At 58.0% G+C, this 55363-nt stretch carries 57 protein-coding genes (1 of these 57 cut by a window edge); 35 read left to right on the top strand and 22 right to left on the bottom strand.

Going from position 1 to position 55363, the window contains the following annotated elements; translation table 11 throughout:
• Window positions 1–475: 475 nt before the first annotated feature.
• Window positions 476–1363, top strand: coding sequence for a threonine/homoserine exporter RhtA (gene rhtA, locus AC1DIG_RS25585; protein WP_477769535.1), 888 nt, complete (start codon window positions 476–478; stop codon window positions 1361–1363).
• A gap of 167 nt (window positions 1364–1530) precedes the next feature.
• Complete coding sequence (locus AC1DIG_RS25590; RefSeq protein ID WP_019692857.1) at window positions 1531–1812, top strand: hypothetical protein; 282 nt, start codon at window positions 1531–1533, stop codon at window positions 1810–1812.
• 12 nt (window positions 1813–1824) lie between these two features.
• Here the strand turns inward: AC1DIG_RS25590 and AC1DIG_RS25595 are convergent, their stop codons facing one another.
• On the bottom strand, window positions 1825–2394 hold the full coding sequence (locus AC1DIG_RS25595) for a TetR/AcrR family transcriptional regulator (RefSeq protein ID WP_477769536.1): 570 nt from the start codon (window positions 2392–2394) through the stop codon (window positions 1825–1827).
• A 91-nt stretch (window positions 2395–2485) separates the two neighbouring features.
• Between AC1DIG_RS25595 and AC1DIG_RS25600 the strand changes: the two genes are divergently transcribed.
• Complete coding sequence (locus AC1DIG_RS25600; RefSeq protein ID WP_477769537.1) at window positions 2486–3226, top strand: SDR family oxidoreductase; 741 nt, start codon at window positions 2486–2488, stop codon at window positions 3224–3226.
• 36 nt (window positions 3227–3262) lie between these two features.
• Window positions 3263–3853, top strand: coding sequence for a 2-hydroxychromene-2-carboxylate isomerase (locus tag AC1DIG_RS25605; protein ID WP_477769538.1), 591 nt, complete (start codon window positions 3263–3265; stop codon window positions 3851–3853).
• Here AC1DIG_RS25605 and AC1DIG_RS25610 read toward each other — a convergent pair.
• Window positions 3850–4848, bottom strand: a complete 999-nt coding sequence (locus tag AC1DIG_RS25610; RefSeq protein WP_477769539.1) for a zinc-dependent alcohol dehydrogenase family protein — start codon at window positions 4846–4848, stop codon at window positions 3850–3852. The two genes, AC1DIG_RS25605 and AC1DIG_RS25610, sit on opposite strands and share 4 nt — an antisense overlap.
• Before the next feature lie 114 nt (window positions 4849–4962).
• Here AC1DIG_RS25610 and AC1DIG_RS25615 point away from each other — a divergent pair, with 114 nt between their 5' ends.
• Window positions 4963–5877 carry a LysR family transcriptional regulator gene (locus AC1DIG_RS25615; RefSeq protein ID WP_477769540.1) on the top strand — a complete coding sequence of 305 codons (915 nt, stop codon included), beginning with the start codon at window positions 4963–4965 and terminating at the stop codon, window positions 5875–5877.
• A 15-nt stretch (window positions 5878–5892) separates the two neighbouring features.
• Here AC1DIG_RS25615 and AC1DIG_RS25620 read toward each other — a convergent pair whose 3' ends face one another.
• The 4 genes from AC1DIG_RS25620 to AC1DIG_RS25635 form a co-directional block, all read right to left on the bottom strand.
• The gene (locus AC1DIG_RS25620; RefSeq protein WP_477769541.1) at window positions 5893–7701 is read right to left on the bottom strand and encodes an aminopeptidase P family protein; all 1809 of its coding nucleotides are present in this window, start codon (window positions 7699–7701) and stop codon (window positions 5893–5895) included.
• A 58-nt stretch (window positions 7702–7759) separates the two neighbouring features.
• The gene (locus AC1DIG_RS25625; RefSeq protein WP_477769542.1) at window positions 7760–8929 is read right to left on the bottom strand and encodes a cysteine desulfurase family protein; all 1170 of its coding nucleotides are present in this window, start codon (window positions 8927–8929) and stop codon (window positions 7760–7762) included.
• Between the two features lie 196 nt (window positions 8930–9125).
• The gene (locus AC1DIG_RS25630; protein WP_477769543.1) at window positions 9126–9740 is read right to left on the bottom strand and encodes a LysE family translocator; all 615 of its coding nucleotides are present in this window, start codon (window positions 9738–9740) and stop codon (window positions 9126–9128) included.
• A gap of 100 nt (window positions 9741–9840) precedes the next feature.
• Window positions 9841–10110 carry a hypothetical protein gene (locus tag AC1DIG_RS25635; RefSeq protein ID WP_477769544.1) on the bottom strand — a complete coding sequence of 90 codons (270 nt, stop codon included), beginning with the start codon at window positions 10108–10110 and terminating at the stop codon, window positions 9841–9843.
• 287 nt (window positions 10111–10397) lie between these two features.
• Here AC1DIG_RS25635 and AC1DIG_RS25640 point away from each other — a divergent pair, with 287 nt between their 5' ends.
• Entirely contained in the window at window positions 10398–10856 is a 459-nt protein-coding gene (locus tag AC1DIG_RS25640; protein ID WP_477769545.1) for a VOC family protein, read from the top strand.
• A 162-nt stretch (window positions 10857–11018) separates the two neighbouring features.
• Window positions 11019–11846 carry a class I SAM-dependent methyltransferase gene (locus AC1DIG_RS25645; RefSeq protein WP_477769546.1) on the top strand — a complete coding sequence of 276 codons (828 nt, stop codon included), beginning with the start codon at window positions 11019–11021 and terminating at the stop codon, window positions 11844–11846.
• Window positions 11847–11948: 102 nt separating this feature from the next.
• On the opposite strand, the gene AC1DIG_RS25650 is transcribed toward AC1DIG_RS25645, so the two are convergent.
• The 3 genes from AC1DIG_RS25650 to AC1DIG_RS25660 form a co-directional block, all read right to left on the bottom strand.
• Window positions 11949–12434 carry a GNAT family N-acetyltransferase gene (locus tag AC1DIG_RS25650; protein ID WP_477769547.1) on the bottom strand — a complete coding sequence of 162 codons (486 nt, stop codon included), beginning with the start codon at window positions 12432–12434 and terminating at the stop codon, window positions 11949–11951.
• A gap of 155 nt (window positions 12435–12589) precedes the next feature.
• On the bottom strand, window positions 12590–13915 hold the full coding sequence (locus tag AC1DIG_RS25655; protein ID WP_477769548.1) for an ATP-binding protein: 1326 nt from the start codon (window positions 13913–13915) through the stop codon (window positions 12590–12592).
• Window positions 13912–14592 (bottom strand): response regulator, encoded by a 681-nt coding sequence (locus AC1DIG_RS25660; RefSeq protein ID WP_123428850.1) that lies wholly within the window; start codon window positions 14590–14592, stop codon window positions 13912–13914. Before AC1DIG_RS25660 ends, AC1DIG_RS25655 begins: the two co-directional genes overlap by 4 nt.
• Window positions 14593–14930: 338 nt before the next feature.
• Between AC1DIG_RS25660 and AC1DIG_RS25665 the strand changes: the two genes are divergently transcribed.
• From AC1DIG_RS25665 to dsbG, 5 genes are all read left to right on the top strand, one after another.
• The gene (locus AC1DIG_RS25665; protein ID WP_477769549.1) at window positions 14931–15623 is read left to right on the top strand and encodes a hypothetical protein; all 693 of its coding nucleotides are present in this window, start codon (window positions 14931–14933) and stop codon (window positions 15621–15623) included.
• Between the two features lie 118 nt (window positions 15624–15741).
• A complete protein-coding gene (locus AC1DIG_RS25670) occupies window positions 15742–16476 on the top strand; it encodes a hypothetical protein (RefSeq protein WP_477769550.1) in 735 nt (244 codons plus the stop codon).
• A gap of 112 nt (window positions 16477–16588) precedes the next feature.
• Window positions 16589–18325: a protein-disulfide reductase DsbD gene (dsbD, locus tag AC1DIG_RS25675; RefSeq protein ID WP_477769551.1), complete on the top strand. Its 1737-nt coding sequence runs from the start codon at window positions 16589–16591 to the stop codon at window positions 18323–18325.
• Window positions 18325–19191, top strand: a complete 867-nt coding sequence (locus tag AC1DIG_RS25680) for a TlpA family protein disulfide reductase (RefSeq protein ID WP_477769552.1) — start codon at window positions 18325–18327, stop codon at window positions 19189–19191. Before dsbD ends, AC1DIG_RS25680 begins: the two co-directional genes overlap by 1 nt.
• On the top strand, window positions 19167–19934 hold the full coding sequence (dsbG, locus tag AC1DIG_RS25685) for a thiol:disulfide interchange protein DsbG (protein ID WP_477769553.1): 768 nt from the start codon (window positions 19167–19169) through the stop codon (window positions 19932–19934). Before AC1DIG_RS25680 ends, dsbG begins: the two co-directional genes overlap by 25 nt.
• Window positions 19935–20043: 109 nt before the next feature.
• On the opposite strand, the gene AC1DIG_RS25690 is transcribed toward dsbG, so the two are convergent.
• Window positions 20044–20868, bottom strand: a complete 825-nt coding sequence (locus AC1DIG_RS25690) for an alpha/beta fold hydrolase (protein ID WP_477769554.1) — start codon at window positions 20866–20868, stop codon at window positions 20044–20046.
• 287 nt (window positions 20869–21155) lie between these two features.
• Here AC1DIG_RS25690 and AC1DIG_RS25695 point away from each other — a divergent pair, with 287 nt between their 5' ends.
• A complete protein-coding gene (locus AC1DIG_RS25695; protein ID WP_477769555.1) occupies window positions 21156–21704 on the top strand; it encodes an RNA polymerase factor sigma-70 in 549 nt (182 codons plus the stop codon).
• Between the two features lie 109 nt (window positions 21705–21813).
• Here AC1DIG_RS25695 and AC1DIG_RS25700 read toward each other — a convergent pair whose 3' ends face one another.
• Window positions 21814–22608: a substrate-binding periplasmic protein gene (locus AC1DIG_RS25700; RefSeq protein WP_477769556.1), complete on the bottom strand. Its 795-nt coding sequence runs from the start codon at window positions 22606–22608 to the stop codon at window positions 21814–21816.
• Between the two features lie 115 nt (window positions 22609–22723).
• Entirely contained in the window at window positions 22724–23347 is a 624-nt protein-coding gene (locus AC1DIG_RS25705; protein WP_477769557.1) for a TetR/AcrR family transcriptional regulator, read from the bottom strand.
• Between the two features lie 179 nt (window positions 23348–23526).
• Here AC1DIG_RS25705 and AC1DIG_RS25710 point away from each other — a divergent pair, with 179 nt between their 5' ends.
• The 8 genes from AC1DIG_RS25710 (at window position 23527) to ppnP (ending at window position 32981) form a co-directional block, all read left to right on the top strand.
• Window positions 23527–25317, top strand: a complete 1791-nt coding sequence (locus tag AC1DIG_RS25710; protein ID WP_477769558.1) for an acyclic terpene utilization AtuA family protein — start codon at window positions 23527–23529, stop codon at window positions 25315–25317.
• 12 nt (window positions 25318–25329) lie between these two features.
• Window positions 25330–26199, top strand: a complete 870-nt coding sequence (locus AC1DIG_RS25715) for an SDR family oxidoreductase (RefSeq protein WP_477769559.1) — start codon at window positions 25330–25332, stop codon at window positions 26197–26199.
• A gap of 3 nt (window positions 26200–26202) precedes the next feature.
• Window positions 26203–27819 (top strand): geranyl-CoA carboxylase subunit beta, encoded by a 1617-nt coding sequence (gene atuC, locus AC1DIG_RS25720; protein ID WP_477769560.1) that lies wholly within the window; start codon window positions 26203–26205, stop codon window positions 27817–27819.
• Between the two features lie 134 nt (window positions 27820–27953).
• Window positions 27954–29111 carry a citronellyl-CoA dehydrogenase gene (gene atuD / locus AC1DIG_RS25725; RefSeq protein ID WP_477769561.1) on the top strand — a complete coding sequence of 386 codons (1158 nt, stop codon included), beginning with the start codon at window positions 27954–27956 and terminating at the stop codon, window positions 29109–29111.
• On the top strand, window positions 29108–29905 hold the full coding sequence (locus tag AC1DIG_RS25730; protein WP_477769562.1) for an enoyl-CoA hydratase/isomerase family protein: 798 nt from the start codon (window positions 29108–29110) through the stop codon (window positions 29903–29905). The genes atuD and AC1DIG_RS25730 overlap by 4 nt, the downstream gene beginning before the upstream one ends.
• 138 nt (window positions 29906–30043) lie before the next feature.
• Complete coding sequence (locus AC1DIG_RS25735) at window positions 30044–32005, top strand: acetyl/propionyl/methylcrotonyl-CoA carboxylase subunit alpha (protein ID WP_477769563.1); 1962 nt, start codon at window positions 30044–30046, stop codon at window positions 32003–32005.
• A 70-nt stretch (window positions 32006–32075) separates the two neighbouring features.
• Window positions 32076–32618: a 3'-5' exonuclease gene (locus AC1DIG_RS25740; RefSeq protein ID WP_477769564.1), complete on the top strand. Its 543-nt coding sequence runs from the start codon at window positions 32076–32078 to the stop codon at window positions 32616–32618.
• Window positions 32619–32696: 78 nt separating this feature from the next.
• On the top strand, window positions 32697–32981 hold the full coding sequence (gene ppnP / locus AC1DIG_RS25745; protein WP_102686447.1) for a pyrimidine/purine nucleoside phosphorylase: 285 nt from the start codon (window positions 32697–32699) through the stop codon (window positions 32979–32981).
• Between the two features lie 69 nt (window positions 32982–33050).
• Here the strand turns inward: ppnP and AC1DIG_RS25750 are convergent, their stop codons facing one another.
• A complete protein-coding gene (locus AC1DIG_RS25750; RefSeq protein ID WP_477769565.1) occupies window positions 33051–33857 on the bottom strand; it encodes an MOSC domain-containing protein in 807 nt (268 codons plus the stop codon).
• Window positions 33858–33958: 101 nt separating this feature from the next.
• Window positions 33959–34894: a chemotaxis protein CheV gene (locus AC1DIG_RS25755; RefSeq protein ID WP_054596387.1), complete on the bottom strand. Its 936-nt coding sequence runs from the start codon at window positions 34892–34894 to the stop codon at window positions 33959–33961.
• 564 nt (window positions 34895–35458) lie between these two features.
• Between AC1DIG_RS25755 and AC1DIG_RS25760 the strand changes: the two genes are divergently transcribed.
• The 4 genes from AC1DIG_RS25760 (at window position 35459) to AC1DIG_RS25775 (ending at window position 38520) form a co-directional block, all read left to right on the top strand.
• Complete coding sequence (locus AC1DIG_RS25760; protein ID WP_477769566.1) at window positions 35459–35929, top strand: hypothetical protein; 471 nt, start codon at window positions 35459–35461, stop codon at window positions 35927–35929.
• 518 nt (window positions 35930–36447) lie between these two features.
• Window positions 36448–37341, top strand: a complete 894-nt coding sequence (locus AC1DIG_RS25765) for a sensor histidine kinase (RefSeq protein ID WP_477769604.1) — start codon at window positions 36448–36450, stop codon at window positions 37339–37341.
• Complete coding sequence (locus tag AC1DIG_RS25770; protein WP_477769567.1) at window positions 37338–37997, top strand: response regulator; 660 nt, start codon at window positions 37338–37340, stop codon at window positions 37995–37997. Before AC1DIG_RS25765 ends, AC1DIG_RS25770 begins: the two co-directional genes overlap by 4 nt.
• Window positions 37998–38325: 328 nt before the next feature.
• Window positions 38326–38520, top strand: coding sequence for a hypothetical protein (locus AC1DIG_RS25775; protein WP_477769568.1), 195 nt, complete (start codon window positions 38326–38328; stop codon window positions 38518–38520).
• 75 nt (window positions 38521–38595) lie between these two features.
• Here AC1DIG_RS25775 and AC1DIG_RS25780 read toward each other — a convergent pair whose 3' ends face one another.
• Window positions 38596–39783, bottom strand: coding sequence for a molybdopterin molybdotransferase MoeA (locus tag AC1DIG_RS25780; RefSeq protein WP_477769605.1), 1188 nt, complete (start codon window positions 39781–39783; stop codon window positions 38596–38598).
• 22 nt (window positions 39784–39805) lie between these two features.
• The gene (moaB, locus tag AC1DIG_RS25785; RefSeq protein ID WP_054596381.1) at window positions 39806–40345 is read right to left on the bottom strand and encodes a molybdenum cofactor biosynthesis protein B; all 540 of its coding nucleotides are present in this window, start codon (window positions 40343–40345) and stop codon (window positions 39806–39808) included.
• A gap of 81 nt (window positions 40346–40426) precedes the next feature.
• On the opposite strand from moaB, the gene mobA reads away from it, so the two are divergent.
• Together mobA and AC1DIG_RS25795 are read left to right on the top strand one after the other, a co-directional pair.
• On the top strand, window positions 40427–41029 hold the full coding sequence (gene mobA / locus AC1DIG_RS25790) for a molybdenum cofactor guanylyltransferase MobA (protein WP_477769569.1): 603 nt from the start codon (window positions 40427–40429) through the stop codon (window positions 41027–41029).
• Window positions 41030–41105: 76 nt separating this feature from the next.
• Complete coding sequence (locus AC1DIG_RS25795) at window positions 41106–41327, top strand: YgdI/YgdR family lipoprotein (RefSeq protein WP_477769570.1); 222 nt, start codon at window positions 41106–41108, stop codon at window positions 41325–41327.
• Between the two features lie 139 nt (window positions 41328–41466).
• Here the strand turns inward: AC1DIG_RS25795 and AC1DIG_RS25800 are convergent, their stop codons facing one another.
• The 3 genes from AC1DIG_RS25800 to AC1DIG_RS25810 all read right to left on the bottom strand — a co-directional run bounded on the left by AC1DIG_RS25800 (window position 41467) and on the right by AC1DIG_RS25810 (window position 43108).
• The gene (locus AC1DIG_RS25800) at window positions 41467–42357 is read right to left on the bottom strand and encodes a pseudouridine synthase (protein ID WP_477769571.1); all 891 of its coding nucleotides are present in this window, start codon (window positions 42355–42357) and stop codon (window positions 41467–41469) included.
• A gap of 71 nt (window positions 42358–42428) precedes the next feature.
• A complete protein-coding gene (locus AC1DIG_RS25805; RefSeq protein ID WP_477769572.1) occupies window positions 42429–42749 on the bottom strand; it encodes a transcriptional regulator in 321 nt (106 codons plus the stop codon).
• Window positions 42750–42871: 122 nt separating this feature from the next.
• The gene (locus AC1DIG_RS25810) at window positions 42872–43108 is read right to left on the bottom strand and encodes a glutaredoxin family protein (RefSeq protein WP_477769573.1); all 237 of its coding nucleotides are present in this window, start codon (window positions 43106–43108) and stop codon (window positions 42872–42874) included.
• Between the two features lie 205 nt (window positions 43109–43313).
• On the opposite strand from AC1DIG_RS25810, the gene AC1DIG_RS25815 reads away from it, so the two are divergent.
• A complete protein-coding gene (locus tag AC1DIG_RS25815) occupies window positions 43314–45269 on the top strand; it encodes a monovalent cation:proton antiporter-2 (CPA2) family protein (RefSeq protein WP_477769574.1) in 1956 nt (651 codons plus the stop codon).
• A gap of 73 nt (window positions 45270–45342) precedes the next feature.
• Here the strand turns inward: AC1DIG_RS25815 and AC1DIG_RS25820 are convergent, their stop codons facing one another.
• Window positions 45343–46551, bottom strand: a complete 1209-nt coding sequence (locus AC1DIG_RS25820) for an ammonium transporter (protein WP_477769575.1) — start codon at window positions 46549–46551, stop codon at window positions 45343–45345.
• Window positions 46552–46874: 323 nt separating this feature from the next.
• Between AC1DIG_RS25820 and AC1DIG_RS25825 the strand changes: the two genes are divergently transcribed.
• The 7 genes from AC1DIG_RS25825 (at window position 46875) to AC1DIG_RS25855 (ending at window position 54527) form a co-directional block, all read left to right on the top strand.
• Window positions 46875–47189 (top strand): ElaB/YgaM/YqjD family protein, encoded by a 315-nt coding sequence (locus tag AC1DIG_RS25825; protein WP_477769576.1) that lies wholly within the window; start codon window positions 46875–46877, stop codon window positions 47187–47189.
• Window position 47190: 1 nt separating this feature from the next.
• Window positions 47191–47580: a phage holin family protein gene (locus AC1DIG_RS25830; RefSeq protein ID WP_477769577.1), complete on the top strand. Its 390-nt coding sequence runs from the start codon at window positions 47191–47193 to the stop codon at window positions 47578–47580.
• On the top strand, window positions 47577–47921 hold the full coding sequence (locus AC1DIG_RS25835) for a hypothetical protein (RefSeq protein WP_477769578.1): 345 nt from the start codon (window positions 47577–47579) through the stop codon (window positions 47919–47921). The genes AC1DIG_RS25830 and AC1DIG_RS25835 overlap by 4 nt, the downstream gene beginning before the upstream one ends.
• Before the next feature lie 40 nt (window positions 47922–47961).
• Complete coding sequence (locus AC1DIG_RS25840) at window positions 47962–49293, top strand: deoxyguanosinetriphosphate triphosphohydrolase (protein WP_477769579.1); 1332 nt, start codon at window positions 47962–47964, stop codon at window positions 49291–49293.
• Between the two features lie 270 nt (window positions 49294–49563).
• Window positions 49564–49956 (top strand): response regulator, encoded by a 393-nt coding sequence (locus AC1DIG_RS25845; protein WP_477769580.1) that lies wholly within the window; start codon window positions 49564–49566, stop codon window positions 49954–49956.
• Between the two features lie 306 nt (window positions 49957–50262).
• Window positions 50263–50889, top strand: a complete 627-nt coding sequence (locus tag AC1DIG_RS25850; protein ID WP_145017053.1) for a response regulator transcription factor — start codon at window positions 50263–50265, stop codon at window positions 50887–50889.
• Window positions 50890–50897: 8 nt separating this feature from the next.
• Window positions 50898–54527 carry a transporter substrate-binding domain-containing protein gene (locus tag AC1DIG_RS25855; RefSeq protein WP_477769581.1) on the top strand — a complete coding sequence of 1210 codons (3630 nt, stop codon included), beginning with the start codon at window positions 50898–50900 and terminating at the stop codon, window positions 54525–54527.
• A 55-nt stretch (window positions 54528–54582) separates the two neighbouring features.
• On the opposite strand, the gene AC1DIG_RS25860 is transcribed toward AC1DIG_RS25855, so the two are convergent.
• A complete protein-coding gene (locus AC1DIG_RS25860; RefSeq protein ID WP_477769582.1) occupies window positions 54583–55065 on the bottom strand; it encodes a GAF domain-containing protein in 483 nt (160 codons plus the stop codon).
• Window positions 55062–55363, bottom strand: the final stretch of a protein-coding gene (locus tag AC1DIG_RS25865; protein ID WP_123584065.1) for an ATP-binding protein. 589 nt of this gene lie beyond the right edge of the window; only the last 302 of its 891 coding nucleotides appear in the window; the start codon falls outside the window, past its right edge — the gene reads right to left on this strand; it ends in the stop codon at window positions 55062–55064. Before AC1DIG_RS25865 ends, AC1DIG_RS25860 begins: the two co-directional genes overlap by 4 nt.

Consider the following 55363-nt stretch of genomic DNA (forward strand, 5'->3'; position numbering starts at 1 on the left):
TGGTTATTTTCAGAAGTTTTCAAAGTTTCCTTTGCAACTTCAACCACTTGCGCTTCCGATCTCTCGTTAGCGGGAGGCGAATTCTACAGCRTTACTCGCTGCTGTCAACACCTCTTTTTCTCCGCTTTCGACCGAGATGATCGAACCGTCAATAAGGCGAAAACACACTGCCTTACCAACTCCTTCAGGCTTCGACGAACTGAAGCGTAACCGCTGTCGAAAACTGCGTAACTCTTTGTTTACCAAGGAGTTTTCCGTTTCGACTGCGCCGGAAGTGGGGCGAATTATAGACTTCCAGAATCTGCCGTCAACACCTAATTTGGTTTTTCTATCAGAAATCGAAAAACAGCACTCGATAGAGCCTATATATAGAAGCACCCACAAAGGATGCGCAGTATATTGCTCAGCGCTTACTAGTTAAGCATGATAGCCACCCGTACACTCTCTCGCCTCTCACTTCGGACGACGCCACGCAATGAATGACCAACCCCGCAGCCTTGCATCGACTCTGTTCCCGGTTGGCCTGCTATTAATAGCCATGGCGTCGATACAGTCTGGAGCCTCCCTGGCAAAAAGCATGTTCCCGATAGTCGGTGCGCAGGGGACGACCACCCTGCGACTGATGTTCGCCAGCGTGATCATGTTGCTGCTACTGCGCCCCTGGAAGGCCAGGCTCACTGCCAAGTCGTTGCGAACCGTCATCGTCTACGGCATGGCGCTGGGTGGCATGAACTTCCTCTTCTATATGTCGCTCAGGACCGTCCCGCTCGGAATTGCCGTTGCTCTGGAGTTCACGGGCCCGCTGGCAGTGGCAATTTATGCCTCACGCAAGGCGATCGACTTTCTGTGGATCGGCCTGGCTATCGTCGGTTTGTTGCTGCTTATACCTACAGACGCAGCAAACACGAGCATCGACCTAATAGGCGCCGGTTATGCTCTCGGCGCCGGGGTATGTTGGGCGCTGTACATCCTGTTCGGTCAGAAAGCCGGAGCCGATAACGGCGTCCAGACCGCCGCGCTGGGTGTCATGATTGCAGCACTCTTCGTTGCGCCTATTGGCATCGTCCATGCCGGAGCCGCATTGCTCACACCGTCACTGATCCCCATCGCTATTGGCGTAGCCATCCTGTCCACTGCCCTTCCGTACACCCTGGAGATGATCGCCCTCACCCGAATGCCGGCGCGAACTTTCGGCACACTGATGAGTATTGAGCCCGCATTCGGCGCATTGTCCGGGCTGCTGTTTCTGCACGAATACTTGTCCCTGGCACAGTGGATGGCCATCACTTGCATCATTCTGGCGTCCGTAGGCGCGACCATGACCATGCGCAGCGAGTCCAAGCCTTTGGTAGCAGTAGATTGATACGCGCTTTTACGAAGGTCTGGTATTTACCGCTCAATTGAGCCATGTTTAGCCACAACTCAATGTCAGACATGGACTTTTTCGGATAGGGATATCACTAACGATAAAAACGAAAGCGCATGCTGGCAGACTCGGGCACCAGACCCGAGACCGTAATAGGGATTGGAATGAAACGATTTTTGGTATTGCTTGTTGTACTGGCCATTGCGGGTTGCGCTGCGACCTCCAGGACCGAGGTCAAACGCGGAAAAAAAGGCCTGCACATTAACTGCTCAGGCCTCTCTTCTTCCTGGGACAAGTGCTACACCAGTGCGGCCAACTCATGCGGGCCCAATGGCTACAAGGTGATCGCCAAATCCGGAGACGCTGTGGAAGACCCAGGTGACTATCCGTTTGGCCTCAATCCAGCCGGCTATACCAGTCGAAGCATGATCGTCATCTGCAAGTAACCAGGCGCGCTCCTATTCAGCGCGTTGACCGGCTATCTGGCGTCCGATTTCTTGGTAGCTGGAATGCAGTACGGTGCGCTGGACCTCCGGATTCACCAGCATTCGCGCAACCACCAGCGCGCCAACGCACTGCGACAGAATGGCCCAGGCCAGGCTGTCACTCTCCAGGATACGCGCCCAACTTTCCTGCAGCCGACAGATCCACTGCTCGGCTTGCTGGCGTACCGCGATGTCCGAGCGAGCAATCTCGGCGCCCAATGTCGGCAGCGCGCACCCGGACTCGGGATGCTCGACATGCGCCATGCTCAGGTAATGCTTGAGACAGCGCTCCAGCTTGGCTCGACTCAGCTCGCCATTACCGCTCAATCGCTCAAGGCTCTGACACAGCTCACGCTCGACGATCGAGCTGAAGAGTTCATCTTTCGAGGAAAAGTGGCTGTAAAACGCACCGCCACTGAGCCCGATAGCCTTCATCAAGCCATCGACCCCCACCGTGCAAAAACCTTCTTTCTTGGCTGACACCGAGCTGCTTTCAAGCAGCTTCTGCCTGGTTTCCAACTTGTGACTGGCTGAGTAACGCATCGCTTCCCCCGAAAATCCATCGCCTTGACGTATTCAAGATCGTAGCATAACGTTCGTTTGGCTAACGATCGTTTACCAAAGAGAGATGACTATGACCACAGCTATCAATAACAAGAAAGTCGTACTGGTTGTCGGTGCTGGTGATGCCACCGGCGGAGCTATTGCCAAGCGTTTCGCACAGGAAGGGTTTGTTGCCTGCGTCACTCGTCGCAGCGCAGACAAGTTGCAGCCATTGGTCGATGCCATTCAGGCCAATGGCGGTGAAGCCCACGGTTTTGCGTGTGATGCGCGCAAGGAAGAGGATGTCGTCGCGCTGGTTGAACAAATCGAAAGTCAGATCGGCCCGATCGAGGCGTTCGTCTTCAACATCGGTGCCAATGTGCCGTGCAGCATTCTTGAAGAGACCGCCCGCAAGTATTTCAAGATCTGGGAAATGGCCTGCTTCTCCGGTTTTCTGAACGGCCGTGAAGTGGCAAAGCGTATGGCCACCCGACAACGCGGCACCATTCTATTCACCGGGGCCACCGCAGGCATGCGCGGTGCTGCTGGCTTTGCGGCGTTCGCCGGCGCCAAGCATGGCATCCGCGCCCTGGCCCAAAGCATGGCGCGGGAACTGGGCCCGATGAACATTCATGTCGCCCATATTGTGGTCGATGGCGCGATCGATACCGACTTCATTCGCGACAGCTTCCCGGAAAAGTATGCCCTCAAGGATCAAGACGGGATTCTCAACCCCGAACACATCGCCGAGAACTACTGGTACCTGCACAACCAGCCTCGCGATGCCTGGACCTTCGAACTGGATCTGCGGCCCTGGAGCGAACGCTGGTAAGCCATCCTCTCTAACAACAATCAGAGTGCATCGAACATGAGCAAACGCGTAGAGTTCTTCTTCGACCTCGGCAGCCCTGCCACTTACCTGGCCTATACCCAACTACCGAAAATCTGTGAGCAAACCGGTAGCCAGCTGATCTATCAACCGATGCTGCTAGGTGGCGTATTCAAAGCTACCGGCAATGCTTCGCCGGCAACGATTCCGGCCAAGGGGCACTACATGTTCCTGGACCTGAATCGTTACGCCAAGCGCTACGGCGTGCCATTTCAGCTCAATCCGTACTTCCCCACCAATACCCTTTTGTTGATGCGCGCCGTCACCGGCATCCAGCTACGACATCCCGAACGCTTCCTCGATTTTATCGATTGCCTGTTCCGTGCGCTCTGGGTTGATGGCCGCAACTTCAACGACCCGGCGACCGTCGCCGCGGTGTTGGCCGAACATGGCTTTGACCCCGATGAAACGCTGGCCTTGACCACTGATGAGGAAGTCAAAGCCGCACTCAAGGACAAAACCGAGCAGGCGATCCAGCGGGGGGTGTTCGGTGCGCCGAGCATGTTTGTCGATAACGAATTGTTCTTCGGTCAGGATCGACTGGACTTTGTCCGCGAGGCCTTGGGCTAGATATCGATAACCAGTCGGCCCTGCGCTTCACCCGAGGCTTGCAGGTCATAGGCTGCCTCGGCGGTTTGCAGCGTGAACCGCCGAGGATCGAGCAAAGGCTTCAACAACCCTGCTTCAATCAACTTCGCGGCCTCGCCAAGAATCTGCCCGTGCCGCTCGCGACCTCTGCCGGTCAGCAAAGGCAGCAACGTGAAGACTCCCGAGTAACTCGCCGCCCGAAACGACAATGGCGCCAGACTGTGTTGCCCCCAGCCGAGACAGCTCAACACGTGCCCCTGATAAGTGCGCACAGCCTTGAACGACGCATCCAGCGTCTCGCCTCCAACCGTGTCATAAACAATGTCGAAACCCTCCCCCGCCGTATGTTGCTCTACATACTGTTCAACCGACTGCCGGCGGTAGTCGATAAAGGTTGCACCGAGACTTTCGATAATCGCCTGCTGCCTGGCCGACCCCGTGGCAAATACCTCGGCACCGAATGCCCGAGCCAACTGCACCGCCACATGCCCGACGCCACCAGCGCCACCCTGAATTAATACCTTGTGGTCAGTCTGAACCCGGGCGCGATCCAGCAAGCCTTCCCACGCGGTGATCAATACCAGCGGCAGCGCTGCCGCCTCAGTCATGCTCAGATTGATCGGTTTGCGCGCCAGTAGTCGCGTATCAACGGCGGCGAATTGCGCCAACGAGCCCTGCTGACCGCCGATCCCGGTCGCCATGCCATACACCTGATCGCCGACCTGCCAATCGCTGACCCCGGCACCGAGCGCTTCTACAATCCCCGCCAGATCCATCCCCAACACTGCCGGCAATGGCTGATGGGCGTGAGCTGCCTCCCCGGCGCGGATTTTCCCATCCAATGGATTCACCCCACTGGCGATGATTCTGACCAACACTTGCCCCGCTTCAGGCACGGGCTTGGGGATAGAGGCCAAACGAAGCGGTGCATTGGCCGAGTCGACGATCAGGGCGAGCATTTCAAGTGAGTCAGTCATTTCGCAATCTCATGTCAGTGGAGAGTTGCGTTGATCATCCGCCCACCCACTCATACCGATAAGAAGCTATATAGCTATAGTGACCATGCCTATTTGGAATCAATGAGAAAACCCTTGGACAAGCTCAATGCAATGGCGGTTTTCGTAAGAGTAGTCGAGCGCGGCAGTTTCTCTGCTGTCGCTCGGGAACTGCAGACCAGCCAACCGACCATCAGCAAAATCCTCCGGGCGCTGGAAATAGAACTTGGAGGCAAGCTGATTGCCCGCAGTACCCGTCAGCTTTCGCTGACCGATGAAGGCCAGCGTTACTACAACGAATGCCGACAGATTCTTGCAGCGGTCGACGCAGCCGAATACAGCTTTCAGTCAGGACGGGAAGTGGTCGCCGGGCCTTTGCGAGTGGGCTCCTCCGTCAGTTTCGGGCGGTTGCAGATTGCTGCGCGACTGCCAGATTTTCTTGAGCGCTATCCACACGTAGAAATCGATTTACAGCTCAGCGATCAGAATCAGGATCTGGTCAGCGAAGGCCTGGACGTCACGTTACGCATTGGCGAACTGAGCGATAGCGGTTTGATCGCCCGGCAGATCGGCACCACCCATCGAGTCACTGTCGCCAGCCCCGACTATCTGGCTCGCCGTGGCCGACCACACACACCGGAAGAACTGAGCCAGCATAACTGCCTGCTGTTCAACCTGCTGAGCAGCCAAAATCAGTGGATCTACGAAAAAAACGCTCAGCGTTACAGCGTGCGGATCAAAGGCAACGCCCAGAGCAACAATTCGGAGGCCATACGCGAGATGGTGTTGGGCGGGCTGGGTATTGCGCTGTCGCCGGTGTGGTTGTTCAGCGAGGATTTGAAGGCCGGGCGGGTGATCGCGATCTTGCAGGACTACCGCGCACAAGCGCTGCCGATCCATGCGGTGTCCCCGGCCAATCGTCGCCAGTCGGCCAGGGTCAAGGCGTTCGTCGACTACATGAGCGAAGCACTCGCCCACGCAACCGAGCTTGCGCCGCCGTCCAAAGATTGACGGCGCAAAAGCAATTCAGATCGCCGCGGTTCGAGTGTTCAACCACGCCAGTGCAGCACCGTCGAGCAACGGACTCAAACGCTCACGAACTTGCGCGTGGTAAGCGTTAAGCCACTCGCGCTCGTCCTGAGTCAGCAACGAAGGCTCCAGACAACGGGTGTCGATCGGGCACAAGGTCAGGGTTTCGAACTTGAGGAACTCGCCAAACTCACTGCTGCCTGCCTCGCGGTTCAACACCAGGTTCTCGATCCGCACGCCCCAGCGACCTGGACGATAAGTACCCGGCTCGATCGAGGTGATCATCCCCGGCTGCATTGCAGTTTGTGGCGCCGGTGCGGCTTGGTAGGCAATTACTTGCGGGCCTTCGTGAACGTTCAGGAAGTAGCCGACGCCATGCCCGGTGCCGTGGCCATAGTCGACGCTTTCAGCCCAGATCGGCGCACGTGCGATGGCGTCGAGCAATGGCGAAAGAATGCCGCGCGGGAACTGCGCACGGGACAAGGCAATCACGCCCTTGAGTACCCGCGTACAGTCACGTTTCTGCTCGGCGGTCGGCGTGCCCACCGGCACCATCCGCGTAATGTCGGTGGTGCCGCCCAGGTACTGGCCGCCGGAGTCGATCAACAACAGGCCGTCACCTTCGATCACCGCGTGTTCTTCTTCGGTCGCGTGGTAGTGCGGCATCGCACCGTTGGCGTTGAAGGCTGCAATGGTGTTGAAACTCAGCGACACATACCCCGGACGACGGGTACGGGCAGCAGTCAGGTGTTCGTCGATGGTCAGCTCGGTGATGCGCTCACGGCCGAGGGCGCTGTCGAGCCAGGTGAAAAACTCGCACAGTGCCGCGCCGTCCTGCTCCATGGCCTGACGGATGTGTTCGGCATCGGCGAGACTTTTCTGCGACTTGGCGAGGGTCGTCGGGTTCAGCCCTTCAATCAGCTTCACGTCGCTGCCGAGGTTATTCAGCAAACCGCTAGTCACCCGCGCTGGATCGACTTGCAGGCTGGCACCATTTGGTACGGCAGCCAGCGCCTGGGCCACTTCGCTGTAGTCGCGCAGGGTGACGCCGTCCTGCTCGAGGATCGCGCGCAATGACCCATCGACCTTGCTCAGCGCGACAAACAAGGTTGCCTGCTGCTGACCGATCAAGGCGAAGGACACGAATACCGGGTTGAACGACACGTCGCCGCCGCGCAGGTTGAACAACCAGGCGATGTCGTCGAGGGTGGCGATAAAATGCCAATCGGCACCGCGCGCTTTCAGGCTTTCACGCAGCTTGGCGAGTTTCTCGCCACGGCTGACGGTGGCCTGCGGCGGCAAGTGCTGATAGATCGGTTGATTCGGCAGGCTCGGGCGGTCGCTCCAGACTTCGTTCAACAGATCGATATCGGTGCGCAGCCGTGCGCCACGCTCCTCAAGCTTGCCGCTCAGTGAACGTGCCGACGCCACGGCCATCACCGCACCGTCGACCGCGACCACACCCCCTTCCGGAGTTTGCTCGGCCAGCCAGTCCAGCGGGCCGGGTTGACCAGGCTGCAGTTTTACCAACTCGATACCGCTGCCTTTGAGCTCCTTGGTCGCCTGTTCCCAGTAGCGACTGTCGGCCCAAACGCCAGCGAAATCCTGGGTGACGATCAACGTGCCGACCGAGCCATGAAAACCCGACAACCACTGACGCCCCTGCCAATAACCCGGCAGGTATTCCGACAAATGCGGGTCGGCCGACGGCACCAGCAGGGCGTGAATGCCCTCCCGGCTCATCAGCTCGCGGGTATGCGCCAGGCGCTGAGGAACCGTTCCATGGGTCAAAGGCTGCGTACTCATCATGTCTCCTGCTAACCACTTTAATTTTGTTATAGGGCGCTGACTTTTGGTCTGCGCATCAGGATTGGGCGGTAGCCCAGAACGCCGGTGCACTGGCGGTTGCTGCTTTAATCAATTGTGCGGCCTGATCGACGTCCTGCTCGGTGGTGAAACGCCCGAGACTCAAGCGTATGGTCCGCCCCGCTGCCCGCGCGTCATGCCCCAAGGCTAGCAGCACATGGGAAGGCGCATTGCTCGCGGAGTTGCAAGCCGACGTCGCCGAAAAGGCGATCGAAGCACTCAAGGCCTGGGAATTGAACTCGCCCTCATTGAAGGTCAGGCTCAGGGTATGGGGAATGCGTTGGGTCGGACTTCCGTTCAAGCGTAGACCGGCAATACCGCTGAGTTGCCCAAGCAAGCGCTCGCGCAGTCGGGCGATAGTCGCCGCCTCTTCAGCAAAGTGTTCCGCCGCCAACACAAAGGCTGCGCCCATGGCTGCGATCTGATGCGTGGCCAGGGTCCCGGAGCGTAAACCGCCCTCGTGTCCACCGCCATGGATCTGCGCCTGCAAGCGCTGCTGGGCACGCGGGCCGACGTAGAGCGCACCGATCCCCTTGGGGCCGTAGATCTTGTGTGCGGAAAACGACATCAGGTCCACCGGCCATTGGCCCAGATCAATCGCTACCTTGCCCGCGCCCTGTGCGGCGTCAACGTGAAACAACGCACCGTGCTCACGCACCCGCTGACCGATGGCCGGGATGTCGTTGACGGTACCAAGTTCGTTGTTGACCAGCATCAGCGACACCAGAAAGGTGTCATCGCGCAACGCCTCGCTGACCGCTTGCGCAGTGATCAGGCCTTCGGCGTCCGGCAGCAGATACGTCACGGCGACCCCGGCATCCTGCAATTGCCGAGCGGTATCGAGGATCGCCTTGTGCTCGATCTGGCTGGTGATGATGTGCCCGCCGGACTGGCCGCGGGCCTGGGCCACGCCTTTGAGCGCGAGGTTGTTGGATTCGGTGGCGCCGGAAGTCCAGACGATCTGCTGCGCTTGCGCGCCCACCAGATCGGCGACCTGCTGACGCGCCTGCTCTACCGAACGCCTGGCCTGCTGGCCATAGGCGTGGGAACTGGAAGCCGGATTACCGAAGTTACCGCTGAACCCCAGACAATCAACCATCACCTGAATGACCCGCTCATCCACTGGCGTGGTGGCGGCGTAATCAAAATACAAAGGACGCTTATTCATAAAAAAGACTCGCAGAGCTTGTTCCGGGATCAGGTGTATTCGCTGAAAGCGCCGCACTGGAGGTGGTGTACAAACTGCGGGAAATCAGCAATACCTGATCGGATGCCGTTAAAGAAGTACGACTTCATTTCAAAGTGCGTAGGAACGCTCCTGAAGTCGAGCTTAACAGGCATCGGACACCGGGTTGAAGCGCAAGTCAGCTAAAGCTTTCGTGCAGCATCGGATACAGCGAAGCGATCAGCAGCAGGGCCATGCCCCAATTGAACACCCGCAACCAGCGCCGATCACGCAGGACATTGCGCAACAGGCTGCCGCAGGCCGCCCAGATACTGACGCTTGGCAGGTTGATGATGGCGAACACCGCCGCGATGACGATCACATTGGTGAAATAGCCCTGCAGCGGTGTGTAGGTGCTGATGGCGCCAATCGCCATGATCCAGGCCTTGGGGTTGACCCACTGAAACGCTGCTGCGCCCCAGTAGGTGATGGGCTTGGCGTGACCTTGTTCGGCTTCGGAGACGGGACCCGAATGGGCGATTTTCCACGCCAGATACAGCAGATATCCCGCGCCGACATAACGCAGCACGCTGTAAAGCACAGGATAGGTTTGAAACACCGCGCCCAGGCCAAAACCGACAGCGAGCACAAGAATGAAAAAGCCGCAGGTGATGCCGAGCATGTGCGGGATGGAACGGCTGAAACCGAAATTGACGCCCGAAGCCAGCAACATCGTGTTGTTGGGGCCGGGGGTGATCGAGGTCACCAGGGCGAACAAGGCAAAACCCAGCAGTAAATCCAGCGAGAGTGTCATGGGGCGAGTCCGTCAGGGTCAGTCAGGTGTTGACCCTATCGCAGCCCACGCATGAAACCCACGGACAGTTAGGTGAAACTTCGAGCAGTACAGTCGTCGCTTAGCTGGCGTGGCCGTGAACTGGTACAGCGCGCTCGGCGTTCATCTCGCCATGCTGGTCAAAACCGAAAGCTTTCTGTGGCTGGCCGAGCAATTCGGCTTTTTTGGCCTGGTATTCATCAAACGACAAACCGCGACGATTCAAGGCTTCCATCGCCAGTTCCTGGGTTTCTTCGGCGGTGTACGGGCGCAATTCGGGGGCTGGATGACTGGCACAACCGGCAAGCACCGAGGCAATCAATAACAATGAGGTGGCGAGCAAATGGTTCATGGGGAGGCTTCCTGCGAGCTGGTCTTGAGCAATGGACACAGGCTACTCCCGCCCCTTGAGCGACAAAAATCATCGCTCTCGATAGTCGCTATTGATCGATGCGTGGCTTGTTGGCCGTTTTGAACGGGCATCGAAACGAACCGCCGGTTCATCGTTGATGGCGCAACAACGGCGATGCTGCAACCCGTCGGCCATTCGGTTGCCTTGATGGGGCTGACCTATAGTCAATCGACCGGAAATCGGCGAAGGATTTGCAACATCCACCCACAAGAATATGGAGAACGGTCATGAGCGTTAAACCCATTCCCGAGGGTTATCACAGCGTCACGCCCTACCTGGGAATCCAGAAATCAGCCGAGGCGATCGACTTTTACAAAAAAGCCTTTGGCGCTACGGAAGTCATGCGCCTGGCGATGCCCGACGGCAGCGTCGGCCATGCCGAACTGCGCATTGGTGACTGCGCCATCATGCTCGGTACACCGTGCGATCAAGGCCCGCTGAGCAACCCCGACAAATCACCGTCCGTGGGCTTGCATCTGTATGTCGAGGATGTGGACAAAAGCTACGCCCAGGCAATCAAGGCGGGTGGCACGGTGGTTTCGGAAGTGAAAGATCAGTTCTACGGCGACCGCTCTGGCACCTTGAAGGACCCGTTCGGCCATGTGTGGTTCCTGTCGTCGCGCAACGAAAACCTGACTCAGGCGCAAATAGAAGAGCGGGCAAAAGAAATGTTCAAGCAGCAATAACCCCCTACCCCCGCAGGACGCGGCGTCGCCCGCCCATAAGCTTCCTCTGTGAAGCCGCGGGCGATACCGTCCGCGCTTACAAAAACCCTCAAGAAAACCTGAAGACCCGAGTGCTAGTCTGCCCAACGCACCCTACGGACAGACAAGGAACAGGTCTTCAGCATGAGTGACTACATCAAACTGAACAAAGCCAACTGGGACGAACGCGCCCCGTTGCATGCCGCCTCAACCGAATATGCGACTCAGACTTTCATCGACGACGCCCATCACCTCTCCGACGTCGTGCGCTTCGACGTACCGCTGTTGGGGGATATCTCGGGCCTGCGCGGCGTTCATCTGCAATGCCACATTGGCACCGACACGCTCTCGCTGACCCGGCTCGGTGCACAAATGAGCGGGCTCGACTTCTCACCGGCCGCCATCGTCCAGGCACGCGCGCTGGCCGAGCGCAGCGGCGCGCGAATCGACTATGTCGAATCCGAGGTTTACCACGCGACTTCAGTGTTGCCACCCGCCTCGTTCGATCTGGTGTACACCGGCATCGGCGCCTTGTGCTGGCTGCCGAGTATCGACACGTGGGCGCGCACGGTCAGCGACCTGCTCAAGCCGGGTGGACGCTTGTTCATCCGTGAGGGCCACCCGATGTTGTGGTCGATCAACGAAGGCCGCGAAGACGCCTTGTCCGTCGAGTTGCCGTATTTCGAGCGCGAAGAGCCGTTGGTCTGGGATGACGACAGCACCTATGTCGAGACCGATGTGCGGCTCAAGGCCTCGGTCACGCATGCATGGAACCACGGTCTGGGAGAAATAATCACCGCGCTGCTGACCCAAGGGCTGGACATCACCGGGCTGGTGGAGCATCAAAGTATTCCCTGGAACGCCTTGCCCGGTCAGATGGTCTGCGATGACCACGGCGAATACCGTCTGAAAGAAGCCCCGTGGCGCCTGCCGCTGAGTTACACCTTGCAGGCGGTGAAGCGCCGGGGCTGAGCACGGTGGCAGGTGCGCATTCCGGCCAAGGCGCGCACGTACTGGCTTTCCTGTTCTGGAAACGCATCAGCGCTTCAAGGAGTTACACCCACGGAAGGCTTTCTATGGGAGTGCTGTCAGCAACTTGTTCATGGGGACCGCCGTGAGCCCGGCAACACTGAAGGCTTCTGCGCAGCGTCGGTACCCAAGGCGCTGAAAAAACTCTTCACTGGTGCCGGTGCTGTTGAGTTGTGCCTGACTGAAACCATGCTCGATCAGCCAGGTTTCGAGACCCTGGATCAACGCCTGCCCGGCACCCCGGCGAAACCATTCCGGCAGGACGTAACAAAACCCGACCTTGCCACTGACAGCAGCCATGGCCACGCCAATCGGTTTGTCGTCCAACAGCGCGAGATTAAGGTACAGACGTGGGTCGGCCAGCCAGGGCCGTACATGTTCAACGGTTTTGTTGTGGGTCCAGGCCGCGACGACTTTCGGGGCATTGCGGTGATCCCCAGCGCACCCGACCTTGATCGAGCGCTCGACGATCCGGCTGATAATCCCCGCATCCGCGGGCCCGGCTTTGCAGATTTGTATGCAGGCATCCATAGCGCTATCACCTCAATCCATTGAGTCAAAGCTGCGAGGGACGATAGCGCCGCGAGGGCCAGGTGGCTAATGGAGAGAAGTTACATTTGATGTGTGACATCAAACTCATGTGGGAGCGAGCCTGCTCGCTCCCACAAGGGGTTCTGTGGTGTATGTCAGGCAGACTGTAACGGCATTGTCAGTTCAACCCGCAAGCCGTCGGCACGACTGTCGAAATGCAACACGCAGCCGCAGCGCTGGACGATCGCCTGGACAATCGCCAGCCCAAGTCCGCAGCCGGTGCTTGAGCCGTTGCGCCAGAATCGCTGGGTCAGGTGTTGCAGGTCATCGGCGGCAATGCCAGGGCCATGGTCGCGCACCTGAAAACGCACGCGATTACCCGTGGTTTCAAGGCTCAATTCCACCGTCGCCTCCGCCGGTGTGTGGCGCAAGGCGTTGTCCAACAGATTGCGCAAGGCGGCAATCGACAGTACGGCGGGCATTTGCACCGGTGCCTGTGAGTAATTTGCCGGCAAGTGCAGTTTGATCCGCTGACGATCACCGCTGGCCGCGTCCTGAATCGCCAAACGAGCGACCTCTTCGGCGCTGCACTGCACGCCGTCGTCGAATGACAGACTGCCTTCAACCCGCGCCAGCAACAGCAGTTGCTCAAGCGTGCGGTGCAAGCGATCGGCGCCCTCCTCGGCGTGGGCCAGGGACTGATCGCGGGCGGCGCCTTCGGTCATGCGCGCCACTTGCAGGTGTGTCTTGATCGCTGTCAGCGGACTGCGCAGCTCATGGGCCGCGTCCCCGGTCAGCCGTCGTTCGCGTTCGATGGCCTTGCCGATTCGCTGGAGCAGCTGATTCTGGGTCTCCAGCAATGGTTGCAACTCGCTCGGCAACGGCTGGATCTGCAACGGTTCAAGAGAATCGGCACTGCGACGCATCAAGGCGTCGCGCATGCGATTAAGCGGCGCCAGGCCTTGGCCAATGCCCAGCCAGAGCAGCCACAGGCAACCGAGCAACGCTACGCCCACCGGCACCGACGCGGCCAGCAGCACCGACATGTTCAGCGCCTCGCGCTCGACTTGCCGGTCGGCCGTGGTGATGCGCACATCACCACGAGCCAGGGTGAAACTGCGCCAGCGCGCACCGTTGATCATCTGGTCATGGAAGCCCATCTTTTCGGCTTCCAGGGTTTGCTCGGGAGTGCTGTGACTGCGGGCAAGAATCTCGCCCCGCAGGGAGCTGACCTGACAGGCCATACCCCCCGGAATATTCAATTGTTCAGCACTGAAATGCGTGCCATCGCCCTTGCTCGCCAGGGCCGGCATTTGCTCCAGCAATCCAGCGACCATGCGCGCCGAGGCCACCAGCCGCTGGTCGAGCGAAAACATCATCTGATTGCGCAAGTCGCTGAGCATCCAGGCCGCAGCCAGAGCCCAGATCAGCGCGAAGGCCGCGCCGAGGGTCAGACTCAGGCGCAAACGCAAACTCATCACTTCGATTGCTCTCCGCCATCCGCCGGCCCAAGGCGGTAACCCAGTCCACGCACGGTTTCAACGATGCCGTTGCCGAGTTTACGTCGCAGGTGATGGATATGAACGTTGAGGGCGTTGCTTTCCAGTTCATCGTTGAAACCGTAGACGCTGTCCTTTAGCTGTTCGGTCGACAGCACCCGGCCACGATTGTGCAACAAGGCTTGCAACAGCGATTGCTCGCGGCGCGACAAGTCCACCGGTTGACCGGCCAGCAGGGTTTCCCGGCTGCTTGGGTCGTAAGTCAGGGCGCCATGCTCGATCAGATTGACGCTGCGCCCCGCCACCCGCCGCAACAACGTGTGCAGACGCGCAGCCAATTCACGCAGGTCGAAAGGCTTGAGCAGGTAATCATCAGCGCCCGCTTGCAGGCCATCGACGCGGTCCGTCACCGAATCGCGTGCGGTCAAAATCAGCACCGGAATCTCCAGGCCGTGATGGCGCAACTGCTGAAGCAGCTTCAGACCGTCTTCGTCCGGCAAACCCAGGTCGAGCACCATCACGTCGAACTCGGCAACTTTGAGCATCGCCCGGGCGGCCGAGGCCGTGGCAACGTGTTCCACCGTCAGGCCCTGGGCCGTGAGGCCGGCAACGATGCCGCTGGCGATCAGCTCATCGTCTTCGCAAACCAGTACGTGCATGGTCGCTCCATGAGTAAAAATGCGAGTCAAGCAGGTGAGGATTAAGGCCAAATTATGACGAGTGATTCGACGGACGAGAAGCGTATTCGTGATTTTAACGACAGGCACAAAGTACCGACGATCACAGCAAAACTTAAAATTTATATTTTTTAGTCAATCAACAACCATTATTTCGGTTTCAACTTGAAACACACAACCCTGTTAATACCCATTCAAAATTTCGCTCTTTCACCTTAAGCTTAAATCGCCAAACGGCAATATTAATACAACCCAAAAACATACAAAGAAATCGCCTCTACAAGAAAGCACTCTTCAACTCAACTGAACGGAATCAAACAATGACAACAATGAAAAACTTCGTCGCCGTCGACTGGCGACTAGGCGCCGATCGCATTTACTTCTTCTTCAAGGACTCTAATACCTACTCTCGTTTTAACCTTGGAGATAACAGGACCGAGGAAAATCACCCCACCTCTGTTGATGATCACTGGGACGACTTTGGCAAAAACGTGAAAGACCTGCGCTTCGGATTCAACACCTCGGGCGTTAATTGGAAGCACGTCAACGACGGTGATATCGCCTGGCTTTTCTACTACGAAGGCAATACACCGATGGTATGCAAGTACAAACAAAGAACTGACAAGGTTGAGTTCAAAAAACCTGTATCAGAAACTGAATGGTGGCCGCTGCAAGACTATTTCGGGCGGATTGTTGGTGTCATGTGGGATGAAAAGGCGGACATCAAGCACACTTTCTTGATACTGCTTAACGACGGAAACTATCTCTCCTATAGTCCCTGGCTGGGAAGAGTCCCCAAGCCAAAACCCCTCAAAAATTCCATGTGGAGCGAACTGGAGCAATACAAGGAGCGCATGATTACCGCAGTACTGAACGACCACCCCGCATTCAATACTTTTTTTTACATTTTCCTGACCGAAAATGAATACCTGAGATTTGACTTTAAAGAACGAAGAGTATTGGGACCGATTCCGATCGATGAAGCCTCATGGCCTGGGCTGTTACGCGGCTGACTGCCCCTTTCACCCGTCAGGCAAACCTGACACCAACACTTCATAAAGCGCGACGCCACCCTTTGGCAAAGCGCGTCGCGCCCGGCACAACACAACACTGATCAAAAGGAATTTAATCATGCCAGCACTTGAGAACTTCGTCGCCGTCGATTGGCGCGCCGGAAGAGACAAGATTTACTTTTTCTTCAAAGACACCAATACATACTCAAGATTTGATCTTGGTGACAATACCGTCGAAAAAGGATACCCCACCGATATCAACGCCCATAATTGGCATGATTTCCACTCGCACGCCAAGCACCTACGCTTTGGTTTCTCTGCAAACGCACAGGACCCCAATCCAGGCAAAGAAACTACAGGTGGCTTCGACCCGGACTTTTTGTGGCTTTTCTACTACGAAGGCGACATTCCCATGGTCTGTAAATATGATCAGGACACCGACAAAGTCTCTGTCACGCGCCCTGTAAAAAACTCGATATGGCATCAACTACTCCCGTACTTCGACCGCATTGTAGCCGGCACGTGGTGGTATAAACCCGGTCGCCCAAGTGTATTTCGCTTCATTCTGAGCGATGGCACATTCCTGCATCTTGACCTGCAACCTGAAGCAGCGACCCACAAGTTACACAAAATCAGCCATATCCCCATCACAAACAGTGACTATCCAGGTCTGGAACGCTACAAACATCGAATCATTGGTGCCGTACAAAACGATTACCCGCTGTTCAATCGGTATTACTATATTTTCCTGACTAATAACGAGTACATCAGATACAGCATCGACAACAACCGGACCGAGACCGGGCCACTCAAAGTCAATGACGAATCATGGCCGGGGCTATTACGCGATTGACGTGCGTGCGGTGCGACAACGGCACAGCCGGCCCCTTCATGGCTGCGGTTAATCATCGGTTAATCGCCACCCGCCAATGTGCACCTCACTTGCACAGAGCCAAGGCTTACCCATGCGTCGACTGTTTCTACTTTTTGTTCTCCTGATCTCGGGCCTGGCCCAGGCTGGAACTGATCCGTTCGCGACCAAACCCGACTTTCTCCCGGTCGGGCAGGCATTCACCCTGACCTCCGAACGCCTTCAGTCCGGGGAAACCCAATTGTTCTGGCAGATTGCCGACGGTTACTACCTGTATCAAAAACGCCTGAAGCTCGATGGTTTATCCCCAGAACAGCAACCGGTGCTGCCTGTGGGTGAAGCCCACAGCGACGAGTTTTTTGGTGATCAGCAGATTTATCGCCAGGGCCTGGAGTTGAAGATCCCGGCCGGCGCCAGTGGTCAGATCAAAGTGGGGTTTCAGGGCTGTGCCGATGCCGGCTTATGTTATCCGCCGCAAACTCAGGTGATTGAACTGGGTGGAGGTCCAGCGGTGGTCAGCGCAAGTGAAGCCCCGGATCAAGCCTTGGCCAGCAATCTGCAACAGCACGCGTTGGGTTGGAGTTTGCTGGTGTTCTTCGGTCTGGGATTGCTGCTGGCCTTCGCCCCCTGCTCGCTGCCGATGCTGCCGATTCTCGCCGGTTTGATCGTCGGCAGCGGCGCCAGCCCCAAGCGTGGTTTCGCCTTGGCCGGCAGTTACGTGGTCAGCATGGCGCTGGTGTACTCGGCACTGGGCGTGCTGGCCGCATTGCTCGGTGCGAACTTGCAGGCGCTGTTGCAGAACGTCTGGTTACTTGGCAGCTTCGCCGTGGTGTTTGTGTTGTTGTCCTTGCCGATGTTCGGCTTCTTCGAACTGCAACTGCCGGTCGCGCTGCGTGATCGTCTGGAAAACGCCAGTCGCATGCAAGGCGGCGGCAGCCTGATCGGTGCCGGCGCGCTCGGCGCCTTGTCCGGTTTGCTGGTCGGCCCCTGCATGACTGCGCCGCTGGCCGGGGCCTTGCTGTACATCGCCCAAAGCGGCAACGCATTGCACGGCGGGCTGATCCTGTTCGCCATGGGCATCGGCATCGGTTTGCCGCTGTTGTTGCTGGTGACCGTCGGCAACCGTTTCTTGCCCAAACCCGGCACCTGGATGAACCTGCTCAAAGGTATCTTCGGTTTCCTGTTCCTCGGCACCGCGCTGGTGATGGTGCGGCCAGTGCTTGATGAATCACTGTGGATCGGCCTGTGGGGCGCGCTGTTGTTGATCATCGCCTATAGCGCCTGGCGCCAGACCGGCGGATTTGGCCGCGCCGCCCATGTGTTCGGTGGCATGGCACTGCTTTCCGGGTTGTGGGGCAGCCTGCTGTTGATCGGTGCTGCGGGTGGCAGTGATGACCTGTTCAATCCGTTGCAGGTTTACAGTGCACAGGCGTCGCCCCGCGTCGCCGGCACCGCGACCGACGACCTTTTCATCACCGTCAAGGATCCCGCTGCGCTGCAACGCGAACTCGACGCTGCTCGCGCCCAAGGCCAGTGGGTGCTGCTGGACTACTACGCCGACTGGTGTGTGTCGTGCAAAATCATGGAAAAACAGGTGTTCGGCAAACCTCAGGTAGTGGACGCTCTGAAAGATGTCCGCTTGCTGCGTCTGGACGTGACCGCTGACAATGCCGCCAGCCGTGAACTGCTCGGCCGTTATAAAGTGCCGGGGCCGCCAAGCCTGTTGTGGATCGGCACCGACGGCATCGAGCGCCGCAGCCAGCGCATCACCGGAGAGGTCGATGCTGCCGGTTTCCTCCAACACTGGAACATGACTCGGGACGCTCGTTGATGCTGACCTTTACCCTCGGCACGTTTGCCATTGCGCTCAACCACCTGCTGCTGATCAGTGCCCTGGCACTGGCCACCCTGGTCGGCTGGCGGGTGGCCAAGCGCGGTGGCGAGAACCCCGAGTCGGTGCTGTTCAGTCTGTTCCTGCTGGGTTTGCTCGCGGCCAGAGTGGGTTTCGTGCTGTCCTACTGGGCCCACTACCGTGATGACCCGTGGCAGATCATCGACTTGCGCGATGGCGGTTTCCTCGCCTGGCCCGGGGTGATTGCCCTGCTGCTGGCAACACTGCTGCGGGGCTGGCGCCAACCGGCGCTGCGCAAACCGTTGGGCTTTGGTGTCGGCAGCGGCCTGTTGTTCTGGTTGCTGGCGAGTTTCTCCCTGAACCTTTACGAACAAGGTACTCGCCTGCCGGACATCGTCTTGCGCAATGCCGCCGGCGAAACCGTGCAACTGAGCGATTATCAGGGCGGCCCCCTGGTGATCAACCTGTGGGCCACCTGGTGCCCGCCCTGCCGACGCGAAATGCCGGTGCTGGAGAACGCCCAGCAACATCGGCCCGACCTGACCTTTCTGTTCGTCAATCAGGCCGAAAGCATGCAAAGCGTCAGCACCTTCCTCGCCACCCAAGGCCTGAGCCTTTCCAATGTGCTGTTCGATGGCGGCGGCCGACTGAGTCAGGCCGTCGGCTCCATGGCACTACCGACTACGCTGTTCTACAGCGCCGAAGGCCGAATGCTCGGTAGCCACCTGGGTGAACTATCGGAAGCCAGCCTGGCCCGTGCCCTGGAAAACTTCGACTCCCCAACTTCAGCCATACAGGCCACACCTTCAAGGAAACTGCCATGCCCCGCCTCCGCCACCTGCTGACGCTATCCCTGGGCGCAGCGTTGCTGCAAATCCCGATGCTGCAGGCCGAAGAACTGCCTGCGGCGATCCGCAAGATCGAAGAAAAAGGCGCGAAAATCATCGGCAGTTTCGATGCGCCTGACGGCCTGCGTGGTTATGCGGCGCAGTATCAGAACCGCGGCATGGCCTTGTACCTGACGCCCGACGGCCAGCATGTGCTGCTCGGCAACCTGTACGACGCCGATGGCAAGGACCTGAGCGCCGAGCCGCTGCAAAAGCTGGTCTACGCACCAATGGCCAAGGAAGTCTGGGCGAAGATGGAAGCCAGCAACTGGATCGCCGATGGCAGCAAGGATGCGCCGCGTACCGTCTACCTGTTCAGCGACCCGAACTGCCCTTATTGCAATATGTTCTGGGAGCAGGCCCGGCCGTGGGTGAAGGCCGGCAAAGTGCAGCTGCGGCACATCATGGTCGGCATTATCCGTGAAGACAGCCCCGGCAAATCCGCTGCGCTGTTAGTCAGCAAGGACCCGAGCAAGGCCCTGGAGGAACACGAAAAGGCCGGCAAGCAAAGCTCGCTGAAAGCGCTGACAAGCATTCCTGCCGCGGTCCAGGCCAAACTCGACGCCAACATGAAATTGATGGAGGAACTCGAATTGTCCGCCACCCCGGCCATCTTCTACATGGACGACAAGGGTGAATTGCAGCAACAGCAAGGCGCGCCGTCGCCGGAAAAACTGGTGAAGATTCTCGGGCCGAAGTAGTTTTTTTTACCGTCAGAGTGTTGGTGGTCTCACCGACGCCATCGCGAGCAAGCTCGCTCCCACAGAGATATGCATCCCTTGTGGGAGCGAGCTTGCTCGCGAAGAACGATTACGCGGTCTTCTGAGTTCTCTCAGCCAGAAACTTCAGCAGCGCCTCGGTAACGAACTCAGGATTCTCCAGGTTCGAAATGTGCCCTGCCTCCGGCACCAGCAAATACGGACAACCGATCAACTCGGCCATTTCCCTGGTTTCCGACGGTGGCCGCGGTTTGTCTTCATCACCACACATCAGCAGCGTGGTTTCAGGATTCAGCTCACCCAGACGCGGCAACAGGTCATCACGACCAAACGTAATACGGCCCATCGGCACGATGCTTTCACGCAAACGTTCAGGCGGCAGCGCGGCCAATTTGGCACGGAAATCCTGATAGAGCGCGGACTGAGGATCGATGCCTGGGCGGAAGAAAATCGGCACCACGATATCGAGCAACTGCGGTGAGATGACACCGCTGTCTTCGATCTGCTTGAACAACGAGAAATAGTACTGGCGAGTCGGCTCGGGCTCGACACCGACATAGGTGTCCATCAACACCAGGCCATTGAGACGCTGCGGGGCCGACAACGCCAGACGCACGCCCCACATGCCGCCGACCGAAAGGCCGACCAGGCTGATGCGGTCAATATCCAGATGATCAAGCAGCGCCAGTACCTGCCGCGCCTGATCATCCAGCGAAGTCATGCCCACTGGTAACAGCCCGGACTCCCCGTGCCCCCACAGGTCCAGGGCAATCACCCGATAGTGTTGTGACAACGCCGCAATCTGCGGCGCCCACATGGCCTGGTCCCACAAGTAACTGCCGGCCAACAGCACCACTGGACCACAGCCCTGATCAACGTAGTGAAGCGATTGTCCATCAATCGTAGCGAAGGGCATCCACGGTCTCCTTTCTGAATGGGGTCAACCAAAAAACTCCGGCAGCCTGTCCCGGTGACGAGGGACAGTCAATCCGAACTTCAATAGAGGTTGTAACAAGTCTGCGCTGGTCGGCAGCAAGCGCGGTTCAAGGGCTGCCTGCGTGGGGCGTTGGCCAAAGAGGCCCGCAATATAACAATCACTATCAATTGACAATAATTATCATTGACACTAGCTTGTCACTCGATGCGTGGGACGGCTCCGCCCCTCTGGTCGTCCTACTTACTTTTTGCAGCAAGGTGATTTCCATGACGGAACCAGTAACCACAAGTATGTGCGACTCACCCTTATTCCAGGCGTTCGTTGATAACCGACTGATTCTGGTCAAAATCGCAGCCCGCATTACCGGCTGCCGATCCCGCGCTGAAGATGTCGTTCAGGATGCGTTTTTCAGGCTGCAATCAGCACCGCAAATCACCTCCTCGTTCAAGGCTCAGTTGAGCTATCTGTTTCAGATCGTGCGCAACCTGGCAATTGATCACTACCGCAGACAGGCGCTGGAACAAAAGTATTCGGGCACCGAAGAAGAAGGCTTGAACGTGGTCATTCACGATGCCTCGCCAGAAACCTCGCACATCAACTTCTCGACTCTGGAAAACATCGCTGACGCCCTCGGTCAGTTACCGAGTCGCACCCGCTACGCCTTCGAGATGTATCGCCTGCACGGCGTGCCGCAAAAGGACATCGCCAAGGAACTCGGCGTATCGCCGACCTTGGTGAACTTCATGATCCGAGATGCCCTGGTGCATTGCCGCAAGGTTTCGGGCAAGCGCAGCGGTACCTTCGCCCGCCGCTAAAAGATCGCAGCCTGTGTGTTGTAGTTCAGTTTTTTTGAACCGCTCTGTAGATACGCTCTTGAACCTCTCCGAGCAAGCGCAAGTTTCGGGTCAAGGGGTTGGCCTGACTTCAGCTTTTCGGCACCGGCACGATGGCAATTTTGTACGGATCGAAAATCTTCAGCATCTGCCCGTTGTCCCGCAGGCCTTGCAGCAATTTGCCGAAGGTTTCTGCGCTGATCGGCGCTTGCGGACGTAACAGCGCGTAATGGTGATAAACCTGATCGATACGCTGGGAAACCAGCAACTGTGCCCCGACCTTTTCATTGCGCAGCAGGTAATCATAAAGGTACGAACGTGTGACCAGTGCGATGTCGGCCCGATCACGAAGGATCATTAAAATATTGCTGTCGTGGGAAGTCGTGAGCGTCGCGTTGTAAGTGTCCTTGAGAAATTGCGGATCGTTATTGAAATTGGCGAATTCATAGTGATAACCGCTGTACAGCGCCAGACGCTTGCCTTTCAAATCGGCGAAGTAACCCTGCTGACGATCCGGCTTGCTCTGTGCGACAAAGATTTCAGCATCTTCCAGCCCCATGTCGACGGTGCTGTGCGGGATATCCTTCCAGCCCCACTCCGGGTTTTCGAAGATTGCCATGTCAGTCCGGCCATCTTGGAAATCACCGAATCGACGCTGCAATGAGGTCGGCACGAGTTTGAACTCATAGTCGGTTTGCAGCTTGTTCAGCGCCTCGACCAACTGCGGCAGCAGCCCGGTATCGTCGCCATTCTCCGGTCGAACGGTATACGGCGGAAAATGCGCAGCGCCCACCTGCACCACTTGCGCGGCCGAAGCCGGCAGTACCAACAGCGCCCCCAGCGCCATCAGCGAAATCCGTAAAGCCTTCCGAACTGGCGAAGACATCAAAACAGGCCCACCTCTGAAAAAATTTCGACTACAACCAAGCTAGGCGGTTTTATCCACTTCGACAACTTGGTGATGGCTATTTAATTAGTTTTAATCAGTTTTAGCGAAACGGTCACTTTTCCCCCAGCACCAGAACCAAGGCTTCATCGGCCAATTGATCAAGGCTCATGCTGCCGTCCGCCCGAAACCAGGTGGTGGTCCAGGACAGCGCACCGGTTAGAAAACGTCGGGTGATAAACACGTCACCGCGAATGAAACCGGCGTCTTTCGCCTCACCCAGCACTTGCAGCCAGATCTGCTCATAGATATCGCGCAGCGCCAGCACCTGGGCCTGGCCTTCTTGCGAAAGCGATCGCCATTCATAGACCAGCACCGCCATTGCTTCGCCGCTGCCGCCCATGATCGACTGCAACTCACAGCGGATCAGTGCCAGCACCCGCTCGCGCACATTGGTCGCTTGCGCCAGGGAGGCGCGCATCAATGCGGTGTTGTAGCGAATGGTTTCTTCCATCACCGCCCGCAGGATTTCATCCTTGCTTTTGAAGTGATGAAAAATGCTTCCCGACTGAATCCCGACCGCACTGGCCAGGTCACGCACCGTGGTGCGCTCGTAGCCCTTGTTGCGAAACAGGTGAGCGGCCATTTGCATCAGTTTGCCGCGAGCGCTGTCGGGATCGGTCAGTTGCCCGTTGTCGACCAACTCGCGCATTACCAGCAGGGCTTTTTGCTCGTCCACCCGTTCTCTCCTACAGTCGCTCAATCGAATGTGCGATCAGACCACTAAAACAGTGGGTTGCGCGGGCAATTTAAGCTGACCGGGACGACCAAGCAAGCGCTTGGGAAGAAGATGTAACCAACATTTACAAACCAAGCGCTTGCTTGGTAGTCTCTAGCCACTTCTGTCGGAGGCTTGCAATGAACAAAACCGTTCGTATCGGCTGCGCCAGTGCCTTCTGGGGTGACACCTCGACCGCTGCCGCGCAGTTGGTTGAAGGTGCCCGGCTGGACTATCTGGTGTTCGACTACCTGGCAGAAATCACTATGTCGCTGCTGGCCGGCGCACGGATGAAAGATCCCCAGGCCGGTTACGCGACCGACTTCGTCGAAGTCCTCAGCCCGCTCCTCAAGCAACTTTGCGAACAGAACATCCGTGTGATCAGCAACGCCGGCGGGGTCAATCCACTGGCCTGCGCAGCAGCGCTGCAAGCGGCATGCGATAAAGCCGGTGTGCCATTGAAGATCGCGGTGTTGCTCGGTGATGACCTGCAACCGCAATTCAAGCAATTGGCTACCAGCGGTGTGAAGGAAATGTTCAGCGGCGCCCCCCTGCCGCCGATGTGCGTGTCGACCAACACCTACCTCGGCGCCCCCGGCATTGTCGAGGCGCTGCGCCTGGGCGCGGACATCGTCATCACCGGCAGAGTGGTCGACAGCGCAGTGGTCAGCGCTGCGTTAATGCATGAGTTCGGCTGGTCGTGGCAGGACTACGACAAACTGGCCCAGGCCACGCTGGCCGGGCACATCATCGAATGCGGCGCGCAGTGCACCGGTGGCAATTTCACCGATTGGCAAGAGGTGCCGGACTACGAACACATCGGTTTTCCCATCGTCGAGGTCAGCGCCGACGGCCAGTTCATTGTCAGCAAACCTGAAGGTACCGGTGGTTTGGTCACACCACTGAGCGTCGGCGAGCAACTGCTGTACGAAATCGGCAACCCGCGTGCCTATCTGCTGCCCGATGTGGTCTGCGATTTCAGCCTGGTCAAACTCCAGCAACACGGCAAAAACGCCGTGCAGGTTCACGGCGCCAAAGGCTTGCCAGCGCCCCGTCAATACAAGGTCTGTGCGACGTGGCCGGACGGTTTTCGCTGCACCGCCAGTTGCCTGATCGCCGGGATCGACGCGGTGGCCAAGGCACGCCGGGTGAGCCAGGCGATCATCGCCAAGACTTCGGAAATGTTCAGTCAACGCGGCTGGGCGCCCTACAGTGAAGTGAACATCGAGCTGCTCGGCAGCGAAGCGACTTATGGTCCGCATGGCCAGCGTCAGGACAGCCGCGAAGTGGTGATCAAACTGGCGGTGCGGCACCCGGACAAACAAGCGCTGATCCTGTTTTCCCGCGAGATCGCCCAAGCCGCCACCGGCATGGCACCGGGGCTGACCGGCATCGTCGGCGGTCGGCCGACGGTGTACCCGTTGATCCGTCTGTTCTCGTTCCTGATCGACAAAAATTCCTGCGCGCTGGAAATCGACCTGCAAGGCCAACGTCATCCCTGCGCCCTGCCCGCACTCGATCACCTTGACGTTGCCGACCTGCCGCTGCCCTTTGATCCGCCCAAACCCCATGGGCGAGCCGACGCCAGTGTGGCACTGGTGAAACTTGCGGTGGCGCGCTCCGGCGACAAGGGCAATCACAGCAACATCGGCGTCATGGCCCGCGCCCCCGAATACCTGCCGTGGATCGCCGAAGCACTGACACCTGCGGTGATCGTCGACTGGATGAGCCACGTTCTCGACCCGATTCACGGGCGTGTCGAGCGCTGGTATTTGCCCGGCACTCACAGCCTGAATTTTCTTCTGGAAAACGCCCTTGGTGGCGGTGGCGTGGCCAGCTTGCGAATCGACCCGCAAGGCAAGGCGTTCGCCCAGCAGCTATTGGAAATCCAGATCCCGGTGCCGCAAGGCATCGCCGACCAAGTCAACTAGAGGACGGTTGCCGTGGCCTTCGATTCGATATTCAAAGCCGATCTGTTTTCCGGCCAGACGATTATTGTCACTGGCGGCGGCAGTGGCATCGGCCGTTGCACTGCCCACGAACTGGCGGCCCTTGGCGCTCATGTGCTGTTAGTCGGGCGCAAACCCGAGAAGCTGCAAAAGGTCGCGACGGAAATCATCGAGGACGGTGGCAAGGCGGCTTGGCAGGCCTGCGATATCCGCGACGAGGGCGCGGTTACGCAACTGGTCGGGCAACTGATCAAGGACCACGGGCCGATTCATGGCCTGGTCAACAATGCTGGCGGCCAATACCCGGCGCCCTTGGCCTCGATCAATCAGAAGGGTTTCGAAACCGTGTTGCGGACCAATCTGGTGGGCGGGTTCCTGATGGCTCGCGAGGTGTTCAATCAGTCGATGAGCAAGCACGGTGGCAGTATCGTCAACATGCTCGCCGACATGTGGGGCGGCATGCCCGGTATGGGGCACTCGGGCGCGGCACGTTCAGGCATGGACAACTTCACCAAGACCGCCGCGTTCGAATGGGGTTACGCCGGGGTGCGGGTCAATGCGGTGGCGCCGGGCTGGATTGCCTCCAGCGGCATGGACACCTACGAAGGTGCATTCAAAGCAGTGATCCCGACCCTGCGCGAACACGTGCCGCTCAAGCGTATCGGCACCGAATCGGAAGTCAGCGCGGCGATCGTTTTCCTGCTGAGCCCGGCGGCGGCCTTTATCAGTGGCAGCACACTGCGGATCGACGGTGCGGCGAGCCTCGGCAGTCGTGCCTGGCCACTGCACAAGGCGCAGCACAGTGAATCCTTCAATGGCTTTCACCGCGCAGGCTTACCCGACGTACTCAAGGGCGAGGACTGAGCCATGCCGCAGATTGAATCGCAACTCGACATCCACAGCCCGCAGTTTGCGCAGAACCGCGAGGCGATGTTGAGCAGCATCGAACAGTTCCGCCAGTTGGAACGCAACCTGCTGGCCAAAGCCGCAGAGGCCAAACCGAAATTCGACAAACGCGGGCAACTCCTGCCTCGCGAACGGCTGAACCTGCTGCTCGATCCCGGCGCGCCGTTTCTCGAGCTGGCGAGCCTGGCCGGCTACAAACTGCACGACGACAAGGACGGCAGCCAGGCCGGTGGCGGGTTGATCGCAGGGATTGGTTATGTGTCCGGCGTGCGGGTGCTGGTGGTCGCCAACAACAGCGCGATCAAGGGTGGGACCATTTCCCCCAGCGGCCTGAAAAAGTCCCTGCGCCTGCAACAGATCGCCATGGAAAACAAACTGCCGGTGATCACCCTCGCCGAGAGCGGCGGTGCCAACCTCAATTACGCCGCGGAGATTTTCGTCGAGGGCGCGCGCAGCTTCGCCAATCAGGCGCGGATGTCAGCCATGGGCTTGCCGCAAATCACCGTGGTGCACGGTTCGGCCACCGCTGGCGGCGCATATCAGCCAGGGCTCTCGGACTACGTGGTGGCGGTGCGTGGCAAAGCCAAGCTGTTTCTCGCCGGCCCCCCGCTGCTCAAGGCTGCTACCGGCGAAGTCGCCACCGATGAAGCACTCGGTGGCGCCGAGATGCACGCGCAAATCGCCGGAACTGCCGAATATCTGGCCGAAAACGATACCGACGGCGTGCGCCTGGTACGCGAAATCGTCAGCCTGTTGCCGTGGAATGCGCAGTTAGTGCAGCGCAACACCGAACACTGGGACGAGCCGCTCTACCCCATCGACGAACTGCTGGGGCTGATTCCCGACGATCCGAAAAAGCCCTACGACGTGCGCGAGATCCTTGCGCGCATCGCTGATGGCTCGCGCTTTCTCGAGTTTAAGGGCGAGTTCGATCAGCAAACGATGTGCGGCCATTTGAAGATCCAGGGGCGGCCCTGCGGTTTCATCGGTAACAACGGTCCAATCACCCCGCAAGGTGCCAGCAAGGCTGCGCAGTTCATCCAGCTCTGCGACCAGAGCCAGACACCGCTGCTGTTTTTCCATAACACCACCGGTTTCATGGTCGGCACCGAATCGGAACAGCAAGGAGTCATCAAACACGGCGCGAAGATGATTCAGGCAGTGGCCAACGCGCGGGTGCCGAAGCTGACCATCGTGGTCGGTGGCTCCTACGGTGCCGGCAACTATGCGATGTGCGGCCGTGGGCTCGACCCGCGCTTCATCTTCGCCTGGCCCAACAGCCGCACCGCCGTGATGGGCGGCGCCCAGGCCGGCAAGGTGTTGCGCATCGTCACCGAAGCCAAGCAAGCCAAGGACGGTCTGGTCCCGGACCCGAAGATGCTCGACACGCTGGAACAGGTCACCGCGCAAAAACTCGACAGCCAGTCCACTGCACTTTATGGCAGCGCCAACCTGTGGGACGACGGACTGATTGATCCTCGGGATACCCGCACTTTGCTCGGCTACCTGCTGGATATCTGCCATGAGGCCGAGGTTCGTCAGTTGCAACCGAACAGTTTTGGTATTGCACGTTTTTGAGGCTCTGACTGATCGTTCCCACGCTCTGCGTGGTAACGCCTCACTGGACGCTCCGCGTCCGCTTTTGTGACGCAGAGCGTCACTGGTTGCATTCCCACGCAGAGCGTGGGAACGATCACGGGAGAACAATAAAAATGATCTTCACCCAGGAACACGAAGAACTGCGCCGTACCGTGCGGAATTTTGTCGACCGCGAAATCAACCCGTACGTCGATGAATGGGAAAAGGCCGGACGTTTTCCGATCCACGAGATTTTCCGCAAGGCTGGCGCGCTCGGTCTGTTGGGGATTTCCAAGCCGGAAAAATTCGGTGGCATGGGCCTGGACTACAGCTATTCGATTGTCGCCGCTGAAGAGTTCGGGACCATTCATTGCGGCGGGATTCCGATGTCGATTGGCGTGCAAACCGATATGTGCACCCCGGCCCTCGCCCGTTTCGGCTCCGATGAGCTGCGTGAAGAATTCCTCCGCCCGGCGATCACCGGTGAACAGGTCGGCTGCATCGGCGTCTCGGAAGTCGGTGCCGGTTCTGACGTCGCCGGGCTGAAAACCACCGCGCGCAAGGACGGTGATGACTACGTGATCAATGGCAGCAAAATGTGGATCACCAACTCCCCAAGCGCCGACTTTATCTGCCTGCTGGCCAACACCTCGGACGACAAGGCGCACATCAACAAGTCGTTGATCATGGTGCCGATGAACAGCCCCGGCATCAGTCTCAGCTCGCCTCTGGACAAGCTCGGTATGCGCAGCTCGGAAACCGCCCAGGTGTTTTTCGACAACGTGCGCGTGCCGCAACGCAACCGCATCGGCCATGAGGGTGCAGGCTTCATGATGCAAATGCTGCAGTTTCAGGAGGAACGCCTGTTCGGTGCGGCGAACATGATCAAGGGTCTGGAGTACTGCATCGACAGCACCATCGAGTACTGCAAGGAGCGCAAAACCTTCGGTAATGCGCTGATCGACAATCAGGTGATTCACTTCCGCCTCGCCGAACTTGCAACCGAAATCGAATGCCTGCGTGCGCTGGTCTACCAGGCTACCGAGCAATACGTCAAAGGCCAGGACGTCACGCGCCTGGCGTCCATGGCCAAACTCAAGGCCGGGCGGCTGGGACGGGAGGTCAGCGACAGTTGCCTGCAATATTGGGGTGGCATGGGCTATATGTGGGACAACCCGGTAGCCCGCGCCTACCGTGATGTACGGCTGGTGTCGATTGGCGGCGGCGCCGACGAAATCATGCTGGGGATCATCTGCAAATTGATGGGCATCCTGCCCGGGAAGAAAAAATGACCACCTTGCCCGTTTGCCAGACCCTGCTGCAGGAACTGCACAACGGCGTTCTGCACATCACCTTGAACCGGCCGGACTGCCGTAACGCCATGAGCTTGCAGATGGTCGCCGAATTGCGCGCAGTACTCGCGGCGGTGCGCGATGACCGGGACATCCGCGCGATAGTGCTCGGCGGTGCCGGCGGGCATTTTTCTGCCGGCGGCGATTTGAAAGACATGGCCAACGCTCGCGCTCAAGGTCAGCAGGCCTACCGTGAGTTGAACCGCGCGTTTGGCGCCCTGCTCGAAGAAGCCCAGCACGCGCCGCAAGTGCTGATCACGGTGCTGCAAGGTGCGGTGCTCGGCGGTGGCTTCGGTCTGGTTTGTGTCAGCGACATTGCGCTGACCGATCACAACGCCCAGTTCGGCTTGCCGGAAACCAGCCTCGGCCTGCTGCCAGCTCAAATCGCACCGTTCGTGGTCCAGCGTATCGGCCTCACACAGGCACGACGCCTGGCGCTGACCGCCGCGCGTTTTGACGGACACGAAGCGCGACGTCTGGGGCTGGTGCATTTTGTCGAACACGATGCACAAGCCCTCGCCGAACGCTTGGATGCAGTGCTCGCCCATGTTCTGTGCTGCGCACCAGGCGCCAATGCCGCGACCAAGGCCTTGTTGCTGGCCAGCACCGAACAACCGCTGGGACCGTTGCTCGACCAGGCGGCCGAGTGGTTCAGTGAAGCCGTGACCGGGGCGGAAGGTGTCGAAGGGACGATGGCCTTCGTACAGAAACGCAAACCGGGTTGGGCGCCTTAAAAGCATCGCGAGCAAGCTCGCTCCCACAGTTGATCTTCGGTGTGCATGAGATAGCGCAAACGCCCTAGATCCAATGTGGGAGCGAGCTTGCTCGCGATGAGGCCCTCAAAAACACTACACAACACAAAGGATCACCCCATGCCCAGCCTGCGCAAAATCCTCATCGCCAACCGCGGTGAAATCGCCTGTCGCATCCAGCGTACCGCCCAGGCGTTGGGCTATCGCACGGTGGCGGTGTTCAGCGATGCCGACGCTGATGCCCTGCATGTGCGCATGGCGGATGAAGCGGTCAACATCGGCCCCGCTGCCGTTGCCCAGTCCTACCTGAACAGCGCGGCGATCATTGACGCTGCATTGCGCTGCGGCGCGGACGCGATCCATCCCGGCTACGGCTTCCTCTCGGAAAACGCTGAATTCGCCACGGCATGCGCCCAGGCCGGCATCACCTTTATCGGTCCGGATCCTGCGGCCATCGAACTGATGGGCAGCAAACGCTTGTCGAAAATCGCCATGCTCGCCGCTGGCATGCCGTGCATTGCCGGTTATCAAGGGGCGGAGCAGGATGACGCCACCCTCAGCCGCGAAGCCGAACGCATCGGCTATCCGCTGATGATCAAGGCCAGCGCTGGCGGCGGTGGGCGCGGCATGCGCCTGGTGCACAGCGCGAGTGAACTGCTTGCGCAGATCCGCACCGCACGCTCCGAAGCCCTGCACGCGTTCGGCAGCGACGAGCTGATTCTCGAACAAGCGCTGATCGATCCGCGTCATGTTGAATTCCAGCTATTCGGTGACCAGCACGGCAACCTGATCTACCTCGGCGAGCGCGACTGTTCGATCCAGCGGCGCCATCAAAAAGTCATCGAAGAAGCGCCGTGCCCTGTGATGACCGCTGAATTGCGCCAGGCCATGGGCGAGGCCGCGCTGAAGGCCGGACGCGCGGTGAGTTACGTCGGCGCCGGTACCGTGGAGTTCTTGCTCGATGCGCAGGGCCAGTTTTACTTTCTGGAGATGAACACCCGCTTGCAGGTCGAGCACCCGGTGACCGAATTGATCACCGGTCTGGACCTGGTGGCCTGGCAACTGGATATTGCGGCCGGGTTGCCGCTGCCGTTGCGCCAGGAACAGGTCGAACTCAAGGGCCACGCGATCGAGGTGCGCCTTTACGCCGAAGATCCGGCACAGGGTTTCCTGCCCCAGACCGGGCGTATTACGCGCTGGGAACCGGCCCTCGCGGATGGGGTGCGCATTGACCACGGCCTGCTTGAAGGTCAGCAAGTCAGCCCGTTTTACGACCCATTGCTCGGCAAAATCATCGCCTACGGTGCCACCCGCGAAGAGGCTCGGCGCAAATTGCTGCGGGCCGTCGAAGACAGCGCCCTGTTGGGCCTGCAGACCAATCAGCGTCTGCTCGCCGGTTTGCTGGAGCATCCGCAGTTCATCGCCGGGAGCTTCAATACCGGGTTCATTGCGCAACACTTCACCGATCACCCAAGCCTTCAACCGCACGCGCCCACAGCCGAAGAGCTGGCTATCGCCACGGCGCTGTTCTATCAGCAGTCCGCTGGCGCTCATCCGCCAGGACTTGCCGGTTGGCGCAACAACGCCAACGCGCCGCTGTTGCAACAGATCGGCGTCAATGGCGATCGCTGGTCAACCGAAGTGACGGCCTTGCACGACGGGCAACTGGTCATTCAAGTGACCGGGGAAACGCTGCAACTGAAACTACTCGATATCAACGCCCGCTCGGCCAACCTGGAAATCAACGGCATTCGCCGCCGTTACGCCTATCAACTGGCCGGCGGACAATTGTGGTTGTTCACTCGCCCCGGCAGTCTGCTGCTGCAAGACCAGACGCTGGCGACCGTCAGCGGCCAGGTCAGCACCGGCACCGGCACGCTGAAAGCCCCGATGGATGGTGCGATTATCGACGTACTGGTCAGTGAAGGCGCCTCGGTGAGCAAGGGGCAGCTGTTGCTGGTGCTGGAGGCAATGAAAATGGAACACCCTCTCAAGGCCGGCATCGACGGTGTAATCAAACGGTTGCAGGTCAGCCCCGGTGATCAGGTAAAAAATCGTCAGATTTTGTTGGAGGTTGAATAAGCCGCTAGGCGGATCCATCGCATTTGGCTACGCTCAGCCTCATTAGGACGCGGACACCAGGAAACCTGCGATGCCTCATTGGCTGGTAATTGATCTCGAAGCGACCACTGATGACGGTGGCTGGCCGGTAACCGAGATGGAAATCATCGAAATCGGCGCCACCCTGGTCAATCGCGAAGGCCGCGAACTGGACTACTTCCAGCGCTTCGTTCGCCCCCTGCGACGACCGCTGCTAACTCCTTTCTGTCGCGAGTTGACCCACATCACCCAAGCCAATATCGACGCTGCCCAGCCACTGACCGAGGTTTGGCCGCTGTTCGAGCGCTGGCTCGGCCAGCATCACACGCGCCTCGAAGGCTGGGCCAGTTGGGGCGATTACGACCGCAAACAACTGCTTCAGGAATGGCAACGCCTGCAACTCGACAGTGCCCTGAGCCGGGTCCCACACATGAATCTGAAGCAGCGCTTTGCCAAGGCCCGCCGACTGGAGCGGCCGCTGGGGCTCAATGGCGCCTTGCAACTGGCGGGGCTGCAATTTACCGGTCAACAGCACCGGGCACTGGAAGATGCACGTAATACCGCACGCCTGTTACCGCTGATTCTTCCGGTCTGATCCTTGAAGTACAGGTGACGGGCGAAAAGGCCTTGTGCATACTGGCCGGCCTTTTTAGCCCATTTCGAGGAATCGCCCATGTTTAAAGTCAACGAGTACTTCGACGGCACCGTCAAGTCGATTGCTTTCGGCACTGCTGAAGGTCCGGCCACCATCGGCGTCATGGCACCGGGCGAATACGAATTCGGCACCAGCCAGCGTGAAATCATGCACGTGGTTTCCGGTGCCCTGACCGTCAAACTGCCTGACAGCAGCGACTGGGAAACCTTCGCCGCCGGCAGCCAGTTCAACGTACCGGCCAACAGCAAGTTCCAGCTGAAAGTCACCGTCGACACCGCATACCTGTGCGAATACCGCGGCTAAGCGTTTCACTGCGGTAAAAAAATGCCCGTGTCGAAAGACACGGGCATTTTTCATTCCAGCATTACAGCGTCATTCGAGGATCTCTACCGGCATGCCGACTTCGAGCCGGCCATTGCCGTCGTTGACCAGGTTCTGACCAAACATCGCGCCATCCTCTTGCGCACGGTATTTTTGCAACGTAGCCAAGGGTTCGCGGTCGTCGCTGCGCTCACCGGTCTGCGGATCAATGGTGGTGAGGATGCAGCGTGAACACGGCTTGACCACGCGAAACTCGACATCGCCAATGCGAATGCGCTTCCAGCCGTCTTCGGCAAATGCCTCGCTGCCCTCGATCACCAGATTCGGTCGAAAACGCAGCATCTCCAGTGGACGGCCGACCCGTTGCGACAGGTCCTCAAGCGAGGCCTGGCCAATCAACAGCAGCGGAAAACCATCGGCAAAGGCGACTTTATCGTCATCCTTGCCGTAGCCGGCCTGAGTGGTACGGGCCAGCGCCTCGGGCACCTGCACCAATCGCGTAGGCTTGCCGATGAACTCACTGACCCAGGCACCGGCAACATCCCCCGCATCGGGAACCCGCAAGGTATCGCGCCAGATGGTCACGCCACGCAGTTCGGCATCGTTGGCAGGCAGGGCAATATCGATGGGTGGGTGACCTGGCGCACTGAGCGTCAGGCCCCCGGAGGTATTCCACAACGCCGACAATTGGCTCATGCCCGATTCCGCGCGTTGCGTCAGGAAACGTCCGCTGGCCTCGTCCACCAGCATCCAGCGTCGATCCCCCTCCAGCCCCAGCTTGTCCAGGCTGGCCTGTTGCAGGGTTTCGCCCTTGCCGGACTTGAGTGGATAACGGTAAAGCGCGCTCAGACGCAACATGGCCAGCTCCCTGATGGGCAAAAGCGCCACGATATACGAGCAGGCTGACGAATCAAAGAAGCACATTGCGGACAGACATCCTGCCTGTCCGCGATGCTCCGTCAGGCCGGGACTGCGTCAAGCATCAGGCGCTGGCGCACCACGTCGACCAGTTTGTCCGGCTGGAATTTCGAGAGGAAGTTGTCACAACCGACCTTCTTCACCATCGAGTCGTTGAAGCTGCCGGACAGCGAGGTATGCAGGACGACGTACAGGCCGCGCAGGCGTGGATCGTTGCGAATCTCGGTGGTCAGGCGGTAGCCGTCCATCTCGGGCATTTCCGCGTCGGTGAAAATCATCAGCAGTTTGTCGGTCATGACCACGCCGGTATCGGCCCAGGCCTTGAGCATGTTCAGTGCCTTCAGGCCGTCGCTGGCGATGTGCATTTTCACCCCGAGCTGACCCAGGGTGTCGCGCAACTGGGACAGGGCGACATTGGAGTCGTCCACCAACAGCACTTCACGACCGCGTGCACGCTCCAGCACCGGGTCTTCGAGCTTGTCACGCGAAACCTTGGCGTTGTAAGGCACGATCTCGGCGAGTACTTTTTCGACGTCGATAATCTCCACCAACTGGTCATCGACCTTGCTGATGGCCGTCAGGTAATGCTGGCGGCCGGCACTGGTTGGCGGCGGCAGAATGGCTTCCCAGTTCATGTTGACGATGCGATCGACGCCGCCGACCAGGAAAGCCTGCACCGAGCGGTTGTACTCGGTCACGATGATGGTGCTGTTGGGCCCCGGCACCAACGGCCGCATGCCGATGGCCTGGGACAGGTCGATCACCGGCAACGTCTGGCCACGCAGATTGACTACGCCACAGACAAACGGGTGACGCTGCGGCATCAAGGTCAGTTTTGGCAATTGCAGGACTTCCTGCACCTTGAAGACGTTGATCGCAAACAACTGCCGACCGGCCAGGCGAAACATGAGAATTTCCAGGCGATTCTCACCCACCAGCTGCGTGCGTTGATCTACTGTGTCGAGAATGCCGGCCATTGATGACTCCTGGGCTTTTCTGATGAATTCACTAAAGAAAGTTATCGGCGGTTCTCATGCAATCTTGACCCGCAAACAAAATGCCATGCAAAGGAATTGATGTCACATTAACATCATGCTCTACTGAGGCGGTCAATTCATCACCTGCACACCTCCGCGCGACCCCACCTTGAGCGCTTTGTTCCATGGCATAAGGGAATCCCCTAGCCACAATCGGGACCAGCCTGATATTCGCGATATCCAATAGCCATTAATGTGACGCCATTCTCACTGCATGAATGGAGTCAGGCTTTTGTTTGTGATCGAAGTACCGTTGCCGAGCTCTTTTTTCAGCCCGCCGGGTTACGCCGCTCACGCCTCACGGCGAATGAATTCGGCACCTCGTTACGCTGTCAATCAGGCTCGCTCCATCGGGGCATTCGCGTCGAACGCAAACAGACCGCTCATCGTCAACAGCAAAAAATCAGAACTGCCCTACAGATTCCGGTCGTGGTCCGGCAGTACCTTACGCCCGTTCGCCATACGGCTGATTGCATCACCTGACTTGATGTCGTGGAGAAAAGCATGCTGAACGATCGTAAAAACTGGAATCAGCGACTGCCCGAATTCCTGATCGAGGCAGAAACCCTGCTGGCCAAATCCGAGGAATGCCTGAGCCACCTGCAACTGATCAACAATGATCAGGACGCCATCGACTGCATGCTGAACACACTGTTCACCCTGGCCAACCGGGCCGATGCATTGGCACTGCGGGCGGTATCCGAGTTCTCGATGTGCATTCACGCCTTGCTCAACGGTGCACGCAATCAAATCGATCTGAACGACCAGGCACTGTGCGCCTTGAAAGAGTGCTTCACATTGATGGCCTGGCAACTTGAACTGGTCGACCTGACTACCGGCCAACTCAGCCTTGATGACGCCGAACAGATTTCGTTGATCGAAGCCTTCGCGATGGAAATTGGCCGTGCCCCGACGCGCCTGACATTACCCTCCAAGCCATTTGCATGCACCGCGCTTTCGGCAAGACTTGCCTGAGCTGCATCAAGTTATGCGTCGGGCCGTTGATTATTTTCGGCACTTCCAGCAACAACGCTTTCGCGTCGCAATTGAACATTTCATATCTTTCAACGACAGATCCAAGTTAATAACCCAACTATTAGTTGTCGACTTCCGCCCCCCTGAACTACCCGTCCAGAGCGCTGCGAACTGTTTAGTAACGTAATGAGTCATGCTGAACGCTCAGTCACCAACCCATGCCTGCCAATGTGCAGCAGAGGTCCAGCAAGGACAAAATTCCTGACCCTCTGGACATATATAGCGAACGCGACCAACGGTATGTTAAGTGGTATTATGCGGCCCAATTAGTTGGCTCTACGTTATGGCACTCTGACTCCAGGCGGGGCCCCTCCCCCGGACTGAGCGCCACTCGATTTTGACAATCAGACTGCGCTAACTTGAAGCCCGCTATTCAATTACCAGCGTTTTCCACACAGAGACCCGTCAGCCATCGTGACCGGTCTGCCCGCAGCGAACATTCATTGGCTCCATCCGCTATGTACGCCAGCCTCAAGTCAGTTGCCTCTTGGCCACCCTCCCGAAAAAGCGTTCGCCGGCTCACACTGCTGCTGTGCCTATGCTCGGCGGTGGGCGGCCTGTTGGTTTACTGCCTGTCCTGCCAATTTCCAGCGGCGCTGCTGATATTGAATCTCGCGGCAGCCACCAGCGTCTGGGTACAGCATTGCACTTCGCGAAAATCGATCAGGTTCCAGCCTCAGGAACTGGCCGACCGCTTGCTGGAAGTACAGGAAAATGAACGCCATCGGCTCAGTCGTGAACTCCACGACGATATTGGCCAATTACTGACGGCGGCAAAGCTTCAAAGTGAATGGCTCAAGCGACGTCAGCCCGAAGAACTGCAAAGCCATTGCGCCGTGCTCTGCGACACACTGGAAGAAACCCTGACCAAAGTTCGCGATGTGTCGGCCATTCTCAATCCAAGACAACTCACCAGCCTTGGCCTTGAAGCCAGTTTGCGTGCACACCTGCTCAAAACGCTGGCCAATACTGCCGTGAACTGGAGCCTTGAATGCCAGCAGCGCCTGACCGGTATTCCAGAAGAAATGGCGGTGGCGGCGTTTCGGATTTCTCAGGAATCCGTCACCAATATGCTGCGCCATGCCCAAGCCAAAAACCTGCTGATTCGCCTGCAACGCCTGCCCCAGGGACTGGCGCTGTTTATCAGCGATGACGGACTGGGCTTTTCTCCAGCCACCCATCCTGGCCGTGAAGGGCAACGCGGAATGGCCGGCATGTCGGAGCGCGTCGAACAACTGGGCGGCACCCTGAGCGTCATCAGCGAGCCCGGTAAAGGTACACAGATCGAAGCACTTTTCCCCTGGGCGCCCCGCGCGCTCGAACGAGCCAGCACGGATAAGGTTCAACATTGACTTGTAACTTGCTTCTGGTGGATGACCACTCGCTGATCCGAGCCGGCGTGCGTGCGCTGGTTCTGGATATTCCTGGCTACGCCGTCATTGGTGAAGCCAATGATGGTGCACAACTGCTCGAAATGGTCGAGAAGCTAAGCCCCGACATCATCCTGCTGGATATATCCATGAAGGAAACCGGCGGGCTTGAGGCCCTGCAAAGACTCAAGGCCGTACGCCCACAAAGCAAAGTGCTGATCCTGTCGATGCACACCGACCCGACGCTGATCATGCAAGCCCTGGAGTCAGGCGCTCACGGCTATCTGCTCAAGGACACCACCTCCACAGAACTGGAACACGCGCTTGAAGCCTTGCGCAACAACGAGCGCTACCTGAGCCCGGCCATCGCTCACACCGTGATCAACCAGGCGCTGGTGCGTGCCCAGAAAAGCCAGCCAGAATCCGTCGATACGCACAATCTGACAGCCCGTCAGCTGGAGATTCTGCGCTTGATCGTGCGTGGCAAATCCACTCGCGAGATCGCCAGTGGCTTGGGCCTGAGCATCAAAACGGTGGAAGCCCACCGCTCTCAGATCATGAAACGCTTGCAGATCTTCGATGTCGCAGGCCTGGTGCTGTTTGCCGTGCGCGAGCAAATCATCAGTCTCGACGATTAGGTCAGGTGCAACGCCCTGTAGTGCCTATCCCTCAGGCGCTCAGAAGAGTCCTACATACCGACTTTTTTCTTACAAGTCGTGATGAATAAGCCCAATTGACGGTCATTTGGTATTGGTACACTTTGTGACTTCAGTTATCAGGCAACAGCAAAAAAAACACAAGGATGTGCACAAATTATGACCAGAGTCTATTGGGCAGGGAGCCATGCACCTAATGCAAAGCCATGACTTCCAGTTTCCAGTGAACCGGGGCAACCCACCCAAGGGCAATGACCCCGCTCACCCGACTAAATGCAATTGCACCGTCAACACACCTGGAGGGAAGGACATGGAACCGCGCGTTGTAGAGCTGGAGACCCACCTCAAGTACATCCGCAGAGATATGGAAGAGGTCCGAAACGACGTCAAATCCATCAAGCACAGGATTGCGTACTCGGCAGGCGCTGCAGCGGTGATCATCAGCCTGCTCGGCTGGATCGCCAACAGTCGCTTCGATCAACTCGTGATGCTGCTTACCGCGTAACCCGCACCACGAAACGCCAGGCCCGACGTGATCCATACCGGGCCTGACGCTGGCGGGGCTGTAGAGCGCAAAGACCTAGCCCAGCACTTCACTCAGCGGGATGAAGTTCACCCAATCACCTTCAACCAACGTACGCTCTTCCAGCACTTCAACCAAGCCTTCGGCCCAGGCTGCACTGCGTAAAACACCCGAGCTCTGATTCTTGTAGATAATTGCCCGCCCATTTTCCAGACGACCGCGCAGGTATTCCCGGCGATTGCCGGCCTTGGACCAGACGAATCCTGCCGGAACCTGAAACTGCAAAGGCCGAACCTCTCTCACGCCTTGACGGCGTAACAGATAAGGGCGTGCCAATAAGGCGAAGGTCACCAGTGTCGACGCAGGATTGCCCGGCAACCCAATCACCGGTACGCCTCGAAAATGCCCGAACGTTAGTGGTTTCCCTGGCTTGATGGCCAGTTTCCACAACGTCAGTTCACCCTCTTCGCGCAGCGCAATACCCAGGAAATCCGCCTCGCCTACCGATACACCGCCCGTAGAAAGGATCAGGTCGACATCACCCAGTTCGGTGAGCCGATCGCGAGTGGCCTGCAAATCGTCCGGTAGAATCCCCGCATCGATCACTTCGCAGCCTAAACGCTGCAACCAGCTGCACAGCAATACCCGATTGCTGTTATAGATCTGCCCTGGGCCGAGGGTTTGTCCAGGCTCGACCAGCTCGTCCCCGGTGGACAGCACCGCAACCCGTACCTTGCGCACGACTTCAAGTTCTGCACACCCCAGTGAGGCTGCCAAACCTTGCTCGATGGGACCCAGGCGCGTACCGGCGGTCAATACCTGTTCACCCACCGTGGTTTCCTGACCTTGTGGGCGGATGTTTTGCCCTGCACGCATTGGCTCGGTAAAACGTACCCGTTGGTCCGTCTGGACCTCGGCGTTTTCCTGCATTTCAACGCAGTCTGCACCCGCTGGCACCGGGGCACCGGTGAAGATCCGTGCACATGTACCGGGGGCCAATGGCTCCGGGGCTTGCCCGGCAAAGACCTTCTGGCTGACCACCAGTGGCTCGCCAGTCCAATCGGCCAGGCGCAAGGCATAACCATCCATGGCGCTGTTGGGCCATGGCGGCAGATCAAGGGTCGATACCAGGTCCTCGGCAAGAACACGGCCCTGGGTCGCAGCCAGCGGCAATCGTTCGCGCTCGAGGATTGGCGACGCCTCAGCCATTTCCAGCAAGCGCGCCAGCGCCACCTCGACGGGCATCAAGCTGCCCGTCTTGCCCGGCTTACCCACGGGATTCACAGGGTGCCGCCTGTTTCAAGTGAGCGACGAAGTTGCACGGACGATGCCGCGAATCCAGTTGCTCCGCGAGAATCCCGTCCCAACCGGTTCGCACCGCATTGGTGGAACCCGGCAGACAGCAGACCAGCGTGCCATTGGCCAACCCTGCCAACGCACGCGATTGCACCGTCGAGGTGCCAATGTCCGCAACCGAGATCTGCCGAAACAGCTCACCAAATCCGTCGACCTGCTTATCCAGCAGGCAACTGACCGCTTCCGGTGTACTGTCACGGCCGGTAAAACCCGTGCCGCCCGTAATCAGCACCACTTGCACGACATCGTCAGCGATCCAGGTCGCGACTTGCGCACGAATTTTGTAGAGATCATCTTTAAGCAGAATACGTGCGGCCAGGTTATGCCCCGCTGCACTGAGGCGGTCAACAAAGACCTGTCCCGAGGTATCGGTTTCCAGCGTGCGGGTATCACTGACAGTCAGCACCGCAATGTTCAGCGGAGCGAAAGGTACATCAGCCTTGGCTTTCATAGGCTCGTCCAGTTGTAGGAGAAACAGCCCGGTGTTATATCACAGCGCCTCATTTTTTCAGCGCACCGATGGAGATGCAGCATGACCTCGAACTTCCAGTTGCCGCCCTGCTCCATCCTGCTTCTGGCGGGAGGACGTGGCCAGCGCATGGGCGGTCAGGACAAGGGACTGCTGGTGTGGCAAGGCCTGCCGTTGATTGCACATCTGCACCGCCAGACTCGCAGTTTAAGCGATGACCTGATCATTTCCTGCAACCGCAATCTGGAAAAATACGCGCTTTATGCCGACCAGTTGGTGCATGACGACAATAGCGACTTCCCGGGCCCATTGGCTGGGATTCGCGCCGGGTTGGCGGTCGCGCGACATCCCCATCTGATGGTACTGCCCTGCGACGTGCCGCGCATTGACGCCGAACTGCTCACAGCCATGCGAAAAGCTGCCTGCCAACAGCCGGACAAACCCTTGATGCTACGCCAGGGCGAGCATTGGGAACCGTTGCTGTGCATTATCCCCGTGGCGTTGGCAAGTGAGTTTGAAAACGCCTGGAACGAGGGTGAACGCAGCCCCGGACGCATCATGCGCAACCTCGGTGCCATCGCACTGCAATGCCCCGAAAACGATCGACGCCTGGCCAACCTGAATACACCCGAGCTGTTAAGCCTGCACAGCAACGTGCCAGAATGAGGCCAACCAAGGAACTTGCACGCCAGGCATACGTCTCAGCCCAGTACTCAAAAGAATCCATATTCGGAGAAATCACATGACTCAACGGACCCTCGCCACCCTCATGCTCGCACTGGGCCTCGCTACCCTCGCCGGTTGCTCATCGCCCGCGGTGATCACCTTGAATGACGGTCGCGAAATCCAGTCGGTCGACACCCCCCAATACGATTCCAAGTCGGGCTTTTACCAATTCGAGCAACTGGACGGCAAACAAACCCGCATCAACAAAGATCAGATTCGTACCGTTAAAGACCTGTAAGCCTCACGGCGACACAGCCAGGTACATAAAAAGCCCGCCAGTGTGCGGGCTTTGTTGTTTTTGGCAAAAGCAGATCTCGCTCAGCCCAGCCACTTACTGAGTACCGCGCTTGAGCTGCGCAGTCACCACCGCAGGGGAATCACCACTGCAGGGTGATTTCGCTCTCAAAGCTTCGCTCCAGCCCGGTCACCGGATCGATAAAGCGCAACCCTTTGGCCAACAGTTTCAACGGATTGGCGTAATCATCTTCAACGTCCTTCAATGCGTCGGGATAAAACGGATCATTGCAGATACTCGCCCCCAGCGCAGTCATATGAACCCTCAACTGGTGCTTTTTGCCGGTCACCGGATACAGCGCATAGCGCCAGAGACCGGCATTTTTCTCCATGACTTCAATTGCCGTCTCGGTATTGCTCGCACCCGGTCCTTCTTGCATACGAAAGAAGGGTTCGCCATCAACCAAGCGGCTTTTGTGCACCATCGGAAACGACAACTCAGGCAAGGCGCGAGCAATTGCCTCGTAGCGCTTCTCGATCTGTCGAGTCGGAAACAGCGACTGATAAGCCGAACGACTCTGGGGGTTGGCCGAAAACAGCACAAGCCCTGCCGTGTGTCGGTCTATGCGGTGCAACGGCACCAGGTGCGGGTTATCCAGGCGACGGATCAAACGCCGCAACAGCGTCTGCTCGACGTACTCGCCTGCTGGAGTAACCGGCAGAAAGTGTGGTTTGTCCGCGACCACCAGATGCTGGTCGGCATACAGAATCGTCTCGAGCACCGGGATTGTTTTTTCGTCGGGGACTTCCCGAAAATAGTGAATCCGCAGCCCTTCCTTGTAAGGAAGATCAACGGCAATCGCATGACCCTGGCCATCCAGCACACGACCACGGGCAATCCTGTCCAGCCATTGTTCGCGACCTATGGCGCTGAAGTGCTCGCACAGACAATCGAGAACGGTCAACCAGGCGCCAGGCGGCAGGTACAGCGTGCTGGCCTGGTTCTGTGCGGCGGAAAAAGATGAGGTGGACATACGAAAGCTCTGGCCCTGATGCAGGTGTGCATTATCCAACAAGGACCCGGGCGATGTCGCCCTCATGATTATCATGCGGTCAGCGACTCTCGCTGCGCCGCCGCTTCGGTAAACTCCTTCAGCCAGCGCAGTACATCGACAGCCTCCCAACGGCCAGGATCATAAAGCGCATACATCAACCCTTGATAGCCCACGACATCCAGTTGACGGTGGTAACCCGCGCGCTGAAACAAGGCTTCGATTTCAGCGAAGCAGGTGTTGAAGTGCAATTTGTTGAATGGCGTTTTCCCTTCCGTAACCAGGCCATCCAGGCGCAGTTCCAGCACCGCCTCATGGACCACATCAGCCGACATGCGATTCACGCTGGCTTTCAATTGTTCGACATTGACCATGCACTTCCCTCTAACGCGAATTACTGTATGTACATACAGTAAACGAATAATCGGGGTTACGCCAACGTATTACCTGAGGAGCACGACAGGCGGAACGGCTGTCGCTGAAAACGAGAAGGGGTTTAGCGCAGGAATGCCACGACCTGTTCGGCGTCGAAGGGCCAACCCAACTCGGCCCCTGTATCAACACGGCGCAGCACCGGAATGCGTAAACCGTAGGCTTCAAACAACGCCTCACTGTCGGCAATGTCGACCAGTTCCACCAACAACCCATGCTCGACCATCGGCATCAGCTCTGCTTCTGCGAGTTCACAGAGATGGCAACCAAGGGTGCCGAACAACTGGCATTCAGGAGTCATGACAAACAGACCAACGAGGATTGGGTGACTATTCTAGGCCCGGGATGAAAAGTCGTCGAGCAACGGGACCCCAGTGACAACAGTCAATTTTAGCTGCCCGGTAAAACCCTGATGTAAATCATTCGGCCTCGGCTCCAACTGCGCGATGCTCGCGGCTTTTTTGCCTCTACGCTGGGTATGTCCCGGCATCGAAACGGAGCATGTCGTGTTTGCCAATTTGTTGATCATCCTCGCCTCGTCATTAGTGGTGATTGCACTGTTTCGCCGTCTTCAGCTGCCTCCCGTGCTGGGCTACCTGTGCGTCGGACTGCTGGTTGGGCCCGGCGCATTCGGCTGGGTGAATGACAATCAGGATCTACCTGATCTCGCCGAGTTGGGCGTGGTCTTTCTGCTGTTCTCCCTGGGGCTGGAGTTTTCCCTGTCGAAAATGCTTGCGCTGCGGCGCGTGGTATTTGGTCTCGGCAGCCTGCAAGTGCTGTGCTCGGGGGTGCTGCTGGGCGGCTTGCTGATGTTGCTCGGCATGCCCGCCACCCCGGCCATGTTGCTCGGCGCCGGTCTGGCGCTATCGTCCACGGCGATTGTCAGCAAGGAGTTGAGCAGCCTCGGCGAGATCTTCAGCCGTCACGGCCAGAATGCGATTGGCGTACTGTTGTTTCAGGATGTAGTTGCAGTGCTGTTGCTGACGCTGGTCCCGGTGTTCGCCGGCAGCAGCGATCAAAGCTGGTATTGGGCGCTGCCGAGCACACTGGGCAAAACCCTGCTGTTGTTTGTCGGTCTGTTGCTGACCAGTCGCTGGCTATTGCCACGACTGTTCCATGAAGTCGCCGCCTCGCACTCCGCCGAACTGTTTGTCCTGCTGGCCCTGGTCATCGTATTGCTGACAGCGTGGCTGACCCATCTGCTCGGACTCTCCCCTGCCCTCGGTGCCTTCCTTGCCGGCATGTTGCTGGGTGAAAGCCATTACCGGCATCAGATCGAAGCTGATATTCGGCCGTTCCGTGACATTCTGCTCGGGCTGTTTTTCGTCAGTATCGGCATGCTGATCGACCTGCAACTGTTCGCCAGCCATGGCCTGTTGATTCTCGGCCTGACACTGGGGTTGCTGCTGATCAAGGGCAGCGTGGTTGCGGCACTGGTCAAATGGCGCGGCAGCGACGGCGAGACCGCCTGGCGCAGCGGCCTGGCATTGGCGCAAGGCGGTGAATTCTGCTTCGCGCTGATGGCACAGATGCAACAGAACAAACTGATGCCGGCCGAGCTCAGCGGTCTGTTACTGGCCGCAACATTCTGCTCGATGCTGCTGACGCCACTGTTGCTGCGCGCAGCACCGGGCATTGCCGCACGCTTGCATCGCAAACCCGATAAGGAAGCGCAACTCGATCAGATCGCTGCATTGAACGCCGAGCTGCACGGGCATGTAGTGATTTGCGGCTACGGCCGGGTGGGTCAGTCCATCGGGCGTTTTCTGCGCCGCGAAGGTCAACCCTTCGTTGCACTGGACGATGACCCGGTTCGTGTTCATCAAGCCGCGGCAGGTGAAAGCTGTGTGCACTATGGCGATTCCCGTCGTGTGGAACTGCTGGGTGCCGTAGGACTTGAACGCGCACGACTGTTGGTGATCGCCGTGGACAAGACCGATATCGCCATGACCGTGCTCAAGGCAGCCCGACGGGTAAACGCGCAGGTCCCGATACTGGTTCGAACCCGTGACGACAGCCAGTTGGCCGAACTGAAGGCGGCCGGAGCCAACGAGGTTGTCCCGGAACTGCTGGAATCGAGTCTGATGCTCGCTTCCCACGCGCTGCTGATGCTGGGCTTGCCCCATCCGCAAGTCCAGGAGCGTGTCGACGAAGTGCGACATGGGCGCTATCGCCTGCTGCACGGTTTCTATCACGGGTCGCAGAGCAACCTGCTGGACAGTCGTGGGCAGCCGAAAATATTGATGTATGCCATCAACCTGACAATGGATGCCCATGCATGCGGCCGGCCCTTGAATGAGCTGGCACTCGAGGAGTTGGGGGTGGACCTGCAAGCCATACAGCGCAATGGCGCTGATTTGGCAGTTGAGGAGGCCACCCGATTGCTGGCGGGCGACCGGGTGTTGATGTCAGGCACCTTGTCTGCCATCGAGGCCTGTGAAGCACGGCTGTTGGCGGGGTAATGAGGCATGGTCGTGTTGCTCGCGCAGAACCGGAAAATATCCTGCGCGAGCCCGGCCGATTAGCTGCAGACAATCAATCCTGGCTGACTGCACCGATCTTGTGGATCGACAGATCCGCCCCGTAATACTCCTCTTCCTGGCTCAGGCGCAGCCCATGCAACAGCTTGATCGTGCCATATACCGCAAAGCCTCCGATCAGTGCCACGACCACCCCGAGTGCAGTGCCGACCAACTGGCTGATCAGGCTGACTCCACCGAGCCCGCCCAAGGCGCTCTGACCAAAAATCCCGCAGGCAATCCCGCCCCAAACGCCACAAAGACCATGCAACGGCCAAACGCCGAGCACATCGTCGATCTTCCATTGGCTTTGCGCCGCGATGAAACACCAGACAAACAAGGCCCCGGCAATGGCTCCGGTCACCAGCGCACCAACCGGATGCATCAGGTCGGAGCCAGCACAGATCGCCACCAGCCCGGCCAGTGGACCGTTGTGCAGGAACCCCGGGTCGTTACGGCCGACAATCAACGCCGCCACCGTGCCACCGACCATCGCCATCAACGAGTTGACTGCCACCAGACCACTGACGCCTTGCAGGGTTTGTGCGCTCATCACGTTAAAGCCGAACCATCCGACGATGAGAATCCACGAACCCAATGCCAGAAACGGAATGCTCGACGGAGCAAACGCCACCAGACGTCCGTCGCGATATCGGCCATTGCGCGGACCGAGCAGCAATACCGCCGCCAACGCCAGCCAACCGCCCATGGCGTGCACCACCACAGAACCTGCGAAATCATGGAAGCCGGCACCGAAGCGCGCCAACAACCAGGCCTGCAGACCAAAGTTTCCGTTCCAGACCATGCCTTCAAAAAACGGATAAATGAACGCCACGATCAACGCCGTCGCGCACAACTGCGGAACGAATCGGGCGCGCTCGGCAATCCCCCCGGAAATGATCGCCGGAATGGCAGCGGCAAAGGTCAGCAGAAAGAAAAACTTCACCAGCCCATAGCCATGATCAGCACTGATCACCGCGGCCGGTTGCATGAAAGTGACACCGTAGGAAATCCAGTAGCCTATAAAGAAGTAGGCCAGTGTTGAAATGGCAAAGTCACTGAGGATTTTCGATAGCGCGTTGACCTGGTTTTTTTGCCGAACCGTGCCGACTTCCAGAAAAGCGAAACCGGCGTGCATGGCCAGAACCATGACAGCGCCGATCAGAATGAACAGCGTATTGGAGCTATGGACCAGGCTGTCCACAGCACTTTGCAAATTTTCCATGGAGTTGGCAGACCTTAAAGTCGCAAAAGCACCAAAGCGGTTCGCCGAGCCAATTTACGCACCAAGTTGACACCAGACTTGGCATTCATCCTTTTTCCGGCGAACCGTTTTGGCGCAAAAAACTCATTGAGGTTGATCGTTGCTCGGGTGTTTGCGCGAGTTTCTATTATTTAGGTTAAGGTTTTCGCGAAGCACGCCCAGTTTCAGTACAACAGCACTGGCTGACGCACCACGACATAGCAAAAGCTGTACCAGGCATTTGCACTGAACCTTCGAACAAGGCTCATACTCGAACATTTCACACACCAATAATGGAGATCATCATGGTCAGAAAAACGGCAAAGACTGCTCAAGAAATCCTGATGGAAGATTTTCAGACATTGGTCAGCGACACTGAACGGTTGCTGGAACACACGGCGACACTGGCCGGAGATCAAGCCGATGAGCTACGGAACCAGATTCGCGAAAGCCTGCAGCGGGCTCGCGAAACCCTGCAACTGACCGAAGATTCCTTGCGCCAACGCGGCCAGGCAGCTGTCACCGCCACGGAAGACTATGTTCAGGCCAACCCTTGGCAAGCGGTTGGTATCGCGGCCGGCGTAGGCTTTTTGATTGGCCTGCTGACGACACGGCGCTGATATGGCTATTGGTGAATCCGGCTCGTCCGAAACAGGTACTGGGTCTTCATCGCGACGCTTGGGTGCCGCTTTTCTCGGGTTGCTGCACAGCCATGTCGAGTTGTTCGGCATCGAATTGCAGGAGCAAAAAGCCCGCACCGTAAGCCTGTTGCTGTTCGCAGGCCTGGCACTGGTTTTCGCTTTACTGCTGTTGATCGGGCTCTCGGCGCTGGTGTTGATTCTGCTGTGGGACACTTATCGCCTGGCGGCGATCATCGGTCTGTGCGTCTTCTATGCGCTCGCGGCACTCTTCTGTGGCATGCGTTTGAAAGCGGCAATCTTTGACGAATCATCGCCTTTCAACGCCACCCTTGAAGAGCTGGCGAACGACAGGGAGCGCCTGCTGCCATGAATCTGCCTGAAATACCCAAAAACAGTTCCCGACAAGAGATGCGCAAGGCATTGATACGCTTGCGCATGGAAATGCATCGCCAGGAAATTCGCCACGAATCCCGGCACTTGCTGGAGCCCTTGCAACGCGTACGTGGGATGACGCACAGTTTTCAGGAGGGGCTGGGCATCAAGCACGCGCCACTCTGGGGCATCGCCGCCGTAACCTTGCTGGGCTTCCTCACCGCAAAGGGTGCCAAGGGCGGTGGCATCAGCAGTGTCACTCGGTTAGTCCAGCTAGGCACCAGCCTGTTGCCACTGATCAAGCTGGTGCTGCAAGGCTCCTCGCGCAAAGACCCGTAGACCAACAGACCCAAATCAGCCACCTGACGGAGAACCTGCCTTGGATTGGCATACCCTGCTTAATCGTGAACGCCTCGGAAAACCGCTGCACAGCCCGGAAGAGCTCGGTCGCAGCCCCTTCCATAAAGACCACGACCGGGTCATTTTCTCTGGTGCCTTCCGCCGTCTTGGGCGCAAGACCCAGGTCCATCCGGTGTCCAGCAATGACCATATCCACACGCGCCTGACCCACTCTCTGGAAGTCAGTTGTGTGGGACGCTCATTGGGTATGCGCGTCGGTGAAACCATCCGCAGCGCCCTGCCCGACTGGTGTGAGCCTAGCGATCTGGGCATGGTGGTGCAGTCAGCGTGCCTGGCCCACGATATTGGCAATCCACCCTTTGGCCACTCGGGTGAAGACGCCATCCGCTACTGGTTCCAGCAAGCCGCGGGCAAAGGCTGGCTGGACGCCATGAGCGAAGTCGAGCGCAACGATTTTCTCAACTTCGAGGGCAACGCCCAGGGCTTCCGGGTCCTGACTCAACTGGAATACCACCAGTTTGACGGCGGCACACGGCTGACTTATGCAACGCTGGGCACTTACCTGAAATACCCGTGGACCGCGCGCCATGCCGACTCGCTGGGTTACAAGAAACACAAGTTCGGTTGCTATCAGAGCGAACTGCCCCTGCTGGAGCAGATTGCGCAGAAACTGGGCCTGCCTCAACTCGAGGAACAGCGCTGGGCCCGACATCCTCTGGTCTACCTGATGGAAGCCGCCGACGACATCTGCTACGCCTTGATCGACCTTGAAGACGGCCTGGAGATGGAGCTTCTGGAATATGCCGAGGTGGAGTCCCTGTTGCTCGGCCTGGTCGGTGATGATCTTCCGGAAACCTACCGTCAACTCGGCCCTGATGACTCGCGTCGCCGCAAACTGGCGATTCTGCGCGGCAAAGCCATCGAGCACCTGACCAATGCGGCGGCACGGGCATTCGTCGAGCAGCAGGACGCGCTATTGGCCGGAACCCTTCACGGCGATCTGGTGGAGCACATGCACGGCCCCGCCAAGCGTTGCGTGCTGAATGCCAAAGACATGGCGCGTAAAAAAATCTTCCAGGACAAGCGTAAAACCCTGCACGAAATCGGTGCTTACACCACGCTGGAAATTCTGCTGAATGGCTTTTGTGGGGCGGCACTGGAGCAGCACGGCGGTCGTACGACTTCATTCAAGAACCGTCGCATACTCGATCTGCTGGGTAGCAATGCACCCGACCCGCACGGCCCTTTGCATAACTCGTTTTTACGCATGATCGATTTCATCGCCGGCATGACTGACAGCTATGCCAGCGAAATGGCACTGGAAATGACCGGACGCTCCAGCCACCACTAAAACCAAACGATCAGTCGCCCCGGAATATTCCATGACGACTGATCATCCCCCAGCACTTTGTAGTACCGAGAGAATCTCCCTACATCTTGTGCAGAGTAAACTGATCGTTTGCTCTATATACACACGAAATAATCACTCTATCCTGAACAATAGGATCGAGGGCCTTACAGCTGATAGAACTCCAGCAACGGCAAACAAGACACTACTGATCAAACCGACAACGTTGTTTCTGACTCCCACCGCAGTTCGACCCTCTTCATGGAAAGCTATATGTTCAACTACGATCTGCGCATCATGCTGGTGGAGGATCATCCTTTTCAGCTGAAAGCAACCCAATACCTGCTTGAAAGTTACGGCTTTACTCAGGTCACCGCCGTCGATAACGCCGAAAATGCATTGCAAGCGATGATACAAGTGCGGCGTCCCTTCGAAATACTGCTGTGCGATCAGTGCCTGCCTGACCTCTGCGGCCTTGCCTTGATTGGTATTGCCAGCCACCAGGGCCTGATACAACAGGCAATCATCCTGAGCAGCCTTGACTCAACCGAACTGGACACCTTGAAAAAAAATGCACAAGAACAACGACTGCCATTACTGGGTTACTTGGCAAAGCCACTGAAACAATCTGAATTTATAAACTTATTGACCCGTCCCGGCCTATAAACAAACACAATTAATGAAACCTCTTCGGACACCTCACGACGAACAAAAAACCCTTGGCTCCACCACGCACCAGAAAGTAGTGATTTGGCAGGCATTGTAAAAGCACATATCGCCCCTGAATAAGGGCGCCTACATACCTGGCTAATATTCTCGTTCTTCCTCACAAACCTAGTTCATGCGTAGTCCGATGCCTCTTTTAATGTAGGACGTGTCCTATATTGCACCTACAGCCCTGTCAGTTCATGCGTCAACGCACTTATCTGAGCTAAGGTGCTCGCTTTATTTGCGCACGTATGGGACATGATTATGAACTCGGTTTTTATTGTTGACGATCACCCCGTCATTCGCCTTGCGGTTCGTATGTTGCTGGAACATGAAGGTTACAAAGTAGTCGGCGAAGCCGACAACGGCGTCGATGCAATGCAGATGGTTCGCGAATGCATGCCCGACCTGATCATTCTTGACATCAGCATCCCTAAACTCGATGGACTGGAAGTTCTCTCCCGCTTCAATGCCATGAGTACCCCGCTGAAAACGCTGGTGTTGACGGCCCAGAGCCCAACACTGTTCGCCATCCGCTGCATGCAGTCCGGGGCCTCCGGTTATGTCTGCAAGCAGGAAGATCTCAGCGAATTGCTCAGTGCCATCAAAGCCGTGCTGTCCGGCTACAACTACTTCCCCAGCCAGGCCTTGAACCCGGTTCGCGGGGATGACGGGCTCTGCGCTGAACTGGACTTGTTCAAATCCGTCAACGATCGCGAACTGATGGTCCTGCAACTGTTCGCCCAGGGTCGTACCAACAAGGAAATCGCCAAAGGCATGTTCCTCAGCAACAAGACTGTCAGCACCTACAAAAAAAGACTCATGCAAAAACTCAAGGCCAAATCCCTGGTAGAACTTATCGAGATGGCAAAACGTAACGCGCTAGTGTGAGAGACAGGATGCCCAGGTGTTTAAAGGACTATTTATTGTATTTGAGCGCAGGTTTATTTCTAAGTAACTCGGTGTCTGGAGCAGACAGCGGAGTCGGAAATTACACGCTGCTCAGTCGCTCAACGGCAGGTTACATGGACGTTCAACTGGATAAATCACAACGGCTGTGGCTGCAAAACAAGCGCGAACTGATCCTGGGGACCTCCGCACCCGACTACCCTCCTTTCGATTTAACGATCAGCGGTCACGACTATGAGGGTTTCACGGCTGATTACGCAGGCGTTCTTGCACAATCCCTGGGCCTGCCGATCAAGGTTCGTCGTTACCTCTCACGAGAGGCCGCCATCGAAGCTCTTGAAAACGGCGACGTCGACCTGCTCGGAACGGCCAATAGCTTTGAAGGAAGACGCTCCAGCATCGCACTGTCCGCCCCCTACGCCATAGATCAACCGGTGCTGGTCACCCGGAACGCCGAAACCCGATCATTGACCGAAGGTCTTGCCGACATGCGATTGAGCATGGTCTATCACTATCTGCCGCTGGAAGAGGTAAAGGCGCAATACCCCAAGGCCATCATCACCGCTTACCCGTCCTATCAGAATGCGATCAATGCCGTCGCCTTCGACCAGGCAGACGTATTCCTTGGCGATACCATTTCCACCCACTTCATGATCAACAAGGGTTATCTGAAAAATGTACGGATGGCCAACTTCGGTAAACATGAGGCCTATGGCTTCAGCTTCGCGGTCAGCAAGGACAATCCGGACCTGCTGGCAATCATCAACGCGGTACTCAAGGAAGTGCCCGCGGGCGAGCGGGAAAACATTGCCAAACGCTGGAGCGCGGGCAGCGACATCCTTCTGACTGACCACAAACTGCAATTGACCAACCGTGAGGAACGCTGGCTTGCGCAGCACCCCGTTGTTCGCGTGGTCGTCAATGATGCCTTCGCCCCGCTGACGTTCTTTGACGCCGACGAGAGCTTTCGGGGGATCACCGCCGACTTGCTCGAACTGATCAGGCTTCGAACCGGTTTACGCTTCGAGATTCACCGCAGCCAAAGTGACAGCGAGATGATCAGCCAGGTCCGAGGGAACCAGGCCGACCTGATTGCCGCGATGATTCCCAGCGCCGAACGCGAGGCGCAACTGAGCTTCACTCGTCCCTACCTGGAAAATTCATTTGTGCTACTGACCCGAAAGAGCACCTCCAGCCCAATCAGTCTCGAGCAATTGAATGGAAAGAGCCTTGCCATCACTCAAGGCAATCCGCTCCTCGACTATCTACACCACACCTACCCGACGATCCAGTTGATTGAAACGCCTGACAGTTTCAGCGCAGTGGAGTTACTCGCCAAAGGTCAGGTCGAGGGCGCAGTCAACTCACTGGTGATTGCCAACTACTTCATTTCGTCGCAAGTGTTCGAGGATGCATTGCAAATCAGCGCGACAGTCGGGACACAGCAAGCTGCGTTTTCACTGGCAACCGCGCGCAGCGCTACAGAACTGCATTCCATCCTCGACAAAGCCTTGCTCAGCATTGCGCCGGACGAGCTGGGAATCATCAACAGCCGTTGGCGCGGCTACACGGGCAGCGCCAATAGCACCTGGCGCAACTACCATCGCCTGTTCTATCAGCTGGTGATTGGCAGCGGTCTCTTGTTGCTGATTTCGCTGGCCTGGAATGCCCATATGCGCAGGCAGATCAAGCAACGCCAGAAGGCAGAACGCGCACTCAACGACCAGTTCGAATTCATGCGCACACTGGTCAACGGTACGCCTCACCCCATTTACGTACGGGACCGTGAAGGACTGCTGCAAAGTTGTAACGACAGTTATCTGGAGGCCTTTTGTGCAAAACGCGAGGACGTGATTGGCAAAAGCCTCATGCAGGGCGCCATGAGCAACGAGTTCGAGGCCAGGGAATACCTGGCCGACTACCAGCGAGTGGTGGCCGAAGGTGTCCCGTTGATTCTCGACCGCCCCCTGCACATTGGCCGGAAAAGGTTAACGATCTATCACTGGATTCTCCCCTATCGAGACTCGACGGGTGAGGTCCAGGGGATCATAGGTGGCTGGATCGATATCAGCGAACGACGGCAGCTTTTTGATGAGCTCAGGTCAGCCAAGGAACAGGCGGACAAGGCCAATCGCGCCAAGAGCACCTTCCTGGCCACCATGAGTCATGAAATTCGCACACCGATGAATGCGGTGATCGGCATGCTCGAACTGACATTGAAACGGGCCGATCAGGGCCACCTGGATCGGCCGGCCATCGAAGTGGCCTATAGCTCGGCCAAGGACATGCTCGAGTTGATTGGTGACATACTCGATATTGCCCGAATCGAGTCCGGGCATTTGAGCCTGGTGCCTGAGCGGGTGAGCCTTGGCGAGACGATTGAATCGGTCGTCCGGGTCTTCGATGGATTGGCCCGGCAAAAACACCTCGATCTGGTGCTGGAGTTCCCCACCAGCGCTGAACAGCCCGATGTATTGATAGACCCCCTGCGCTTCAAACAGATACTGTCCAACCTGATCAGCAATGCCATCAAGTTCACCGAGCACGGCCAGGTGAGGATCAAGGTCAATCTGCAACCGGCGTCGGAACCCGACCGCCTCCAGATGGAGTTGTGGGTCAATGACAGCGGAATCGGCATCAGCGAAGACGATCAGCGACGCTTGTTCGAGCCTTTCACTCAGGCGGATAACACCGGGCATTTGGCCAGAAGCGGCGCTGGATTGGGGTTGGTGATCAGCCGCAACCTGTGCGAAATGATGGGCGGTTGCGTGCAACTGACCAGTTCGCCCGGGGTCGGTACTCAGGTCCGGATTTCATTGCAGATGGACGCGCTGCCAGACGCCGTGGTGCTGGACACCCCACAATCGGTCATTGCGAACGCCTCGATCACCCTGAACGTGCTGGTGGTCGACGACCATCCCGCGAATCGATTGCTCATGTGCCAGCAGCTCGGCTTTCTGGGGCATCGGTTCGTCACGGCCAACAACGGTGAGACAGGTTTCCAGGCATGGAAAGAAGGCCATTTCGACCTGGTGATTGCAGACTGCAACATGCCACTGATGAATGGCTACGAACTCACCCGTGCCATCCGCCAGATCGAGCACGATGAGCAGCGCCCGCCCTGTACGGTGCTTGGCTTCACCGCCAATGCCCAACCGGAGGAAAAACATCGATGCCGACAGGCTGGCATGGACGATTGCCTGTTCAAACCCATCAGCCTGACCACGCTGGGCCAGCGACTGGAAGCACTCAAGCCGATCCTTGACGATCAAGCCTTTAACCTGGACGGCTTGCAGTTACTCACCGGCGGCGATCCAAAACTGGTTCAGCGCTTGCTCGCCGAACTGCTCAACAGCAATCGCCTTGACCGCCAGGAACTCATCGCACTACCGCCTGCAAGCGGGTCGCAAGCCTTCATCGATATGGCACACAAAATCAAAGGTGCAGCCCGTATCGTTCAGGCCTCAAGGCTTATCGACGGCTGTGAAGCGCTTGAACGCGTATGTCATGAGAACATCTATCCGGACCAGCTCGAAGCCCGCTGCAAAGACGTAGAGCACGCCATGCTTGAGTTGGAGCAGGCGCTGCAACGACAGATCCGTCAGCACGCCAACGTGTAAAACCTGCCCTGAAGCAACTCGTAGCAGCCGCCTTCGGCAGCAGCTACGGACTTGATCAGCATTCGGTCAAACGCAGGAAAATAGCCGCCAACCTCTCAATGCCGGCCTGATCATCAACGGTGAAACGGGCCAGCAAAGGACTGTCCAGATCCAGCACACCAATCAGCCGACCGTCCTTGACCAGCGGCACCACCAGCTCACTGTTCGAGGCACTGTCGCAGGCAATATGCCCGGCGAACGTGTGCACATCTTCAACCCGTTGAGTGCGAAGGGTTGCCGCCGCTGCGCCGCAAACACCACGACCAAACGGAATGCGCACGCAGGCGATCTGCCCCTGAAACGGCCCGAGCACCAGTTCCTCGTTGCGATTGAGGTAAAACCCGGCCCAGTTCAGGTCATCGAGCTGATTGAACAAGAACGCCGAAAACTGCGCGGCGTTGGCGATAAAGTCGCGCTCATCCGCCAGCAACGACTCCAACTGCGCGCACAGCAGGCCATAGCCCTCAAGTCCCGCGCCGCTCTTTTGCAAATCGATCATGCCTTGTGCTCCAACAACTTCAGTCCGACCCAATACCGGGCAAATTGATACGCGCAACGGCCGTTGCGATTACCGCGTCCGGTAGCCCAGCGAACCGCAAGAATCTCGAGTTCTTCATCACGTTTCCACTCGAGGCCGGCCTTGCCCGCCAACGCTCCCACCCAATGCTCGACCACATTGAGGAAGTGCTCCTGAGTAAAAGGATAAAACGACAGCCACAGGCCAAATCGATCCGACAACGCGATCTTGTCTTCAACCGCCTCGTTGGGATGAAGCTCGCCGTCGACCATTTTCCAGT

It is taken from the genome of Pseudomonas sp. 05N431 (genome assembly GCF_056397005.1).

What these genes read in the sequence shown, in the direction of transcription:
- AC1DIG_RS25660 (WP_123428850.1), bottom strand. Translation starts at nt 14,592, where the DNA reads ATGCACGTACTGGTTTGCGAAGACGATGAGCTGATCGCCAGCGGCATC.
- atuD (WP_477769561.1), top strand. Translation starts at nt 27,954, where the DNA reads ATGATCTTCACCCAGGAACACGAAGAACTGCGCCGTACCGTGCGGAAT.
- AC1DIG_RS25775 (WP_477769568.1), top strand. Translation starts at nt 38,326, where the DNA reads ATGGAACCGCGCGTTGTAGAGCTGGAGACCCACCTCAAGTACATCCGC.
- AC1DIG_RS25625 (WP_477769542.1), bottom strand. Translation starts at nt 8,929, where the DNA reads ATGAATAAGCGTCCTTTGTATTTTGATTACGCCGCCACCACGCCAGTG.
- AC1DIG_RS25850 (WP_145017053.1), top strand. Translation starts at nt 50,263, where the DNA reads ATGAACTCGGTTTTTATTGTTGACGATCACCCCGTCATTCGCCTTGCG.
- dsbG (WP_477769553.1), top strand. Translation starts at nt 19,167, where the DNA reads ATGCCCCGCCTCCGCCACCTGCTGACGCTATCCCTGGGCGCAGCGTTG.
- AC1DIG_RS25670 (WP_477769550.1), top strand. Translation starts at nt 15,742, where the DNA reads ATGCCAGCACTTGAGAACTTCGTCGCCGTCGATTGGCGCGCCGGAAGA.
- AC1DIG_RS25730 (WP_477769562.1), top strand. Translation starts at nt 29,108, where the DNA reads ATGACCACCTTGCCCGTTTGCCAGACCCTGCTGCAGGAACTGCACAAC.
- AC1DIG_RS25740 (WP_477769564.1), top strand. Translation starts at nt 32,076, where the DNA reads ATGCCTCATTGGCTGGTAATTGATCTCGAAGCGACCACTGATGACGGT.
- ppnP (WP_102686447.1), top strand. Translation starts at nt 32,697, where the DNA reads ATGTTTAAAGTCAACGAGTACTTCGACGGCACCGTCAAGTCGATTGCT.
- AC1DIG_RS25635 (WP_477769544.1), bottom strand. Translation starts at nt 10,110, where the DNA reads ATGAACCATTTGCTCGCCACCTCATTGTTATTGATTGCCTCGGTGCTT.
- AC1DIG_RS25645 (WP_477769546.1), top strand. Translation starts at nt 11,019, where the DNA reads ATGAGTGACTACATCAAACTGAACAAAGCCAACTGGGACGAACGCGCC.
- AC1DIG_RS25690 (WP_477769554.1), bottom strand. Translation starts at nt 20,868, where the DNA reads ATGCCCTTCGCTACGATTGATGGACAATCGCTTCACTACGTTGATCAG.
- dsbD (WP_477769551.1), top strand. Translation starts at nt 16,589, where the DNA reads ATGCGTCGACTGTTTCTACTTTTTGTTCTCCTGATCTCGGGCCTGGCC.
- AC1DIG_RS25845 (WP_477769580.1), top strand. Translation starts at nt 49,564, where the DNA reads ATGTTCAACTACGATCTGCGCATCATGCTGGTGGAGGATCATCCTTTT.
- AC1DIG_RS25820 (WP_477769575.1), bottom strand. Translation starts at nt 46,551, where the DNA reads ATGGAAAATTTGCAAAGTGCTGTGGACAGCCTGGTCCATAGCTCCAAT.
- AC1DIG_RS25780 (WP_477769605.1), bottom strand. Translation starts at nt 39,783, where the DNA reads ATGCCCGTCGAGGTGGCGCTGGCGCGCTTGCTGGAAATGGCTGAGGCG.
- moaB (WP_054596381.1), bottom strand. Translation starts at nt 40,345, where the DNA reads ATGAAAGCCAAGGCTGATGTACCTTTCGCTCCGCTGAACATTGCGGTG.
- AC1DIG_RS25590 (WP_019692857.1), top strand. Translation starts at nt 1,531, where the DNA reads ATGAAACGATTTTTGGTATTGCTTGTTGTACTGGCCATTGCGGGTTGC.
- AC1DIG_RS25640 (WP_477769545.1), top strand. Translation starts at nt 10,398, where the DNA reads ATGAGCGTTAAACCCATTCCCGAGGGTTATCACAGCGTCACGCCCTAC.
- AC1DIG_RS25630 (WP_477769543.1), bottom strand. Translation starts at nt 9,740, where the DNA reads ATGACACTCTCGCTGGATTTACTGCTGGGTTTTGCCTTGTTCGCCCTG.
- AC1DIG_RS25605 (WP_477769538.1), top strand. Translation starts at nt 3,263, where the DNA reads ATGAGCAAACGCGTAGAGTTCTTCTTCGACCTCGGCAGCCCTGCCACT.
- AC1DIG_RS25795 (WP_477769570.1), top strand. Translation starts at nt 41,106, where the DNA reads ATGACTCAACGGACCCTCGCCACCCTCATGCTCGCACTGGGCCTCGCT.
- AC1DIG_RS25825 (WP_477769576.1), top strand. Translation starts at nt 46,875, where the DNA reads ATGGTCAGAAAAACGGCAAAGACTGCTCAAGAAATCCTGATGGAAGAT.
- AC1DIG_RS25860 (WP_477769582.1), bottom strand. Translation starts at nt 55,065, where the DNA reads ATGATCGATTTGCAAAAGAGCGGCGCGGGACTTGAGGGCTATGGCCTG.
- atuC (WP_477769560.1), top strand. Translation starts at nt 26,203, where the DNA reads ATGCCGCAGATTGAATCGCAACTCGACATCCACAGCCCGCAGTTTGCG.
- AC1DIG_RS25680 (WP_477769552.1), top strand. Translation starts at nt 18,325, where the DNA reads ATGCTGACCTTTACCCTCGGCACGTTTGCCATTGCGCTCAACCACCTG.
- AC1DIG_RS25600 (WP_477769537.1), top strand. Translation starts at nt 2,486, where the DNA reads ATGACCACAGCTATCAATAACAAGAAAGTCGTACTGGTTGTCGGTGCT.
- AC1DIG_RS25650 (WP_477769547.1), bottom strand. Translation starts at nt 12,434, where the DNA reads ATGGATGCCTGCATACAAATCTGCAAAGCCGGGCCCGCGGATGCGGGG.
- AC1DIG_RS25800 (WP_477769571.1), bottom strand. Translation starts at nt 42,357, where the DNA reads ATGTCCACCTCATCTTTTTCCGCCGCACAGAACCAGGCCAGCACGCTG.
- AC1DIG_RS25700 (WP_477769556.1), bottom strand. Translation starts at nt 22,608, where the DNA reads ATGTCTTCGCCAGTTCGGAAGGCTTTACGGATTTCGCTGATGGCGCTG.
- AC1DIG_RS25710 (WP_477769558.1), top strand. Translation starts at nt 23,527, where the DNA reads ATGAACAAAACCGTTCGTATCGGCTGCGCCAGTGCCTTCTGGGGTGAC.
- AC1DIG_RS25735 (WP_477769563.1), top strand. Translation starts at nt 30,044, where the DNA reads ATGCCCAGCCTGCGCAAAATCCTCATCGCCAACCGCGGTGAAATCGCC.
- AC1DIG_RS25620 (WP_477769541.1), bottom strand. Translation starts at nt 7,701, where the DNA reads ATGAGTACGCAGCCTTTGACCCATGGAACGGTTCCTCAGCGCCTGGCG.
- AC1DIG_RS25830 (WP_477769577.1), top strand. Translation starts at nt 47,191, where the DNA reads ATGGCTATTGGTGAATCCGGCTCGTCCGAAACAGGTACTGGGTCTTCA.
- AC1DIG_RS25855 (WP_477769581.1), top strand. Translation starts at nt 50,898, where the DNA reads ATGCCCAGGTGTTTAAAGGACTATTTATTGTATTTGAGCGCAGGTTTA.
- AC1DIG_RS25835 (WP_477769578.1), top strand. Translation starts at nt 47,577, where the DNA reads ATGAATCTGCCTGAAATACCCAAAAACAGTTCCCGACAAGAGATGCGC.
- AC1DIG_RS25755 (WP_054596387.1), bottom strand. Translation starts at nt 34,894, where the DNA reads ATGGCCGGCATTCTCGACACAGTAGATCAACGCACGCAGCTGGTGGGT.
- AC1DIG_RS25595 (WP_477769536.1), bottom strand. Translation starts at nt 2,394, where the DNA reads ATGCGTTACTCAGCCAGTCACAAGTTGGAAACCAGGCAGAAGCTGCTT.
- AC1DIG_RS25805 (WP_477769572.1), bottom strand. Translation starts at nt 42,749, where the DNA reads ATGGTCAATGTCGAACAATTGAAAGCCAGCGTGAATCGCATGTCGGCT.
- AC1DIG_RS25695 (WP_477769555.1), top strand. Translation starts at nt 21,156, where the DNA reads ATGACGGAACCAGTAACCACAAGTATGTGCGACTCACCCTTATTCCAG.
- AC1DIG_RS25610 (WP_477769539.1), bottom strand. Translation starts at nt 4,848, where the DNA reads ATGACTGACTCACTTGAAATGCTCGCCCTGATCGTCGACTCGGCCAAT.
- AC1DIG_RS25750 (WP_477769565.1), bottom strand. Translation starts at nt 33,857, where the DNA reads ATGTTGCGTCTGAGCGCGCTTTACCGTTATCCACTCAAGTCCGGCAAG.
- rhtA (WP_477769535.1), top strand. Translation starts at nt 476, where the DNA reads ATGAATGACCAACCCCGCAGCCTTGCATCGACTCTGTTCCCGGTTGGC.
- AC1DIG_RS25665 (WP_477769549.1), top strand. Translation starts at nt 14,931, where the DNA reads ATGACAACAATGAAAAACTTCGTCGCCGTCGACTGGCGACTAGGCGCC.
- AC1DIG_RS25765 (WP_477769604.1), top strand. Translation starts at nt 36,448, where the DNA reads ATGTACGCCAGCCTCAAGTCAGTTGCCTCTTGGCCACCCTCCCGAAAA.
- AC1DIG_RS25760 (WP_477769566.1), top strand. Translation starts at nt 35,459, where the DNA reads ATGCTGAACGATCGTAAAAACTGGAATCAGCGACTGCCCGAATTCCTG.
- AC1DIG_RS25810 (WP_477769573.1), bottom strand. Translation starts at nt 43,108, where the DNA reads ATGACTCCTGAATGCCAGTTGTTCGGCACCCTTGGTTGCCATCTCTGT.
- mobA (WP_477769569.1), top strand. Translation starts at nt 40,427, where the DNA reads ATGACCTCGAACTTCCAGTTGCCGCCCTGCTCCATCCTGCTTCTGGCG.